60 protein-coding genes, 1 other RNA gene and 1 other annotated feature (1 of these 62 running past the window's edge) are annotated in these 57,671 nt (G+C 39.6%); of the genes, 56 read left to right on the forward strand and 5 right to left on the reverse strand.

Annotated features, from left to right (window positions below; genetic code table 11):
- Positions 1-159: 159 nt before the first annotated feature.
- Positions 160-1,269 (reverse strand): N-acetylmuramoyl-L-alanine amidase, encoded by a 1,110-nt coding sequence (locus M3183_RS00005; RefSeq protein WP_251465230.1) that lies wholly within the window; start codon positions 1,267-1,269, stop codon positions 160-162.
- A 167-nt stretch (positions 1,270-1,436) separates the two neighbouring features.
- On the opposite strand from M3183_RS00005, the gene M3183_RS00010 reads away from it, so the two are divergent.
- The 8 genes from M3183_RS00010 (at position 1,437) to M3183_RS00040 (ending at position 7,137) form a co-directional block, all read left to right on the forward strand.
- Entirely contained in the window at positions 1,437-1,613 is a 177-nt protein-coding gene (locus M3183_RS00010) for a hypothetical protein (RefSeq protein WP_251465232.1), read from the forward strand.
- 57 nt (positions 1,614-1,670) lie between these two features.
- Positions 1,671-1,907 (forward strand) — a binding site (T-box leader).
- A gap of 81 nt (positions 1,908-1,988) precedes the next feature.
- On the forward strand, positions 1,989-3,263 hold the full coding sequence (gene hisS / locus M3183_RS00015; protein ID WP_251465241.1) for a histidine--tRNA ligase: 1,275 nt from the start codon (positions 1,989-1,991) through the stop codon (positions 3,261-3,263).
- A 16-nt stretch (positions 3,264-3,279) separates the two neighbouring features.
- Positions 3,280-5,049, forward strand: coding sequence for an aspartate--tRNA ligase (aspS, locus tag M3183_RS00020; RefSeq protein ID WP_251466213.1), 1,770 nt, complete (start codon positions 3,280-3,282; stop codon positions 5,047-5,049).
- A 66-nt stretch (positions 5,050-5,115) separates the two neighbouring features.
- Positions 5,116-5,312, forward strand: a non-coding RNA gene (ssrS, locus tag M3183_RS00025) — 6S RNA.
- A 156-nt stretch (positions 5,313-5,468) separates the two neighbouring features.
- Positions 5,469-6,236 (forward strand): tRNA threonylcarbamoyladenosine dehydratase, encoded by a 768-nt coding sequence (locus M3183_RS00030; protein ID WP_251465243.1) that lies wholly within the window; start codon positions 5,469-5,471, stop codon positions 6,234-6,236.
- A gap of 237 nt (positions 6,237-6,473) precedes the next feature.
- The gene (locus M3183_RS27035) at positions 6,474-6,599 is read left to right on the forward strand and encodes a hypothetical protein (protein ID WP_285878145.1); all 126 of its coding nucleotides are present in this window, start codon (positions 6,474-6,476) and stop codon (positions 6,597-6,599) included.
- A gap of 226 nt (positions 6,600-6,825) precedes the next feature.
- Positions 6,826-6,963, forward strand: a complete 138-nt coding sequence (locus M3183_RS00035; RefSeq protein WP_251465246.1) for a hypothetical protein — start codon at positions 6,826-6,828, stop codon at positions 6,961-6,963.
- A gap of 18 nt (positions 6,964-6,981) precedes the next feature.
- Entirely contained in the window at positions 6,982-7,137 is a 156-nt protein-coding gene (locus M3183_RS00040) for a hypothetical protein (protein WP_251465247.1), read from the forward strand.
- Positions 7,138-7,272: 135 nt separating this feature from the next.
- On the opposite strand, the gene M3183_RS00045 is transcribed toward M3183_RS00040, so the two are convergent.
- Positions 7,273-8,184, reverse strand: coding sequence for a nuclease-related domain-containing protein (locus M3183_RS00045; protein ID WP_251465248.1), 912 nt, complete (start codon positions 8,182-8,184; stop codon positions 7,273-7,275).
- 199 nt (positions 8,185-8,383) lie between these two features.
- On the opposite strand from M3183_RS00045, the gene M3183_RS00050 reads away from it, so the two are divergent.
- From M3183_RS00050 to trhO, 3 genes are all read left to right on the forward strand, one after another.
- Entirely contained in the window at positions 8,384-9,310 is a 927-nt protein-coding gene (locus tag M3183_RS00050) for an ABC transporter ATP-binding protein (RefSeq protein ID WP_251465251.1), read from the forward strand.
- Complete coding sequence (locus tag M3183_RS00055; protein WP_251465254.1) at positions 9,303-10,250, forward strand: ABC transporter permease; 948 nt, start codon at positions 9,303-9,305, stop codon at positions 10,248-10,250. Before M3183_RS00050 ends, M3183_RS00055 begins: the two co-directional genes overlap by 8 nt.
- 207 nt (positions 10,251-10,457) lie before the next feature.
- On the forward strand, positions 10,458-11,432 hold the full coding sequence (trhO, locus tag M3183_RS00060; RefSeq protein WP_251465256.1) for an oxygen-dependent tRNA uridine(34) hydroxylase TrhO: 975 nt from the start codon (positions 10,458-10,460) through the stop codon (positions 11,430-11,432).
- Positions 11,433-11,494: 62 nt separating this feature from the next.
- Here the strand turns inward: trhO and M3183_RS00065 are convergent, their stop codons facing one another.
- Positions 11,495-12,766 (reverse strand): replication-associated recombination protein A, encoded by a 1,272-nt coding sequence (locus M3183_RS00065; RefSeq protein ID WP_251465258.1) that lies wholly within the window; start codon positions 12,764-12,766, stop codon positions 11,495-11,497.
- A gap of 194 nt (positions 12,767-12,960) precedes the next feature.
- Between M3183_RS00065 and cymR the strand changes: the two genes are divergently transcribed.
- The 4 genes from cymR to M3183_RS00085 all read left to right on the forward strand — a co-directional run bounded on the left by cymR (position 12,961) and on the right by M3183_RS00085 (position 17,114).
- Positions 12,961-13,380, forward strand: a complete 420-nt coding sequence (gene cymR / locus M3183_RS00070; RefSeq protein WP_251465260.1) for a cysteine metabolism transcriptional regulator CymR — start codon at positions 12,961-12,963, stop codon at positions 13,378-13,380.
- 45 nt (positions 13,381-13,425) lie between these two features.
- The gene (locus tag M3183_RS00075; RefSeq protein WP_251465262.1) at positions 13,426-14,568 is read left to right on the forward strand and encodes a cysteine desulfurase family protein; all 1,143 of its coding nucleotides are present in this window, start codon (positions 13,426-13,428) and stop codon (positions 14,566-14,568) included.
- A 36-nt stretch (positions 14,569-14,604) separates the two neighbouring features.
- Entirely contained in the window at positions 14,605-15,723 is a 1,119-nt protein-coding gene (gene mnmA / locus M3183_RS00080) for a tRNA 2-thiouridine(34) synthase MnmA (protein ID WP_396953689.1), read from the forward strand.
- A gap of 179 nt (positions 15,724-15,902) precedes the next feature.
- Complete coding sequence (locus M3183_RS00085) at positions 15,903-17,114, forward strand: GNAT family N-acetyltransferase (RefSeq protein ID WP_251465273.1); 1,212 nt, start codon at positions 15,903-15,905, stop codon at positions 17,112-17,114.
- Between the two features lie 27 nt (positions 17,115-17,141).
- Here M3183_RS00085 and M3183_RS00090 read toward each other — a convergent pair whose 3' ends face one another.
- A complete protein-coding gene (locus M3183_RS00090; protein ID WP_251465275.1) occupies positions 17,142-17,594 on the reverse strand; it encodes an Lrp/AsnC family transcriptional regulator in 453 nt (150 codons plus the stop codon).
- Between the two features lie 275 nt (positions 17,595-17,869).
- Here M3183_RS00090 and M3183_RS00095 point away from each other — a divergent pair, with 275 nt between their 5' ends.
- The 26 genes from M3183_RS00095 to M3183_RS00220 all read left to right on the forward strand — a co-directional run bounded on the left by M3183_RS00095 (position 17,870) and on the right by M3183_RS00220 (position 43,251).
- The gene (locus M3183_RS00095) at positions 17,870-19,012 is read left to right on the forward strand and encodes a Leu/Phe/Val dehydrogenase (RefSeq protein ID WP_251465277.1); all 1,143 of its coding nucleotides are present in this window, start codon (positions 17,870-17,872) and stop codon (positions 19,010-19,012) included.
- 30 nt (positions 19,013-19,042) lie between these two features.
- Complete coding sequence (gene pdhA / locus M3183_RS00100) at positions 19,043-20,110, forward strand: pyruvate dehydrogenase (acetyl-transferring) E1 component subunit alpha (protein WP_251465288.1); 1,068 nt, start codon at positions 19,043-19,045, stop codon at positions 20,108-20,110.
- Positions 20,110-21,126 (forward strand): alpha-ketoacid dehydrogenase subunit beta, encoded by a 1,017-nt coding sequence (locus tag M3183_RS00105; protein WP_285878152.1) that lies wholly within the window; start codon positions 20,110-20,112, stop codon positions 21,124-21,126. The genes pdhA and M3183_RS00105 overlap by 1 nt, the downstream gene beginning before the upstream one ends.
- Before the next feature lie 13 nt (positions 21,127-21,139).
- On the forward strand, positions 21,140-22,429 hold the full coding sequence (locus tag M3183_RS00110) for a dihydrolipoamide acetyltransferase family protein (RefSeq protein ID WP_251465290.1): 1,290 nt from the start codon (positions 21,140-21,142) through the stop codon (positions 22,427-22,429).
- Positions 22,430-22,511: 82 nt separating this feature from the next.
- Positions 22,512-23,888 (forward strand): amino acid permease, encoded by a 1,377-nt coding sequence (locus tag M3183_RS00115; RefSeq protein WP_251465292.1) that lies wholly within the window; start codon positions 22,512-22,514, stop codon positions 23,886-23,888.
- A 115-nt stretch (positions 23,889-24,003) separates the two neighbouring features.
- A complete protein-coding gene (locus M3183_RS00120) occupies positions 24,004-24,651 on the forward strand; it encodes a tetratricopeptide repeat protein (RefSeq protein WP_251465300.1) in 648 nt (215 codons plus the stop codon).
- Positions 24,652-24,691: 40 nt separating this feature from the next.
- Complete coding sequence (gene recD2, locus M3183_RS00125) at positions 24,692-27,115, forward strand: SF1B family DNA helicase RecD2 (protein WP_251465301.1); 2,424 nt, start codon at positions 24,692-24,694, stop codon at positions 27,113-27,115.
- A gap of 32 nt (positions 27,116-27,147) precedes the next feature.
- A complete protein-coding gene (locus M3183_RS00130) occupies positions 27,148-27,618 on the forward strand; it encodes a PRC-barrel domain-containing protein (RefSeq protein ID WP_251465303.1) in 471 nt (156 codons plus the stop codon).
- 12 nt (positions 27,619-27,630) lie between these two features.
- Positions 27,631-27,822, forward strand: a complete 192-nt coding sequence (locus M3183_RS00135) for a hypothetical protein (protein WP_251465305.1) — start codon at positions 27,631-27,633, stop codon at positions 27,820-27,822.
- Between the two features lie 35 nt (positions 27,823-27,857).
- Positions 27,858-27,992, forward strand: coding sequence for a YrzQ family protein (locus M3183_RS00140; protein ID WP_251465306.1), 135 nt, complete (start codon positions 27,858-27,860; stop codon positions 27,990-27,992).
- A gap of 81 nt (positions 27,993-28,073) precedes the next feature.
- Positions 28,074-29,165 (forward strand): AI-2E family transporter, encoded by a 1,092-nt coding sequence (locus M3183_RS00145; protein WP_251465307.1) that lies wholly within the window; start codon positions 28,074-28,076, stop codon positions 29,163-29,165.
- A 330-nt stretch (positions 29,166-29,495) separates the two neighbouring features.
- On the forward strand, positions 29,496-32,132 hold the full coding sequence (gene alaS / locus M3183_RS00150; protein ID WP_251465308.1) for an alanine--tRNA ligase: 2,637 nt from the start codon (positions 29,496-29,498) through the stop codon (positions 32,130-32,132).
- A 55-nt stretch (positions 32,133-32,187) separates the two neighbouring features.
- Positions 32,188-32,445 carry an IreB family regulatory phosphoprotein gene (locus M3183_RS00155; protein WP_251465313.1) on the forward strand — a complete coding sequence of 86 codons (258 nt, stop codon included), beginning with the start codon at positions 32,188-32,190 and terminating at the stop codon, positions 32,443-32,445.
- Between the two features lie 12 nt (positions 32,446-32,457).
- Entirely contained in the window at positions 32,458-32,874 is a 417-nt protein-coding gene (ruvX, locus tag M3183_RS00160; protein WP_251465315.1) for a Holliday junction resolvase RuvX, read from the forward strand.
- 12 nt (positions 32,875-32,886) lie between these two features.
- Entirely contained in the window at positions 32,887-33,198 is a 312-nt protein-coding gene (locus tag M3183_RS00165) for a DUF1292 domain-containing protein (protein WP_251465316.1), read from the forward strand.
- Positions 33,199-33,526: 328 nt separating this feature from the next.
- Positions 33,527-34,630: an endolytic transglycosylase MltG gene (mltG, locus tag M3183_RS00170; RefSeq protein WP_251466217.1), complete on the forward strand. Its 1,104-nt coding sequence runs from the start codon at positions 33,527-33,529 to the stop codon at positions 34,628-34,630.
- Between the two features lie 224 nt (positions 34,631-34,854).
- Positions 34,855-35,505 carry an O-methyltransferase gene (locus tag M3183_RS00175; protein WP_251465317.1) on the forward strand — a complete coding sequence of 217 codons (651 nt, stop codon included), beginning with the start codon at positions 34,855-34,857 and terminating at the stop codon, positions 35,503-35,505.
- On the forward strand, positions 35,502-36,431 hold the full coding sequence (locus tag M3183_RS00180; protein ID WP_251465318.1) for a peptidase U32 family protein: 930 nt from the start codon (positions 35,502-35,504) through the stop codon (positions 36,429-36,431). Before M3183_RS00175 ends, M3183_RS00180 begins: the two co-directional genes overlap by 4 nt.
- A 165-nt stretch (positions 36,432-36,596) precedes the next feature.
- Positions 36,597-37,865 carry a peptidase U32 family protein gene (locus tag M3183_RS00185; protein WP_251465319.1) on the forward strand — a complete coding sequence of 423 codons (1,269 nt, stop codon included), beginning with the start codon at positions 36,597-36,599 and terminating at the stop codon, positions 37,863-37,865.
- Between the two features lies 1 nt (position 37,866).
- The gene (udk, locus tag M3183_RS00190) at positions 37,867-38,502 is read left to right on the forward strand and encodes a uridine kinase (protein ID WP_251465320.1); all 636 of its coding nucleotides are present in this window, start codon (positions 37,867-37,869) and stop codon (positions 38,500-38,502) included.
- A gap of 159 nt (positions 38,503-38,661) precedes the next feature.
- The gene (gene greA / locus M3183_RS00195) at positions 38,662-39,138 is read left to right on the forward strand and encodes a transcription elongation factor GreA (RefSeq protein ID WP_251465321.1); all 477 of its coding nucleotides are present in this window, start codon (positions 38,662-38,664) and stop codon (positions 39,136-39,138) included.
- Positions 39,139-39,197: 59 nt separating this feature from the next.
- Entirely contained in the window at positions 39,198-40,949 is a 1,752-nt protein-coding gene (locus M3183_RS00200; protein WP_251465322.1) for a peptidoglycan D,D-transpeptidase FtsI family protein, read from the forward strand.
- Between the two features lie 164 nt (positions 40,950-41,113).
- Positions 41,114-41,806 (forward strand): YrrS family protein, encoded by a 693-nt coding sequence (locus M3183_RS00205; protein ID WP_251465323.1) that lies wholly within the window; start codon positions 41,114-41,116, stop codon positions 41,804-41,806.
- Positions 41,807-41,822: 16 nt separating this feature from the next.
- Positions 41,823-42,518, forward strand: coding sequence for a 5'-methylthioadenosine/S-adenosylhomocysteine nucleosidase (gene mtnN / locus M3183_RS00210; protein ID WP_251465324.1), 696 nt, complete (start codon positions 41,823-41,825; stop codon positions 42,516-42,518).
- Between the two features lie 426 nt (positions 42,519-42,944).
- Complete coding sequence (locus M3183_RS00215; protein WP_251465325.1) at positions 42,945-43,085, forward strand: YrzI family small protein; 141 nt, start codon at positions 42,945-42,947, stop codon at positions 43,083-43,085.
- Between the two features lie 25 nt (positions 43,086-43,110).
- Positions 43,111-43,251 carry a YrzI family small protein gene (locus tag M3183_RS00220; protein WP_251465326.1) on the forward strand — a complete coding sequence of 47 codons (141 nt, stop codon included), beginning with the start codon at positions 43,111-43,113 and terminating at the stop codon, positions 43,249-43,251.
- 517 nt (positions 43,252-43,768) lie between these two features.
- On the opposite strand, the gene M3183_RS00225 is transcribed toward M3183_RS00220, so the two are convergent.
- Positions 43,769-44,221, reverse strand: a complete 453-nt coding sequence (locus M3183_RS00225) for a PaaI family thioesterase (protein ID WP_251465327.1) — start codon at positions 44,219-44,221, stop codon at positions 43,769-43,771.
- 306 nt (positions 44,222-44,527) lie between these two features.
- Here M3183_RS00225 and M3183_RS00230 point away from each other — a divergent pair, with 306 nt between their 5' ends.
- The 15 genes from M3183_RS00230 to M3183_RS00300 form a co-directional block, all read left to right on the forward strand.
- Positions 44,528-45,829 (forward strand): phenylacetate--CoA ligase family protein, encoded by a 1,302-nt coding sequence (locus M3183_RS00230; protein WP_285878408.1) that lies wholly within the window; start codon positions 44,528-44,530, stop codon positions 45,827-45,829.
- 230 nt (positions 45,830-46,059) lie between these two features.
- Positions 46,060-47,016 (forward strand): 1,2-phenylacetyl-CoA epoxidase subunit PaaA, encoded by a 957-nt coding sequence (gene paaA / locus M3183_RS00235; protein ID WP_396953683.1) that lies wholly within the window; start codon positions 46,060-46,062, stop codon positions 47,014-47,016.
- Positions 47,017-47,034: 18 nt separating this feature from the next.
- Entirely contained in the window at positions 47,035-47,388 is a 354-nt protein-coding gene (paaB, locus tag M3183_RS00240) for a 1,2-phenylacetyl-CoA epoxidase subunit PaaB (RefSeq protein WP_251465330.1), read from the forward strand.
- Positions 47,381-48,193 carry a 1,2-phenylacetyl-CoA epoxidase subunit PaaC gene (gene paaC / locus M3183_RS00245; protein WP_251465331.1) on the forward strand — a complete coding sequence of 271 codons (813 nt, stop codon included), beginning with the start codon at positions 47,381-47,383 and terminating at the stop codon, positions 48,191-48,193. The genes paaB and paaC overlap by 8 nt, the downstream gene beginning before the upstream one ends.
- 29 nt (positions 48,194-48,222) lie before the next feature.
- On the forward strand, positions 48,223-48,723 hold the full coding sequence (gene paaD, locus M3183_RS00250; RefSeq protein WP_251465332.1) for a 1,2-phenylacetyl-CoA epoxidase subunit PaaD: 501 nt from the start codon (positions 48,223-48,225) through the stop codon (positions 48,721-48,723).
- A 79-nt stretch (positions 48,724-48,802) separates the two neighbouring features.
- Positions 48,803-49,108 (forward strand): EthD family reductase, encoded by a 306-nt coding sequence (locus M3183_RS00255; RefSeq protein ID WP_251465333.1) that lies wholly within the window; start codon positions 48,803-48,805, stop codon positions 49,106-49,108.
- Positions 49,105-49,881 (forward strand): enoyl-CoA hydratase/isomerase family protein, encoded by a 777-nt coding sequence (locus tag M3183_RS00260; RefSeq protein WP_251465334.1) that lies wholly within the window; start codon positions 49,105-49,107, stop codon positions 49,879-49,881. The genes M3183_RS00255 and M3183_RS00260 overlap by 4 nt, the downstream gene beginning before the upstream one ends.
- Positions 49,882-49,885: 4 nt before the next feature.
- A complete protein-coding gene (locus tag M3183_RS00265; RefSeq protein ID WP_251465335.1) occupies positions 49,886-50,659 on the forward strand; it encodes an enoyl-CoA hydratase-related protein in 774 nt (257 codons plus the stop codon).
- Positions 50,660-50,673: 14 nt separating this feature from the next.
- The gene (locus tag M3183_RS00270) at positions 50,674-52,182 is read left to right on the forward strand and encodes an aldehyde dehydrogenase family protein (protein WP_251465336.1); all 1,509 of its coding nucleotides are present in this window, start codon (positions 50,674-50,676) and stop codon (positions 52,180-52,182) included.
- Between the two features lie 71 nt (positions 52,183-52,253).
- Positions 52,254-53,123, forward strand: coding sequence for a 3-hydroxyacyl-CoA dehydrogenase (locus M3183_RS00275; RefSeq protein WP_251465337.1), 870 nt, complete (start codon positions 52,254-52,256; stop codon positions 53,121-53,123).
- Positions 53,120-54,325, forward strand: coding sequence for a thiolase family protein (locus M3183_RS00280; protein ID WP_251465338.1), 1,206 nt, complete (start codon positions 53,120-53,122; stop codon positions 54,323-54,325). The genes M3183_RS00275 and M3183_RS00280 overlap by 4 nt, the downstream gene beginning before the upstream one ends.
- A 113-nt stretch (positions 54,326-54,438) precedes the next feature.
- Positions 54,439-55,215 carry an enoyl-CoA hydratase-related protein gene (locus tag M3183_RS00285; RefSeq protein WP_251465339.1) on the forward strand — a complete coding sequence of 259 codons (777 nt, stop codon included), beginning with the start codon at positions 54,439-54,441 and terminating at the stop codon, positions 55,213-55,215.
- 82 nt (positions 55,216-55,297) lie between these two features.
- Positions 55,298-56,179 (forward strand): phenylacetic acid degradation operon negative regulatory protein PaaX, encoded by an 882-nt coding sequence (gene paaX, locus M3183_RS00290; RefSeq protein ID WP_251465340.1) that lies wholly within the window; start codon positions 55,298-55,300, stop codon positions 56,177-56,179.
- Positions 56,180-56,268: 89 nt separating this feature from the next.
- A complete protein-coding gene (locus M3183_RS00295) occupies positions 56,269-57,231 on the forward strand; it encodes an NAD(P)H-dependent flavin oxidoreductase (RefSeq protein ID WP_251465341.1) in 963 nt (320 codons plus the stop codon).
- A gap of 18 nt (positions 57,232-57,249) precedes the next feature.
- Positions 57,250-57,671, forward strand: partial view of a PaaI family thioesterase gene (locus M3183_RS00300; RefSeq protein ID WP_251465342.1) — the 5' portion only. The gene runs 1 nt beyond the window's last position; only the first 422 of its 423 coding nucleotides appear in the window; the start codon lies at positions 57,250-57,252; the stop codon is cut by the window's right edge — 2 of its three bases fall inside, at positions 57,670-57,671.

A 57,671-nucleotide genomic window follows, 5' to 3' on the forward strand; every position in this document is an offset into this window, starting at 1 on the left:
TCCAAAAATGGCATAAAAATTGACCCCTGAGGGGTCTGATTGAGGATAAAACAAGCAAGAAAATGCTTAAAAATGGAAAACGGCACCCGAATGGGGATATTCGGAATGCCTTTTGTCTACAATCTGAATGCTTGGCACTTATGTTGTGCCAAGCATTTTTTAATGATTCTTAAAATAACGAACCAATCCTTTGTATAAACCGGCTGCAGCATTTTCCTGATACCAGCTGGAATTTAACGCTGCTTCTTCTTCAGGATTGCTTAAATAGCCCAGTTCTATTAAAACAGCATTTTGACTGTTTTCTCTAATAACGTGGTAATCGCCAAAGCGAACACCGTGACTCATTAATTTTGTTTGCCTGACAGTTGAATTAAAAAGACTCACAGCGAGTGCCTTTTGATATTCATGGTAATAATATCCAGTCATTCCTCGAATTGACGGATCCAAATTACTGTCATAGTGAAGGCTGATGAAAGCATCTGCTTGTTTGGCTTGTCCAATTCTTACTCTTGAAGTGAGTGATAAATAAATATCGGAATTCCTAGTTAAATAGACATTGGCACCGGCCGCTTTTAATTTATCATAAAGCAGGTAGGCTGTTCTCAATGTTAACTTTTTCTCTAATGTTCCATTTTCCCCTGTTGTTCCTTTATCTTCTCCGCCATGACCTGGATCAATGACTATTATTTTCCCTTTAAGACCATTTCCATTCCCAGTATATACAGCTTTTGGTTTTGATCCGGAACTGTTGATAAACTCAGCGTCTGCCCAGCCTCTTAAATCTGCGAATCCAATCTCCAGCCAATTGTTTTGCCTGCTATAAATTGTGACCATTGTTCCCAATGCCAATTTTCCAACAACTGAACTTGAATTAGAAGGATCCATGCGGATATTTAATGTATCGGCATCAACAACTCCTATGTCTGTTGAAGGGGAAATCTGTGTACTTTGAGTATTTTGGCTTGAAGCTGTATTTTGCGGTTGATCGTTTTCTTTTACAACCAGCCATTTAACGACCCAGCCGGTTTTGGAAACGGCATAGCGGATTTCAATCCAGTCTCCTTGCTCTTGTACAATTTCATATGTTTCCCCACGTTTAGCGATGGCTGTTAAAGGATAACTTAAATCGGGGCCGCTGCGAATATTTACGCTATCGGTACCAATCGTAACAACCCCGACGGTCCCGGCAGCCAGCGTTTTTCCCTGCGGCAGGAAGGCTAAGCAAATAAGAATGATACATACTAGAAATAGGCTGTATTTTTTAGTCATATTCCCCTCCTACTTTTGATAGCTTGTCCTAATTCATTTTATAACAAAATTTTCTGAAAATCATTCCTTAACTCCCAATTTAGGGTAAAAAGTGGACTTCTATGAAATTTTTTAAAGGATGTGGGGATAATAAACAGAAACGGAAAAGTTATGAGGAGTGATAAATTTTGAGGGCAAGTGAAAAAGGAATGAATATCCAATCAATGGATGGCCGGCTTTTCGGAGTTGACTTTCATGATTTTTTGCAAAAAGAACAGCATTCAACCCCTGTTGAATTGGCATCAGAATTTGGTTTAACGATGAGGGATGTTAGAAATTTAAAAAAGCATTTGGAAAGGTCGTAATCTTTACTTGACATTACTATTGTTGCTCCGTATTATTATAAAATAAACTAATTCTTGAAATAACCAATGATGGAGCAAAGTAGTTAAGGAAATTTTCATGAAAAGAGAGGAAATGCCCCAGGCTGAAAGTATTTCCGCATGAATCTTAATGAAAGAACACTCCGTAGGTTTCTCTCTGAAAAAGACGGCTTTATTAGGAGAGAACGTAACAGGCGTTAACTGTTTGAGAGGAAAGGCAAGGTATTGTTGCTTTTCAACTAGGGTGGCACCGCGGATAAAACTTCCGTCCCTTGTATGAATACAAGGGGTGGGAGTTTTTTTATTTTGCTTAAAAAATGACCATACATAAACACTTTTAAAAAGGAGGACCTTGCAATGTCTATCAGTATACCAAGAGGGACACAAGATATTCTGCCAGGCGATGTAGAGCTCTGGCAGCAAATAGAGAACAAAGCAAGGGAGCTTTGTAAAAAATACCAATACCAAGAAATACGTACACCAATATTTGAGCATACTGAACTTTTTTCCAGAGGTGTCGGTGATACTACGGATATTGTTCAAAAAGAAATGTATACCTTTGACGACCGCGGCGGACGCAGCATGACGCTAAGGCCGGAGGGAACTGCTTCAGCTGTACGGGCATTTGTAGAAAAGAAAATGTTTGGGCTTGCAAAACAGCCGGTAAAGCTTTACTACATGGGACCTATGTTCCGTTATGAACGTCCACAATCAGGGCGCTTCCGCCAGTTTGTTCAGTTTGGGGTAGAAGCATTGGGCAGTAATGACCCGGCGATTGATGCAGAGGTAATCTCTCTTGCCATGAATTTATATAAAGAAATGGGCTTACAAAAGCTAAAGCTGATTATTAACAGCCTTGGTGACAAGGAAAGCCGCCTTGCTCACCGTGAAGCGTTGATTCATCACTTTCAGCCGAGAATCGGTGAATTCTGCTCCGACTGTCAAAAACGTTTGGAAAAAAATCCGCTCCGTATTCTTGATTGTAAAGTGGACCGCGACCACGAATTAATGAAGACAGCACCATCGATTATTGATTACCTTAACGATGAATCAAAGGCTTATTTTGATAAGGTCCAGAAGTATTTAACATTGCTTGATATTCCATTTGAGGTTGATGCAAATCTGGTTCGCGGTTTGGACTATTATAATCACACTGCATTTGAAATCATGAGTGATGCTGAAGGATTTGGCGCCATTACCACGTTATGCGGCGGCGGCCGGTATAACGGCTTGGCTGAAGAACTTGGCGGCCCGGAAACACCGGGAATTGGCTTTGCTTTAAGTATTGAGCGTTTAATTGCCGCACTTAAAGCAGAAGGCATTGAAACGGATGTCAATGAAGGGATTGACTGTTACCTGGCAGCACTTGGAGAAGATGCGAAGGATTACACTGTAGGTCTTTTGCAGCAGCTTCGCTCAGCTGGTTTTTCTGCTGAAAGAGATTATTTAAATCGCAAAATTAAAGGCCAATTTAAAGCTGCCGACCGGTTAAACGCTAAATTTGTAGCCGTACTCGGCGATGATGAATTGAAAAAGAATGTTATAAATGTAAAAGATATGGCAACCGGTGAACAAGTAGAGGTAGCACTCGAATCATTAGTTGATTATTTTCGTAAGTTGCAACAACAATAAGGGGGACATAAAAGTGATATATGGCAGAACTTATTTCTGCGGTGAAGTACCAGAGACTGCAGTTGGAGAAAAAATTACTTTAAAAGGATGGGTGCAAACAAGACGAGACCTTGGCGGTTTAATTTTTATCGATTTACGCGACCGTTCAGGAATTGTTCAAATTGTCTTTAACCCGGATGTTTCAAAAGAGGCATTGGAAATTGCCGAGAGTGTTCGAAGTGAATATGTATTAGATGTTGTCGGGACCGTTGTTGCCCGTGACCCTGAAACCTATAACGATAATATTAATACAGGGAAAATTGAAGTTCAGGTCGAAAGTGTAACGGTGATTAATAAAGCGAAAACACCGCCGTTTTTAATTTCCGATAAAACGGATGCTTCTGAGGATGTCCGTCTTAAATATCGGTATTTAGATATCCGTCGTCCAGTCATTTTTGAAACATTAAAAATGCGCCATGATGTAACCCGTTCGATTAGAAATTACCTTGATTCAGAAGGCTTCTTAGATATTGAAACACCTATTTTAACAAAAAGTACTCCTGAAGGGGCCCGTGACTATTTAGTACCAAGCCGTGTGCATCCAGGTGAATTTTATGCTTTGCCGCAGTCACCACAGCTATTTAAACAACTGCTGATGGTCGGAGGGGTTGAACGTTACTATCAAATTGCCCGCTGCTTCCGTGATGAAGACTTACGGGCAGACCGTCAGCCGGAATTTACTCAAGTGGATATCGAAACAAGCTTTTTAAGCCAGGACGATATTATAGCGATGACTGAAAAAATGATGGCTAAGCTGATGAAAGAGGTTAAGGGAATTGATGTAACTTTGCCGTTCCCTCGGATGCATTATAATGAAGCAATGAGCCGTTTTGGGTCAGATAAGCCAGATACTCGGTTTGGTCTTGAACTGGTCGAAGTTTCGGAAATTGTAAAGGATTCAGGCTTTAAAGTCTTTGCATCAGCTGTTGCAAACGGCGGCCAAGTAAAGGGAATTAATGTTAAAGGGGCTGCAGATAAATACTCGCGCAAGGATATTGATGCATTAACAGAGTTTGTGTCTGTTTATGGTGCAAAGGGTCTGGCTTGGTTTAAGGTAGAGGCTGACGGGTTTAATGGACCAATTACGAAGTTCTTCTCTGAAGATGATTTTGCACAAATTAAAGCTGCTATGGAAGCATCTGAAGGAGACCTGCTGGTATTTGTTGCAGATAAAAAGAAAGTTGTAGCCGATGCTCTAGGTGCACTTAGACTTAAGCTTGGTAAAGAATTGAATTTAATTGATCAGAGCAAATTCAATTTCTTGTGGGTAACGGACTGGCCGCTATTAGAGTACGATGAGGAAGAAGAGCGTTATTATGCTGCACACCACCCATTCACGATGCCTTTCCGTGAAGATTTAGAATATCTGGATACAGACCCATCCAGAGTCCGTGCTCAAGCATATGATATAGTTCTCAACGGCTATGAGCTGGGCGGAGGCTCACTAAGGATTTTTGAACGTCCAATTCAGGAAAAAATGTTTAAGGTCCTTGGCTTTACACTGGAAGAAGCACAGGAACAGTTTGGCTTCTTGTTAAATGCTTTTGAATACGGAACACCTCCACATGGAGGAATCGCGATTGGTCTTGACCGTCTGGTAATGCTTCTTGCAGGAAGTTCAAACTTAAGAGACACGATTGCATTTCCGAAAACAGCAAGCGCAAGCGACCTGTTGACAGACGCACCAGGAGAAGTTTCCAAGGCCCAATTAAGAGAATTATATTTGTCACTAAATGTTAATAAATAACAAGAATTCGCTTTCATGAAGTCTTGATGGAAGCATCAAAATATGCTACTATTAAGTCAATCAAGAAGAGTCCTGAAATGTACGTTGTGTTACCTGAAGTTTTGACCGAACATATTAGTATTGGGAGTCCGGAGTTTCCTGATTGCGCAAAAGCCCCGCTCTTTGACGAATATGGGGACTTGCAATATCGGGGACAGAACACCCACCTGCCTAGTGCGGGATCAAAACGAAGGATTAAAAGCGACGGCATCATTGGGACTCTTTCTATTGCGAAAAAATCATCCTCCTGGACTTCAGGAGGTTTTTATTTTGAAGTTATGTGTATAATTCCTATGTAAATACTTGTTTTTATAGAATGGTATGATATATTTTTTAAGGTGAAAAATAAAAAATAATTGAATTAATTTGGAGTGAATATCATGCTGCATCAATTTTCTCGTAATGAGCTTGCAATAGGTCAAGAAGGCCTTGATATTATGAAAAACAGCACTGTTGCCGTGCTGGGAGTCGGCGGTGTTGGTTCCTTTGCCGCTGAAGCTCTTGCCCGCTCAGGAGTCGGCCGTTTAGTATTAATCGATAAAGACGATGTAGATATTACCAACATCAACCGTCAATTGATTGCATTGCTTTCGACCATTGGCAAACCAAAGGTAGATATTATGGAAGAGCGGATTAAAGACATTAATCCTGATTGCGAAGTTATTTCATTAAAAATGTTCTACACGGAAGAAACGTATGAAGAAATTTTCAGCCACAAATTGGATTTTGTCGTAGATGCGTCTGACACAATCGTCTATAAAATCCATTTAATGAAGGAATGTTTAAAACGAGGGATTCCGATTATTTCGAGTATGGGTGCCGCCAATAAAATGGACCCAACCCGCTTCCAAATCGCCGATATCTCCAAAACACATACTGATCCGATTGCCAAGGTTATTCGTACGAGGCTTCGCAAAGAGGGCATTCGCAAAGGAATCCCAGTTGTTTTTTCTGATGAAAGCCCAATTGTCATTCGGGAAGATGTCCGTAAGGTGGTCGGCAATGAAGCAGCCGAAATCCGCAAAGCCAAAATGCCCCCATCATCCAATGCATTTGTTCCATCAACCTGTGGACTGATTATGGCCAGCTATGTAGTCGGCAAGCTGCTTAAAGATATTAAGATTCATCGTGTTAGTGATGAGAAATAATGGTGAACGAGCCCTGAACTAATTTGGTTTGGGGTTTTTTTATTGGAAACAAAGTCATTTATCGTGGGTACTCTGAGTTAAGTTGTCCGAGAAAGGGGCGAATCTGGTAATACAGTCAATGGAGAGAAGCTGGATGGCCCGCAAAAGAGAAAAATCCGTTGAAACGGTCAATGGAGAAGTGCTGGATTGCCCGAGAAAGGGAAAAATCCGGTAATATGGTCAATGAAGAGGAGCTGGATGGCCTGCAAAAGAGAAAAATCCGTTGAAACGGTCAATGGAGAAGTGCTGGAGAAGTGCTGGATTGCCCGCAAAAGAGAAAAATCCGGTAATCCGGTCAATGAAGAGGAGCTGGATGGCCCGTAAAAGAGAAAAATCAGGTTAATCGGTCAATGGAGAGAAGCTGGATGGCCCGTAAAAGAGAAAAATCAGGTTAATCGGTCAATGGAGAGGAGCTAAATTGCCCGTAAAAGAGAAAAATCAGGTTAATCGGTCAATGGAGAGGAGCTGGATTGCCCGTAAAAGAGAAAAATCAGGTTAATCGGTCAATGGAGAGGAGCTGGATGGCCCGTAAAAGAGAAAAATCAGGTTAATGGGTCAATGGAGAGGAGCTGGATGGCCCGTAAAAGAGAAAAATCCGGTAATCCGGTCAATGGAGAGAAGCTGGATTGCCCGGAAAAGAGAAAAATCCGTTGATCCGGTCAATGGAGAAGTGCTGGAGTGCCCGTAAGAGAGAAAAATCAGGTTAATGGGTCAATGGAGAGAAGCTGGATGGCCCGGAAAAGAGAAAAATCAGGTTAATCGGTCAATGGAGAGAAGCTGGATTGCCCGGAAAAGAGAAAAATCCGGTAATCCGGTCAATGAAGAGGAGCTGGATGGCCCGAGAAAGGGAAAAATCCGTTGATCCGGTCAATGGGGAAGTACTGATTACCTGAGAAAGAAATCCGCTTAGCCGCGATGATATCCATAAATGTAGAAAGTCACGTCTAAGCGGTTAATAAGATATATTTTATTTGTTTACCATCAAAATAGCCCCTAGTTACCTATAATATCTAAAATGTCTTTCCCCAATAGCTTCAAAATATTTCTTTAAGACTCTTCTAATTACTTTTTTGGAATTAATCACTTTACACCATTCATAGACAATATTTGTAGTTATTTTTAAATCAGGAAACAGTAATCGTAATTCTTTTACAGTTCGTAATATAGCCGATTCTATATCTTCCTGACACCCACAATTACAAATGATATATTTATCATTGACTGAAATAACAAATGAATGACATAAGCAGCAAGTTATACCTTTTTTTGTTTTATGGTAATCGTATGAAGGCAGCATTTTATAACGAGGGTTGTTCTGATGCATCGAGATTAATAGTTCGGCAAGCTGTTTGTGATGATCATTTAATTTTGAAGGTAATTGGTTTAATTTATTTATAAATTTTTTAAGTTGTGTAGGTAACACAATGGGTTCATTTAAAGGAGCTTGATATAAGGTGAATTCGGGGTTTACAAAGGTGACATAACCATCAAGAGGTATATTAAACCCAAATTTTTTTAGAAAGGGGTTGAATAATGTTTTTGTTCGTTTTAACTGATCGAGAGGATTTTTAATTTCGTCTTTCGCCAGTGTATAAAATTCTTTTTCCTTCAGATCATAAAAAAAATCACCTTCGTAATTTTTAACTTCGATTGGAAAAATCCTATCCTGTGCAATAATAGTAGTATCAATTTGAAAAACGGAGTTGTTAAACTCAAGGCATAAGTCGTTTAAAATATATACTCCATTTTGAAGCTGGGCAGTAATTTGATCAAATAATACTTCTCCTGCATATCCTTTTTCAAGGTAATATAGACGTTTTTTGTCCTTTTCTGTTAATTCCAATCGATTATTTAAATATCTAAACTTCGTTATCTCCGGGGACTCAATTCGGGGTTTTAAAAGCAGCATAAATAAACAGCCACTTCCTTTCTCTATTTTTTCATACAATTATTATTTTATAGGAAAATACCGAAAAATGCGGAAAAAGATTTGAACATTTTGTTTCAATATTCAAAACCCTGTCAAAAAATAAAGAAAAAACAGGAAAACCGGACTTTAATAATGTAAACTAGAATAGCATTTATTTGCAGTAGAGAGGGGCGGCAATTTGGAATCGATTGTTGAGCTTAAAAATGTTTCAAAGGTCATGAAAGGACGCACGATTATAGATGATATCAGCTTTAAAGTAAATAAAGGGGAAGTGTTTGGTTTTTTGGGGCCGAATGGTGCCGGGAAGACGACAACAATCCGAATGATTGTAGGGCTTATCGGGATTACCTCTGGAGATATTACCATCGGAGGATATAGTATTAAGACAGACTTTGAAGCGGCAGTAGGACATGTCGGGGCGATTGTGGAAAACCCTGAAATGTATAAGTTCCTTACTGGCTATCAAAATCTTATCCACTATGCAAGAATGTCAAGAGGAATTACAAAGGAAAAAATTGCAGAAACCGTGAAACTGGTTGGTTTAGAGGATCGAATCAATGACAGAGTAAAAACATACTCACTTGGAATGAGGCAGCGGCTGGGTTTAGCACAGTGTCTTCTGCATGACCCGGAGGTGCTGATTCTGGATGAGCCGACAAATGGATTGGACCCAGCAGGAATAAGAGAAATTCGTGACTATATCCGCCTTTTGGCGCGTGAAAAAAATATGGCTGTGATCGTCTCCAGCCACCTGCTAACAGAAATGGAAATGATGTGTGACCGGATTGGAATTATCCAAAATGGAAAATTAATGGATGTCCAGCAAGTGAAGGAATTTATTAATACTGCAGAGGTCATGTTTGAGCTGGAAGTTACGCCAAGTGAAACGGCTTTGTCTATCGTAAAGTCAACTTATCCAAATGTTCAGGCAGGCCTATCAAGAAATGGGATTACCGTAGGGCTGTCAAAGCAGGAAATTCCTAGACTGGTGAAACAATTAGCAAAAGAAGAAATACAAATTTACGGAATAAAAGAAACTGTTAAGACACTGGAGGATCGGTTCCTTGAAGTAACTGGAGAAAAAGGGGGAACTCAACGTGGTTAATCTTATTAAAAATGAGTGGATGAAGATATTTAAACGCCCTGGCACATATGTTATGATTGCCCTTCTTATCATTGTTACGGCCATTTTGGGGGCCTTTTTTAAATATCAGGAAAAAGGTCCGGATGTAGTCGATAACCATTGGGAGCAAACTTTAATACAAGAGAACGATGCGTTAAATCGGCAAATGAAACAAAGCAGTTCTAAAGTCGAACAGCAATTTTTTAAAAAGGAAATTGCCATAAATGAATATCGAATTAAACATCATATTTCCCCGCATGAACAATACAATGTTTGGTCATTCGTTAAAAATGCATCAGATCTTATCGTATTGACAGGGTTATTTACAATCATTATTTCAGCGGGGATTGTGGCGAGTGAATTTTCATGGGGGACCATAAAGCTGCTGCTGATTCGGCCGATAAACCGCACTAAAATTTTGACTTCAAAATACATAACGGTAATTTTGTTTGCTTTGTTTTTATTGGCCATCTTGTTTATATTTTCAACTTTGCTGGGAGCAGTTCTATTTGGAATGCCAGAGCAAACTGTCTCCTATTTAAATTATTATAAGGGACATGTGACTGAACAAAATATAGTGGTTCACTTACTTATGTATTATGGATTAAGCTCCATTGATATGATTATGCTGACAACAATGGCGTTTATGATTTCTTCCGTCTTTCGTAACAGCTCGCTTGCCATTGGTCTTTCGATATTCTTATTATTCACAGGCGGGCAATTTACCGCTTTAATCTCACTTAAATATTCTTGGGCAAAATATATTTTGTTTGCCAACACGGATTTAATGCAATATGTTGAGGGAACGCCGATGGTAGAGGGAATGACAATGCCATTTTCGATTCTTATGCTGCTCGTTTACTTTATTGTTTTTCAGCTTTTAGCATTTCTCACTTTTAAAAAACGAGATGTTGCTGCATAAAAACAAATGCTGGCCATGAAGTTGGCCAGCATTTGTTTGTCATATAACCTATAAAAACAATAATTCCCATTGCTTTTTATCATTTTTTGTATGAAAATAATTATTTAGGGAAAGTTCATGAAACATTTCCAATAAAATTTGTAAGATCATTTAAACAGACCTAAATGACTATATCTTGCAAATATATTCAGATAGGGGTAGATGAACATGTCAGAAAACAAACCATATAGAGTATTATTGTACTATATGTATGTGCCAATCGAAAATCCCGAGGAATTTACCGCAGAACATTTACAGTTTTGTAAAGACTTAGGGCTTAAAGGAAGAATCCTCGTAGCGTCCGAAGGAATTAATGGAACTATTTCGGGAACAGTTGAACAAACAGATATCTATATGAAAACGATGAAGGAAGATCCGCGTTTCGCAGATATCGTGTTTAAAGTAGACGAGGCAGATGGTCATGCCTTTAAAAAGATGCATGTCCGTCATCGCCATGAGCTTGTCACGCTTCGATTGGAAGATGATATAGATCCAAATCAATTAACAGGTAACCATTTGAGTCCTAAAGAATTCTTTGAAGCAATGAAAGAACCAGAAACAGTTGTTATCGATGCCAGAAATGATTATGAATATGATCTTGGTCATTTTAGAGGGGCAGTACGTCCTGATATTCAAGCATTCCGCGATCTCCCTCAGTGGATTCGGGAAAATAAACAACAGTTTGAAGGAAAAAAAATTCTGACCTATTGTACCGGCGGAATCCGCTGTGAGAAATTTTCAGGCTGGCTTGTTAAAGAAGGTTTTGAAGATGTAGGGCAATTGCATGGCGGAATTGTCACCTATGGAAAAGACCCTGAAGTACAGGGGGAATTATGGGATGGACAATGCTATGTATTTGATGAGCGGATCAGTGTCCCGATTAACCAGACAGAACACGTCATTGTCGGAAAAGATTATTTTACTGGTGAGCCATGTGAACGATATGTTAACTGTGCAAACCCTGAATGTAATAAACAAATTATTTGTTCAGAGGAAAATGAACATAAATATTTGCGCGGATGTACACATGAGTGCCGGGTGCATCCTCGGAATTTATATGTGAAGGAACATGAATTAACAGAAGAACAAGTAGCAGAAAAACTAAAAGCTATTGGAGAAGAATTACCTGTAAAACAAAGCTAATTTAATAATGTTAAAAGCCCCCTGTATAAAAACTTTTTACAGGGGGTTTGATTTTCTACACTTTATTTTTTTCGCGTCAGTTTTTCATAGACAGAAGCAAAAGCCTGCTCAAATTTACCAGTTTTCTTAGGTTCATAGTATCGTTTGTTCCGAAGTTTATCAGGCAGATATTGTTGCTGGACCCAGCCGTTTTCGTAATTATGCGGGTACAAATAGCCGATTCCACGGCCCAAGTCTTTTGCCCCTTTATAATGGGCATCCTTTAAGTGGTCCGGTACATCACCGCCAATTCCCTTTCGAATATCTTCAAGAGCTGAGTCAATAGCCAAAATCGCAGAATTGGATTTAGGTGACAAGCATAATTCAATTACAGCATTTGCAAGCGGAATCCTGGCTTCAGGGAATCCGATTCGTTCTGCTGTTTTAATAGCCGCTAAAGTTCTGACAGCAGCCTGAGGATTAGCCAGTCCGATATCTTCATAGGCGATGACAATCAACCTTCTGCTGATGCTCGGCAGATCTCCGGCCTCAATCAGTCTGCCTAAATAGTGCAGGGCCGCATTGACATCACTGCCGCGGATGGATTTCTGAAAAGCAGAGACCACATCATAATGGGCATCGCCGTCTTTATCAGCTGCAATGCTTTTCTTTTGCAAACATTCTTCAGCTGTTTTGACATCAATATGAATCATCCCGTCATCATCTTTATCAGTTGATAAGACAGCCAGTTCTAATGCATTTAATGAGCTTCTTACATCGCCGCCTGAACCTTGAGCGAAATGAAGCAGGGCATCTTCTGATATATCCACCTTAAGGTTTCCAAGCCCTCGTTCTTCATCATTAAGCGCACGCAGCAATGCATGCTTGACCTCTTCAGGAGTTAGCGGTTTAAGTTCAAAAATTTGACAGCGGCTGCGGATTGCCGGGTTAATCGCATGATATGGATTGCTTGTTGTTGCCCCAATCAGCACAATCATCCCATTTTCCAAATAGGGCAAAAGAAAATCCTGTTTAGCTTTATCTAATCGATGGACTTCATCAAGCAGCAAAATGACTTTTCCCGACATTTTTGCTTCAGCTGCAACAATTTCCATATCCTTTTTATTATTCGTAACGGCATTTAATGTTCGGAATGCATACTTGGTACTGCCGGCTATGGCGCTGGCGATAGATGTTTTGCCTATTCCCGGGGGACCGTACAAGATCATGGATGTCAGCTGCTTAGCTTTGACCATCCTGGCGATAATTTTTCCATCGCCGACAAGATGTTCTTGGCCGACCACTTCTTCAATTGTTCGTGGACGCATACGAAATGCTAATGGTTTTTGTGACATACTCATCTCTCCAAATTTATTCACTCTTTATAACCATACCATTTTCACTTGAAAAAGCATATTGAAGAAGAATATGATATAATTTTGAAAGCCTATCTATTTACTGCGTATTTTTAATATAAGAACACTAATAAAGAAACTTAGCACATATTGCTTAGATTTGATTTATCTAATTTTAACAAGGAGTGAATGGAATGAAAATTTCTACTAAAGGCCGATACGGTCTGACAATTATGATTGAGCTTGCAAAAAATTATGGTGAGGGACCGACTTCACTTAAAACGATAGCTCAGGCAAATGATTTATCTGAGCACTATTTAGAGCAGTTGATTGCACCGCTTAGAAATGCAGGATTGGTTAAAAGTATCAGAGGTGCATATGGCGGCTATATTTTATCAGATATTCCTTCAAAGATTACTGCTGGTGATGTCTTGCGGGTTTTGGAAGGTCCGATTACACCTGTTGAAGGAATTGAAGATGAGGAACCGGCAAAGCGCGAACTATGGATTCGTATTCGCGATGCGATTAAAGACGTTATCGACAATACTACATTAGAGGATTTAGCCAGCCATAGTGAGGACAACGAGATGGAAGGTTATATGTTTTATATTTAATGTCAAAGGTAAAACTAGAGAATTATATTGAATGAAGGTGTAAAGATGGAACGAATCTATCTTGATCATGCCGCGACTTCACCCATGCACCCTAAAGTCATAGACAAGATGCTGAAAGTGATGAATGAAACGTTTGGAAATCCTTCAAGCATTCATTCATTTGGGCGGGAGGCACGGCATTATCTAGATTTAGCCCGGGCAGAGATGGCACGCAGTATAGGTGCAAAGGAAAATGAAATTATTTTTACAAGCGGTGGTACTGAAGCAGACAATATGGCGATTTTGGGTGCTGCTGAACAATATCAGCAGCAAGGAAAGCATATTATTACCACTCAGATTGAACACCACGCTGTTCTCCATGCCTGTCAGCGATTAGAAAAAATGGGGTTTGAAGTGACATATTTGCCGGTAGATGAAACTGGACGCATCGCTGTTTCTGACTTGAAAAATGCATTGAGAGATGACACGATTCTGGTCACCGTAATGTATGGGAATAACGAAGTTGGGACGTTGCAGCCAATCCATGAAATTGGACAATTATTAAAAGATCACCCAGCAAAATTTCATACAGATGCGGTTCAAGCCTATGGTGTAGAAAATATTGATGTAAACGAGTGCGGCATTGATTTATTATCTGTTTCTGCCCATAAAATAAATGGTCCAAAAGGAATCGGCTTCTTATATATTAGGCCGGACGTAAAAATTGCACCACGATTATTTGGCGGCGAACAGGAAAGAAAAAGACGTGCTGGGACAGAAAATGTTGCCTCCATTGCCGGTTTTCATGAGGCAGTGATTGTTGCCTCAGAGGACAAAGAAGTAAAACGAGAAAAATTCCTCGGATTTAAAAAACTTTTCATTGAGAAGCTTAAGGAAAATCAGGTGGAATTTGACATAAACGGATTGCTTGAACAATCACTGCCACATGTATTAAACTTAAGTTTTCCGGGAACAAATGTCGAAGCCATGCTGGTAAATTTAGATTTGGCCGGTATTGCGGTGTCAAGCGGTTCTGCCTGCACAGCTGGTTCCATTGAACCGTCACATGTCCTTGTTGCCATGTTTGGCAAGGGTTCGGAGCGGCTGACCAATTCAATCCGGTTTAGCTTCGGTTATAATACAACAACGGAAGACATTATTAAGACGTCCGAAGAGATCGCAAAGATCGTTTCACGTCTGAAAAAATAAATAGCAGTTCAGCTGAGGGAAGAGAGGTGAATGAAAATGGAAGGAAAAGATCCAAAAAATACCCGTGTCGTTGTCGGAATGTCCGGCGGTGTCGATTCTTCTGTTGCCGCACTGCTATTAAAACAGCAAGGCTATGATGTTATCGGGATTTTTATGAAAAACTGGGATGACACAGATGAAAACGGGGTATGTACGGCGACGGAGGATTACAATGATGTTATTCGTGTATGTAATCAAATCGGCATTCCCTATTATGCGGTAAATTTTGAAAAGCAATATTGGGACAAGGTCTTCACCTATTTCTTAAATGAATATAAGGCAGGAAGAACTCCGAATCCCGATGTTATGTGTAATAAGGAAATTAAGTTCAAGGCATTCCTTGAGCATGCGGTGAATTTAGGTGCAGATTATTTAGCTACCGGCCATTATGCCCGCGTCGTGTATCGTGATGGTGAATACAAAATGCTGCGGGGAATAGATGAAAATAAAGATCAAACGTATTTCTTAAATCAATTATCTCAGGAACAAATCAGTAAGGTAATGTTCCCTATTGGAAATCTTGAGAAATCTAAGGTGCGCGAGATTGCTAGCGAAGCGGGACTTGCAACAGCATCGAAAAAAGACAGTACTGGTATTTGTTTTATTGGCGAACGGAATTTTAAAGAATTCCTTGGTCAATATTTGCCGGCGCAGCCAGGGAATATGGAGACGTTTGATGGAGAGGTAAAAGGTCGTCATGAGGGCCTAATGTATCATACAATCGGCCAGCGCCACGGCCTTGGCATCGGCGGTGCAGGCGAGCCTTGGTTTGCAATTGGTAAAGACTTAAAGCGGAATGTCCTTTATGTTGGACAAGGCTTCCATCATGATAAGCTTTATTCTAATTCGATTATTGCGTCAGATATCAGCTGGGTCTCCAATCAAGAAAAACCTGCTGAGTTTGATTGTACGGCGAAATTCCGCTATCGCCAAGAAGATCATAAAGTAAAGGTGCGGCTGTTGGAAGGAAATAAGGCAGAGGTCATCTTTTACGAACCAATCCGAGCCGTTACTCCAGGACAAGCTGCTGTCTTCTACAATGGCGATGAATGTCTTGGCGGCGGAACGATTGATGAAGTGTATAAAAATGGTGAACGCTTAACATATGTCGGTTAAAAGAACTCTGAACTCCTATTTGTGGAGTCAGGGTTCTTTTTTTACCTACTCCTTTGTTAAGTCTAAAAAATACAAATAAACTAACCGGAAAAAGCTAGACATTGTCTAGTATAAAATCATTGGGTGGACAGAATAGTAGTATGAGCTAACAAGAACTAATCAATGATGGAGGGAAAAGGATGAGTCGATTAGATAGGCTCAAAATGAGAACAGTTGAACCTAAACATCTACAGCAATTCAATGAATTGTTACGTTATGTTTTTCAAGTGACCAATAATGAATTGCAGCAAGTGGGATGGGAGGACCGGGAAATTGCATTAGCCAAACTGCCTGTATTACAACAGGCTGACGTACTGGGATGGTTTGATGGGGAAAAATTAATTTCTCAGCTGGCAGTCTATCCTTTTCGAGTGAATATTTTTGGAGAAATTTTTGAAATGGGAGGATTAACTGGAGTTGGTACATATCCGGAATATGCTAATATGGGGCTCATGTATAAGTTGATGAAACAGGCTTTAGAAGATATGCGGCAGAGGAAACAAACAATTTCTTATTTATTTCCATATTCTTTTCCTTTTTACCGGCGAAGAGGATGGGAAATTATTTCAGACAAGATGACATTTGAAGTGAGAGATGTACAGCTGCCAAAACAGAAAAAAGTTTCAGGATACGTAGATCGATTGCCAATTGATCATCAAGACATTCGAACGGTTTACAATCGTTTTTCAAGTCTGCAGCATGCAGCTATGATTCGTAATGAACTAGCTTGGGATGAGTACTGGCGGTGGGATTTAGATGAGTTAACAGCAGCTGTATATTACGATATCTCACAGAATCCACAAGGGTACCTGTTATATTGGATTTCGAAAGATGTGCTTCATTTTAAAGAAATGGTTTATTTGAATCAAGAGGCACGTAATGGGCTTTGGAATTTCGTCAGTGCCCATTTCTCAATGGTTTCACGTGTGGTAGGTAATGTTTATACAGATGAGCCATTGGCCTTTTGGCTGGATGATGGGGATATTAAAGAGACAATTTCTCCTTATTATATGGCGCGCATTGTTGATGCTAAGCAGTTTATCTCGCAATATCCTTTTAGAGCCATTGGCATTGATACGAGATTGAAGATTCAGCTGGATGATCCAATGGCGGAATGGAATAAGGGGACTTTTAGCCTTCATGTATCAGCAGAAGGAAAAGGAGAATTGAGTCAAAGTGAAGGTCATCCAGAAGCTGTACTGGATATACAGACTTTGACGACCATGTTACTTAGTTACAAAAGACCAACTTATTTAGCGATGATTGGCCGTCTTAAAACAGATAAGAAGGTTGTAGAACAGCTTGAGAATATAATTGAACGTGATACTCCTTACTTTTCAGATTACTTCTAATGAAAACCGGGCGTTTGCCCGGTTTTTTCACTCTTGTAACGAGGTATGCGGCTTAATACAGCGGAAAGGGACGGGAGATGACAAAACAATTGATGTATTTACATTTCCGTACGGTGTCAACCTGTCAATAAGGCTGCTAAGATGATCCATCCCCGTAACAGCAGCTTTAAGTAAATAACTAACTGCCCCTGTTAACCTGTGGCATTCAACGATATCTGGGTCGTTCTGAATCCAATCTTCAAAATCTGTGTAAGATCGTATTTTAATTTCACTTAGCTGGATATAAACCACTACATTACGCCCAATCTTTTTAGGACAGACACGTGCGCTAAACCCATCAATAATTCCTTGTTCTTGCAGCCTGTTTAATCGCTCCGTAATACTTGGACGGCTAAGAGATAACTTTTTTGATAATTCACTGATTGTCATACGTGCGTTCTTTTGCAGGAGCTCTAGAAGACAAATATCAATTTGATCCATAAACTTGCCCTCCTTTTAAAAAATGAAGTTTTTTTCTTTGAAACTTATTCAAAATGTATAAAGGGGACTTGAAAATTATGCAATATGTTATGTATTTGATCTTTTATTTTCACTATCATAATAGTATAAACATAATTTTTTTAATAGTTCAATAGAGACAATTACTGCCAATTTATCTGTAAGTAGAAAATGACTTTGCTAGAAGCTTTGTAACTATTGAAGCGGTGCTGAATATTTTGAAAGCGCTAACTAAAAAATTAAATGGAGGGAAAATCATGAACACACTGAGGGAACACGATACATCTGTGCAATCAACAATTTTGGAAAAAATGAATGAACATGAGCAAATTGTTTTCTGCAATGATCCTCATACAGGGCTGCAGGCGATTATTGCCATCCATAATACAACACTTGGGCCTGCGCTGGGCGGCTGCCGGATGTATCCTTATTCATCAATCGATGAGGCATTAGAAGATGTAATAAGGCTCTCGAAGGGAATGACCTATAAATGTGCTGCTGCCGATGTTAATTTTGGCGGGGGAAAAGCGGTCATCATCGGAGACCCTTTAAAAGACAAAACACCGTCTTTGTTCAGATCTTTTGGCCAGTTTGTAGATTCCCTTAATGGTCGTTTTTATACAGGAACAGATATGGGGACTTCAACACAGGATTTCGTCTATGCCTCCCGAGAAACAAACTGTATCGTAGGGATACCTGAATCATATGGCGGAGGGGGAGATTCCTCTATTCCTACATCACTTGGTGTAATTTATGGGTTAAAAGCAACGAACCAAGAAATGTATGGCAGTGATGAGCTTTCTGGTAAAACATATATCGTCCAAGGCTTAGGAAAGGTAGGATTTAAAGTTGCTGTGCAATTGCTGGAGGCGGGCGCTGATCTTTTTGTAAGCGATATTAATTCAGCGTCGATTACAAAGATTCAAGAACGTGCAAAGAAATTGGGGAGAAATGTGACTGTTGTAAGTGGGGATGAAGTATATTCCACGGAAGCAGACATCTTTGTTCCATGTGCTTTAGGAGGCATTATTAATGATCGTACAATCGAACAGTTGAAGGTAAAGGCAGTAGTCGGTTCCGCTAATAATCAGCTGCTTTCGGAAAAACACGGTGAGATGCTGAAGCAGAAAGGTATTTTATATGCCCCAGATTATATTGTAAATGCTGGCGGTTTGATTCAAGCAGCAGATGAACTTTATGGCTATAACAAAGAACGAGTGCTGACAAAAACAAAATCCATTTACATTTCTTTATTGGAAGTTTATAAGCAAGCAAACTTAGATAATATTACAACAGCTCAGGCAGCTAATCGTTTATGTGAAAAACGGCTGGAAGACGAAAAAAGATTAAATAGTTTTTTCTCCCATACAAAGCGTCCTAAATGGAACATTGGCAAATAATGCACCATTTAAATAGATGAGGTGAGTAGAATGACAGTTGAATTTCCAATTTTACAAATTGTTGATGAAAATGGTCAATTAGTAAATGAACAATACAGGGATCAAATGACGAAAGAACTGGTCAAGGAGTTTTACTATAATATACTTCGAATCCGAACGTTCGACCGAAAAGCAGTTAGTTTACAGCGGCAGGGCAGGCTGGGCACATATGCCCCGTTTGAAGGTCAGGAAGCATCACAAGCCGGAAGTGCAATGGCACTTGATAAAGACGATTGGATTTTTCCAACCTATCGTGACCATGGTGCGACCTTAACATTTGGTGCGGGTATGACACGAACCCTTCTATATTGGAATGGACGTGTAGAAGGCAATGTGCCTGAAGAAGGAAAGAGGATTTTTCCGCCCGCTGTTCCAATTGCTACCCAAATCCCCCATGCAGCAGGAGCGGCAATGGCGGAAAAAAGAAAAGGCACAAATAATGCGGTGATTGCCTATTTCGGGGATGGTGCAACATCAGAAGGAGATTTTCACGAAGGACTAAATTTCGCTAGTGTATTTCAAGCACCGGTTGTCTTTTTTAATCAAAATAATCGGTTTGCGATTTCCGTACCGATTGAAAAGCAAATGAATTCAGGAACAATAGCGCAAAAAGCACTTGCCTATGATATGCCTGGGGTTCGAATTGATGGCAATGATATATTTGCTGTTTATTTTCAAGTGTTGGAGGCGCTTAATCGAGCACGAAATGGACTTGGACCGACTTTAATTGAGGCTGTGACATGGAGATATGGAGCTCATACAACTTCCGATGATCCTGCTAAATACCGTGATCAATCGGAAAGTGAAACAATCAGAAAAACGCAGGATCCGCTTCTTCGCATTGAACGGTATATGAAATCAAACAACTTATGGGATAAAGAATGGATTAAGAAGATAACGGAAGAAATCACAACGGAGGTCGAACAAGCGGTAAGAGGGATGGAACAATTTCCAAAACCAAATGTAAATGACTTGTTTGACAATGTATTTGAAAAGCCGACATGGACGATTGCGGAGCAAAAGGAACAATATCTTCAATTCACCAGGAGGGAAGCCTAATGATGATAGAAAAAGAATTAGTTAACCGTCCTATGGGAACAAACCAATTAACTCTTGTTCAAGCGATAACCGATGGATTACGGACCATGTTAAAAGAGGATGATAGCGTCCTAATACTTGGGGAAGATGTAGGAAAAAACGGGGGTGTATTCCGTGCAACTGAAGGATTACAGGAACAATTTGGGGAAAACCGGGTAATGGATACGCCGTTAAGTGAAGCAGGCATTGTGGGCACATCTATTGGTATGGCAGTAAATGGCTTTAAACCAGTTGTTGAAATCCAATTTTTGGGGTTTATTTATCCTGCTTTTGAACAGATTATGACACATGTTTCACGAATTCGGATGCGGACTATGGGGAGTTATACCGTTCCAATGGTGATTCGGGCCCCGTACGGTGCTGGTATTCGTGCGCCGGAAGTCCATTCAGACAGTGTCGAAGCATTATTTACGCATATGCCGGGAATTAAAGTGGTCTGTCCTTCTTCCGCTTATGATGCAAAAGGTCTTTTAATTGCAGCTATTGAAGATCCGGATCCCGTATTATTTCTAGAGTCAATGAGAAGTTACCGGGCAAACCGGGAAGAAGTTCCAGAGGGAAAATATATGGTTGAAATTGGAAAGGGAAAGAAGCTTCAGGATGGGGATGACGTTACATTAATTACCTGGGGTGCAATGGTTCCCGTTGCTTTAAAGGCTGCCGAACAGGCCAGGATACAAGGAATGGCCTGTGATGTAATTGATTTAAGGACTTTGTACCCGATTGATAAAGACATCATTGCTGAATCTGTTCAAAAAACAGGACGTGCGGTAATTATCCATGAGGCACAACAAACAGGCGGTTTAGGGAATGACATTATATCGATTATTAATGATACTTCATTTTTATTTCTGAAATCACCGATTGAACGTGTTACAGGTTTTGATGTACCAGTTCCATTTTTTGCTTTAGAAGACAAATATCTTCCGACACCGCAGCGGGTCATGAAGGCAATTGAAAAAGTGATGCATTTCTAAAGGGAGGATAACAATGGTTGAAGTGAAATTACATGATATCGGTGAAGGGATGACAGAAGGCGAAGTTATTCAATATTTTGTTAAAGTCGGCGATATGGTCCAGGCAGATCAGCCGCTTGTAGAAGTGCAAACAGATAAAATGGTTGCAGAGCTCCCTTCTCCCGTTTCAGGAAAAGTCAAAGATATTGTGGTTGATCACGGCAGTTTGGTATCTGTTGGTACGACACTGCTGGTACTGGAAACAAAAGACGAGAAAACAGATGAACCGGTAACTGAAAAAGTTGAAGAACTTGTAACTCAAAAGAAGAGACCTGATTCCGAACGAATGGATCTAATTGAAACGCCGAAGAAACAAAAAAGATTTATTATGGCGGCACCTTACACACGGAAAATTGCACGTGAATTTTCTGTGGATATCGAAGAAATTACCGGAACCGGTCCTCGTGGGAGGATTACGGTTAAAGATGTCTATGATTATGTTAAAAAACGTGATCAGATTAAGACGAATGAAAAACTTCCAGCAGCTGAAAACAACCCTTCACAGGAAAAAGTGATTATGGAACAAGAGCGCAGGCCGAGAAAAGGAAGAAACGATCTTATACAAGATCATAAGCTTGAAGTGATTCCATTCAGGGGACGACGTAAGCAGATTGCAAAAAAGATGGCACATTCCCTATTTACGATTCCACACGTGACACACTTTGAAGAGGCTGATTTAACGGAACTATCAGCCTATCGAAACGAATTAAAAGCAATGAATATTCATATTTCTGCTGCAGCTTTCTTTATTAAGGCAATGACTGTTGCATTAAAGCAATACCCTGTATTTAATGCAAAACTCGATGAGGAGAATGAAGTCATTTATTTAGAAAAGGAATACAATATCGGGATTGCAACTGATACAGAAGATGGTTTAATTGTTCCAGTTATCCATCACGCTGATCGCTTATCTGTCCGCCAAATCCATAATCAGCTTAAAACATTGACCCTAAAAGCGCAGGAAGGCAGACTGGAACCGGCTGAGATGAGAAATGGAACATTTACCGTCAGTAATGTTGGTCCATTGGGCAGTATTGGTGCAACTCCAATTATTAATTATCCAGAAACAGGATTAATTGCCTTCCATAAAACAAAGAAAATGCCGGTTGTAATGGAAAACGATGAGATTCACATCCGCTCCATTATGACCATGTCGATGTCATTTGATCACCGTGTAGCAGACGGTGCCACGGCTGTTGCCTTTACTAACCGCTTTAAACAGCTGATTGAAAATCCTAAGGTTTGGCCCATTGAATTTGCTTAATGAATGCAATATTTCATTAGTTTTTACGATTATTCTATCCCAAATTTACAGTTAATTGATTAGAAATGTAGGTGGAATTGATATGAATTCAAATAATGCACGACTGCAAAAAAGGCTGCTGCCGAGGCATATAACATTAATGGCAATGGGAGGAGCAATTGGTACAGGAATTTTCAAAGGAAGTGCTGAAACGGTATCGATTGCTGGACCAGGTGTGATTTTTTCTTATATATTGGCGGGAATATTTCTTCTTGTGGTAATGGGGGCCATTGCGGAAATGGCAAGTGCCTATCCGAACACTAATATAAAAGGATTTGTTCAGAAAGCTTTTGGGAAAAGGGCTTCATTTGTAATGGGCTGGATGTATTGTTTTATGTGGTTGTCTGTTTGTGTTATTGAGGTAGTTGTTGCTGGAAGCTTTCTGCAATACTGGCTTCCGGCTTTCCCGCTTTGGGTACTAAGTTTAGGATGCGCAGCTTTCGTCATCGGTATTAATATGATGAATGTTAAGAATTACGGAGAGTTTGAATTTTGGTTTGCCGGCGTCAAAATTGCCATGATTATTGTATTTATCGTATTGGGGGCTTGTATTCTTTTTGGCATTATCCCTTCAGGCAAAACGGGTTATCTCGAAAACTATATGAATCATGGCGGGATTTTTCCCAATGGCTGGATGTCGGTCTTCCCTGCTTTGTTAATTGTTATGTTTTCATATGGAGGGTCTGAACTAATCGGTGTAACGATTACTGAAACTGAAAATGCCGAACGGATCTTGCCCAAAATTATCAAAAGCTTCATTCTAAGAATTGTCTTATTTTACACATTACCCATTCTTATTATTTGCGGCTTAATTCCATGGAATGAACTCAGCGGGCAGGCAAGCCCATTTGTACAAGTATTATCGATGGTTGGGATGCAGGGAGCTGCGCATTTAATGAATTTCATACTCATTACTGCAGTCCTTTCAGCAGCGAACTCGGGCATATATGGCTGCACAAGGATGCTGCATTCTTTAGCCCTTGAGGGAGAAGCTCCGAAATCTTTCTCTTATGTAACAAAAGAAGGTGTCCCTCTGGCTAGCTTATTGTTAACAGCGATAGTATTGACTGGCGGGGCTTTGGCTGCATTCATTGCACAGGAACATGTATTTACTATTTTAATGGCCGTACCGGGCTTTGTTGTATCATTGGTATGGACCGGCATATGTGCTTCCCAGCTAAAACTTCGTAATACTTATACAAAAGAACCAAACTTTAAAGTATGGGGATACCCATACATCACCGGTGCTGCATTAGTGTTTTTAATCATTATTTTAACCGCTTTTGTGCTTGACGGACAGAATAGAGTTAGTATTATGGCATGTCTGCTTGTTTTTGCTTCGTTAGTCACAATCTCCTTTGTTAAATTTAAGAATCAATTAGAACTGGATACAAAGGGCGAAAACAAAAATGCTATCTAAAGATGATTATTTGAGCCAGGTTTAGCACCTGGCTTTTTGGTGTTTATGGCAGGGACTGGTCCATAAAAACGGGGAAATATGATATACTTCCATTTAGAAATGGAGTTGAACAATAGTGGACAATAACCAATTAGGTGTACAATATATGCAGGACGGCAGCTTAGAAGAAGCCGCTAAAGCTTTCAATGAAGCAATCAATGAAAACCCATCAGACCCTATAGGCTATATCAATTTTGGCAATGTACTGTCAGCTTTAGGTGAGGATGAAAAAGCATTGAAATTTTTTCAAAAGGCGATAGAGCTGGACGAACATGCACCTGCCGCTTATTATAGTGCCGGCAGTGTGTTCTTCAACAATGAACAATTCGATGAAGCCAAGAATATGTTTGAACTTGCTATGAAGAAAGGTCTTGAATCAAGCGATAATTACTTCATGCTGGGACTTTCACTTATATATTTAGAACAAGGTAAATTAGCATTACCATATTTACAAAGAGCCGTTGAACTTAATGAGAATGATGCCGAAGCCCGTTTTCAATATGGACTTTGTCTTGCTCAGCTCCAATTTATTGATGAAGCAATGGAACAATTTGAAAAATGTATTGAACTTGAACCAAAACATTCAGATGCTTATTATAATTTAGGTGTATCTTATGTCTTTAAAGAAAATACAAAAAAGGCAGTCGCGATGTTTAACAAAGCTTTGGAAATCCAGCCGGATCATTTACTTGCCGGTCATGCGAAGAAAATAATGGAGCAATAAGCATAACGCTTTACGAAATGAACGGAGGGGAGGGAGTATCATGGAAAACCAAGAATCACTTGATTTATTTGAAGAGCAAGGCAGGTTTATTAAGGGAAGGCCGATCGTCACTATTTTTCATAATGAGCAAAACTTTTATACGGTTTTAAGAATTCGTGTGGATGAAACCAATCATACATATAATGAAAAAGAAGCGGTCATTACCGGTTATTTTCCAAAGGTTTACGAGCAGGAAACGTATACATTTTACGGAGAGTTTAAAGAACATCCAAAGTTTGGACTTCAATTTCAAGCAAAGCATTTTCGTAAAGACATACCGCACTCGAAACAAGGGATTATTGCCTATTTGTCAGGTGAAATGTTTAAAGGAATTGGAAAGAAAACAGCAGAAAATATTGTTGAAACGTTAGGGGAAGATGCGATATCAAAAATTCTAAACCAGCCTTCACTGCTTGATTCAGTTCCGAAACTCCCTCCCGATAAAGCGAAACTATTATATGATACGTTAATGGAGCACCAAGGTCTTGAACAAGTTATGATTTCCCTTAATCAATACGGTTTTGGGCCACAGCTTTCAATGAAAATTTATCAGGTCTATAAAGAAGAGACGTTAAACATTATTCAACAAAATCCATATAAGCTTGTAGAGGATGTAGAGGGTATCGGATTTGGAAGGGCCGATGAACTTGGATATCAGCTGGGGATTTCAGGCAGCCATCCAGACCGAATTAAAGCAGGCTGTTTGTATATGTTAGAAAATGACTGTATGCAAACGGGCCATGTTTACATGAATGCAGAAGATTTACTGAAGCGTGTTAAATCACTTCTTGAAGAAAATAAACGCGATCAAATTGAGTTTTTGGATATTTCGAATGAAATCATAGAACTTCAAGAAGAGGGGAAAATCATCGGAGAAGAAAAGCGCATTTACTTGCCTTCTTTATATTTTGCTGAAAAAGGACTTGTTACCAGCATTCAGCGAATTCTAAAGCAAACGGAATATAAGGATCAATTTCCTGAATCTGAGTTTTTGCTTGCTTTGGGAAGTTTAGAAGAACGGCTCGGGGTTCAATATGCCCCAACACAAAGGGAAGCAATTCAAACGGCACTTATGTCGCCGATGATGATTCTAACCGGTGGTCCTGGAACAGGAAAAACGACTGTCATAAAAGGAATTGTAGAGCTTTACGGGGAATTACATGGATGTTCATTAGAGCCAAAGGATTACCATAAAAAAGATGAACCATTTCCGTTTTTATTGGCAGCACCAACAGGCCGGGCTGCAAAAAGAATGAGTGAATCAACAGGATTACCTGCAGTGACAATCCACCGGCTGCTAGGCTTTAACGGAACAGAAGGTTTTGACCGGGATGATGCAAGCCCTTTAGAAGGTAAAATTATAATCGTTGATGAAACATCGATGCTGGATATTTGGCTTGCCAATCAATTGTTTAAGGCACTTCCGGAAAATATTCAGGTTATACTGGTTGGTGACGAAGATCAGCTTCCATCAGTCGGACCAGGTCAGGTACTAAAGGATTTGCTTCGTTCTGAGCGGATTCCAACAGTGAAGCTGACGGATATTTACCGCCAGGCTGAAGGATCGTCCATTATTGAGCTTGCTCATGAAATAAAGAAGGGGCGTTTACCTGCTGATGTAACGAAAAAACAGGCGGATCGCTCGTTTATTAAATGTTCAACAGCCCAGATTGCCCAAGTGGTAGAAAAAATCTCCATGAATGCAAAAAGCAAAGGGTATACAGCGAAAGATATTCAAGTTTTGGCGCCAATGTACCGCGGTCCTGCAGGTATTGACCGGTTAAACGTGCTCCTGCAGGAAATCTTTAATCCGAATCCAGACGGCAAACGAAAGGAGATTGCTTTTGGGGATGTGAAATACCGGATTGGCGATAAGGTGCTGCAGCTTGTGAATCAGCCAGAGAACAACGTATTTAACGGCGATATTGGTGAAATCATTTCCATTATTTATGCTAAGGAAAATACAGATAAAGAAGATAAAATATATGTCTCCTTTGAAGGAAATGAAGTCGAATATACAAGACAGGATTTAAATCAAATCACTCTTGCCTATTGCTGTTCTGTTCACAAATCACAGGGAAGTGAATTTCCTATTGTAATTTTACCCATAACAAGAAGCTATTATCGGATGCTGCAAAGAAATTTGATTTACACAGCCATCACAAGAAGTAAACAATCATTAATTCTATGCGGTGAACCCGATGCCCTCAAGATGGGTATTGAAAGAGCAGATGAATCAAAACGGTTAACCACATTATGTGAAAAGCTTCAGGAAGCAATACTGCCTATAGAAGAAAAAAAGATATCGGAAGATGAAGATCATGATGTGACAGTTGAAATGTCATTAGAGGAAGAATTAATGCAGGTGAACCCGATGATTGGAATGGAAAACGTTACACCTTATGATTTTATGACCAATAGCTAAAACTAAAAATGTTCGGGAGGTGATATCACTCTTTGCGAACATTTTCTTTACTTAAAGGGCAGCCAGTCTTTGAAACGCAGAGCGGCAGAAAAATTGGTGAAGTCACGGATTTATACCTTTCCATGTCAGGTACTGTGGAAGGTTTATTGGTCAAAAAAGGCGTTTTCTTCAAACAATCCTGCTTTTTGGATATTCAAAATGTAGAATCCTTTGGCTGGGATGGGGTTATGATTGAAGATGAAAATGCTTTGGAGAAAGCAAAGGAAAGTTCGGAATTTACATCAGCTCATTCTCTTGAAGGAATGATGATGCTTTCTAAGAGTGGAAACTCCCTTGGATTGCTTAAAGATGTATATTTTCAGGAAGAATTGGGCACAATCGTAGGGTATGAAATCACGGATGGTTTCTTTTCAGATATTATGGAAGGCAAGCAAGTAATCCAAACTGGAAAGCCCTTAACGATCGGAAAAGATGCCATCATCGTCGATGTAAAACAAACGTGAGGTGTCTTTCCAATGTTAAAGTGTCCCAATTGTGCCAGCAAAGATATAGGGAAAATTGGTATAAACCAATTTTATTGCTGGAACTGTTTTATTGAACTTTCTGTAACAAAAGGAATCATTAATACCCATCAGGTTGAAGAAGATGGTACATTAAGTTCTCTTGATGATTTGTTTGAAGAAGAAGAGCGTCGTTACACCCTTTAAAGCGTTAACCGCATACTAAAAAAGAGGTGAGACGAATGAACAAAATGATGACATCTATGATTGCTTTCGGAGCAGGAATGGCAGCCTTTAATCTGGCACAAAAAAATAATTTGATGTCAGAACGACAAATGAAACGAATGAAAAGAAAAGTAAAGCGTTCGATTTTTTAATCAATGTCCCCCTCAAGTTTTGAGGGGGATTTACATATTTCCACCCAATGTCTCGAAAAATAAACATAAGGAGGCATGTTCGTGGATATTCGTATGAAATGGTATTATCGCATCGGTTTTTTGCTCCTTCTGTTTGCAGCAATCTATATTTTTCTAAAAATCAGCTCAATCTGGATGCCAATTTTAAGAGTAACGGTTATAATTGCCATCCCTTTTATAATTGCTGGGTTTATTACCTATCTGCTTCACCCCGTTGTGGAAAAATTGCATGAAAAGGGAGTGAATCGCGGCTGGGCTATTATTTTAATATATGTTATTTTCTTTGGCAGTATTGGAATTGCCCTTTATAAGGGAATTCCGGCAATGATTGACCAGATTAAAGATCTATCCGAAAGTGCACCATTATTTGCCGAGCAGTACCGAGAGTGGATTCGAACACTTCAATCGAATACAAGAGAATGGCCGGACGGACTGCAAACAAGGGTAAACGAAGGTATAGATGCTTTTGAGATGAAATTGGATTCGTTGTTGACGACCATTGTAAATATCCTAGTTGGATTTTTAAATTCTGCATTGATATTAATGATCATCCCGTTCATTGCATTTTATATGCTAAAGGATTTTCCTTTATTGAAGCGGTCTCTTTGGTACATTACCCCAAAATCATGGAGAAGAAAGGGAGCCCTTTTTTTACGGGATGTTGATAAATCACTTGGCAGTTATATTCGCGGACAGCTGCTTGTTTGTATCATAATTGGTGGTATTTCTGCTCTGGCGTTTTGGCTTTTTCATCTAAAATATCCGCTTTTGTTAGGCTTAATCATTGCAGCAACAAATGTTATCCCTTATTTTGGCCCGATTATTGGCGCCATCCCGGCAGTGATTATTGCGGCAACCATTTCAGGGAAATTAGTGATTATCACAATAGTTATTGTGTTTGGGCTGCAGTTTTTAGAAGGAAATATTCTCTCCCCTTTTATTGTCGGGAAAAGCTTGCATATGCATCCATTAGTTATCATGATTGCCTTAACGGCAGGCGGCGAAATAGGCGGCATATTAGGAATGATCTTGGCGGTCCCCATCCTAGCAGTCTTAAAAGTCGGGATTATTCATGCTAAAAATCATTTTGTAACAGTAAAGACGAACGAACAGCCGCCAAATAGCGGAGAATAATTGACAAACGTTTTGCTGGTGGATATAATTCGACATATAGTATATATGAAAATGTTGAAGGACCGAGTATGTTGTAGACCATCTATAACACATCATGGTGATGTGTAAAAGAGAGAAATTCCCGCGGCTGAAAGGAATTTTAGATGAAGGACAACAGAATGCTAATCCAGAGTGCAGCTAATACCTGTCGTTTCCCTGCGTTAAAGGGATTGAGAGATGAGTATTTAAGTATGCTCATAATCAGGGTGGTACCGCGAGTCAAGCTCTCGTCCCTGTCCAGGGATGAGGGCTTTTTTATATTGTTTTTTAAAAATAACAGGAGGCTGAATAATGAAGAATTTAACCGGCTCACAAATTCGTAGAATGTTTTTAGACTTTTTTAAAGAAAAAGGTCATGCCATTGAACCAAGCGCATCACTTGTTCCGCATGATGACCCGTCATTATTATGGATTAACAGTGGAGTGGCAACATTAAAAAAATATTTTGATGGCCGTGTAGTGCCGGAAAATCCACGTATTACCAATGCACAAAAATCAATCCGGACAAACGATATTGAAAATGTAGGAAAGACAGCGCGTCACCATACATTTTTTGAAATGCTTGGCAACTTTTCTATCGGCGATTACTTCAAGAAGGAAGCCATCGAATGGGCATGGGAATTTTTAACTGATAATAAATGGATTGGCTGGGATCCGGAACTTTTATCTGTGACTATACATCCAGAGGATCATGAAGCCTATGAACTTTGGCACAAAACCATCGGACTTCCGGAAGAGCGGATTATCCGTTTGGAAGGAAACTATTGGGATATAGGTGAAGGCCCAAGCGGTCCAAACACAGAAATTTTCTATGACCGCGGACCAGAGTATGGGGATGACCCAAATGATCCGGAACTATATCCTGGCGGTGAAAATGAGCGCTATCTGGAAGTATGGAACTTAGTATTCTCCCAATTTAACCATAACCCGGATGGAACTTATACACCGCTGCCAAATAAAAATATTGATACTGGAATGGGCTTGGAACGGATGGCTTCTGTAGTCCAAAATGCCGCAACCAATTTTGATACTGATTTATTTATCCCGATTATCCGGGCAACTGAAGAAATTTCAGGTGTTAAATATGGTGAAGATAAAGAAACAGATGTTGCTTTTAAAGTTATTGCTGACCATATTCGGACAGTTGCCTTTGCCATTGGCGATGGAGCACTGCCATCCAATGAAGGCCGTGGGTATGTTTTAAGACGTCTGCTTCGCCGTGCAGTCCGATATGCAAAACAGATTAACATTAACCGTCCGTTCATGTTTGAACTTGTACCAGTTGTTGGGGAGATCATGGCCGATTTCTATCCGGAAGTAAAAGAGAAACGAGAGTTTATTCAGAAAGTAATTAAAAACGAAGAAGAACGTTTCCATGAAACTCTTCATGAAGGGCTGGCAATCTTAGCTGGTGTCATGAAAAAAGAAAAAGAAAAGGGCAGTGACACAATTAATGGTGAGGATGTCTTCCGCTTATATGATACGTATGGCTTTCCTGTAGAATTAACAGAAGAATACGCAGATGAAGAAGGAATGAAGATCGACCACGAGGGCTTTGAAGCAGAGATGGAATTACAGCGTGAGCGGGCTCGTGCTGCACGACATGATGAAAATTCAATGCAGGTTCAAGGCGGTGTCTTAAGAGATATTATAGTAGAAAGTAAATTTGTCGGATATGATGAATTGAAAACTAATTCAACTGTGATTGCCATTATCAAAAACGGCGAGCAGACGAATACAGCCAATAGTGGTGAAGAAGTGCAAATCATCCTTGATGTGACACCATTTTATGCTGAGAGCGGCGGGCAAATTGCCGACCATGGTGTAATAGAAGGGGAAGGTGTTAGTCTATTTGTTAAGGATGTTCAAAAGGCACCAAACGGGCAAAATCTTCACAATGTGGAAGTTAAGACCGGCACATTAAAAACTAATCAGCAGGTAACAGCAAAGGTTGATGCTGAAAACCGCGCGAAAATTACTAAAAACCATACTGCTACACACTTGCTTCACCGTGCCTTAAAAGATGTACTTGGAGAGCATGTGAACCAGGCAGGTTCCCTAGTTGAGCCTGAACGTCTTCGCTTTGACTTTTCTCATTTCGGCCAAATTAAGCCTTGGGAGCTTGAGGAAATTGAAAGAATTGTCAATGAAAAGATTTGGGACAATCTTGATGTTAACATTACATTAAAACCAATTGCTGAAGCGAAAGCAATGGGAGCAATGGCGCTTTTCGGTGAAAAATATGGAGATATTGTCCGAGTGGTGAAGGTTGGTGATTATAGCCTTGAACTATGCGGCGGCTGTCACGTTTCTAATTCATCTGTCATCGGATTGTTTAAAATTGTTTCAGAGAGCGGAATAGGTGCAGGAACAAGAAGGATTGAAGCAGTGACAGGCGGATCAGCATACAGATTGTTAAATGAGCAGATTGGCCTCTTAAAAGATGCTGCAGAAAAATTGAAAACAAGCCCTAAAGAGGTAGTCAGTCGAATTGAAGGTTTATTGACTGAGGTGAAGCATCTGCAGCGGGAAAATGAATCACTGGCTGCCAAGCTGGGAAACATCGAGGCAGGAAGCCTTGTTTCAAAAGCTAAGGAGATCGAGGGTGTTACAGTATTAGCGGCAAAAGTACAGGCTGCTGATATGAATAATCTAAGAAATATGGCAGATGACTTAAAACAAAAGCTTGGATCTGCAGTTATTGTATTAGGCAGTGTACATGACGAAAAAGTAAATCTAATTGCCGCGGTTACAAAAGATTTAATTGAGAAAGGCTGCCATGCAGGAAAACTAATTAAAGAAGTAGCAGCTAAATGCGGCGGCGGCGGCGGCGGCCGTCCTGATATGGCGCAGGCAGGCGGTAAAGATCCGCAAAAACTTGATTCTGCATTGCAATTTGTCGAGGAATGGGTAAAATCCAGTTTGTAATATCGACAAAGTAGTGTAAAATATAGGTAACTATTACAATTCGAGGTGTACTTTCATGAGCTCATTTGACAAAACAATGAGATTTAATTTTCCTGAAGAACCCTTTGAACATGATGTAAATGATGTTCTTTTCCAGGTCTATGAAGCATTGAAGGAAAAAGGGTACAACCCTATTAATCAGATTGTCGGTTACCTTCTATCAGGAGACCCTGCGTACATTCCTCGTCATCGCGATGCCCGAAATATCATTCGAAAGCTTGAACGCGATGAAATTATTGAGGAATTAGTCAAATCTTATCTTAGACAACAATGAGAGGTTTAATAAATGCGTGTAATGGGTCTAGACGTTGGCTCAAAAACAGTTGGTGTTGCCCTTAGTGATGAACTGGGGTGGACAGCACAGGGCCTCAAAACACTTCATATAAATGAAGACAAGCAGGAGTTTGGTTTTGAGGAAATTGGTCAATTAATAAGTGAGTATCAAGTTAGTCAAGTAGTCGTTGGTCTGCCCAAAAATATGAATGGGACAATCGGACCCCGCGGAGAAGCCAGCCAGAGGTATGCCGCTGAAATTGAAAGCCGGTTTAAAATACCTGCTGTTTTATGGGATGAACGGCTTACAACAATGGCAGCCGAGCGTATTTTACTGGAAGCTGATTTAAGCCGTAAGAAAAGGAAAAAAGTAATTGATAAGATGGCAGCAATGATGATTCTGCAAGGCTATCTTGACAGCAAAAAATAATGAGGTGAAGTAATGGCGCACGAGCATAATCATGAGGATGAAGAACGCTATATAACTCTTGTGAATGATAATGGGGATGAAGAATTATTTGAAATTCTTTTAACTTTTGATTCAGATGAGTTTGAAAGGTCATATGTATTATTCTATCCTGTCAGTTCATCTGAAGATGAAGAAGATGGAGAAGATGGAGAAGTTCATGCCTATGCCTATATTCCAACAGAAGACGGCGGATTCGGCGAATTGATGCCGATTGAGTCAGATGAAGAGTGGGACATGGTGGAAGAAGTATTTAATACATTCTTAGATGATGAAGAAGATCAGTAAGTAGAGGGTCCAGCTGCAAATGGCTGGTCCTTTTTTTAGTTCTGCTTCCGTAAATTGTCCAGCACCAGCACCAGCTTTGAACAGCACAACATTTATCCGGCTTACCAGGGCTGTCAGCCAGGGGAAATACTAAGACTAATCATTGTAGAACAAGCGGGCTTGTTCTAGGCCCTCCTTTTTTCGAGAAAAATTGACAATTTCCTCTGTATATGCTGAAATAATTACATATTAAATAGAGAAATATTTTATGAATAAGCATTGTATATTTGCTTTTTGTTCAATGGGAAGGGGGAGTAATGTGGCGTCAGATAAAAAAGATAAAAAAGACATGATTCGGCAAAAAATGCTGGAATCTGAAAAAGAAGCTAGGATTGTTAGAAAAATAGTTTTAATCATAGCGATTGTATTAGTATTATTCATTTTAATTATTGGCGGCGGCGGATTTCTCTATATAAACTCAAGTTTAAAGCCAATTGACCCGCATAGTAAGGTTCAGAAAAAGGTGGAAATTCCAATTGGTTCATCGGTAACGGGTATTGGTGAGACACTGGAGGCTCATGGCATTATTAAGAATGCTAAAGTCTTTAAATATTATGTAAAATTTAAAAATGAAGGCGGCTTTATGGCGGGAGTATATGAACTGAGTCCATCTATGGATATAGCTGAAATCGTCGGCCGCTTGAAAACGGGGAAAGTGCTTGCAAAGCCAGCCGTAAAGATGACCATTCCAGAAGGTAAGCAATTAAAGGAAATTGCAGCAATTATAGCAAAAGCAACAAAACAAAATGAAGAAAATGTTTTTAAACAGCTCAACGATGTTACCTTTGTTAAAGGCTTTATGGAGAAATATCCTAATTTGTTAACAAAAGATATTCTCAATTCACAAGTAAAATATCCGCTTGAAGGATACCTATACCCAGCAACATACTCTTTTTATAAGAAAAATCCTGCTTTAGAGGAAATGGTAAATGCAATGCTGGAAAAAACACAGTCTGTCGTAATGGATTATACAGAGAAAAGGGAAGAAAAAAAATTAACAGTCCATCAATTAATTACGATGGCTTCCTTAATTGAAGAGGAAGCCACCGAAAAGGCAGATCGTAAAACGATTTCAAGTGTTTTTTATAATAGAATGAACAAGGGAATGCCGCTGCAGACAGACCCAACTGTACTATATGCGCAAGGGAAGCATAAACAAAAAGTGTATTATAAAGATTTAGAAGTCAACTCACCATATAATACGTATAAACATAAAGGCATGCCGCCAGGCCCCATTGCGAATGCAGGAAAAGTTTCAATTGAAGCAGCACTGGAACCAGAGAAAACAGATTATTATTATTTCTTGGCAACGGCGGGCGGGAAAATTATTTTCACAAAAACATTGGAAGAGCATAACAAGGAAAAAGCTAAGCATATTTCCAATAATAAATAGCTGTTTGTATTTTGAGGGAAAGTTCGCATTCCCTCTTTTTTTATGGTAAAATAATTCGGGTGTTTTATTTGATATATACACAGCTCACAGGAAGCGGCTTTTCGCAGTCAACAACAAGTGTCGGGTCAATAAAATTGACGCGATTTTTTCTGTGGTGCTATTTTTTCATGTCTAAGGAAGAGCAAATTGGTAAGAATTGTTTAAAAGGATTGAGGTGACGCAGCTTGTTAAATGAAAAGCTGCATTTATATATTGAACAGTTGATTCCTGAGCGAAATCCATTATTGATGGAAATGGAACAGTTTGCGAAAGAGCATGGGGTTCCAATTATGGAGCTTCCTGGAATTGAGACGATGCTTGAGCTTTTGCGGATTCATCGCTCTAAAAAAATACTAGAGGTAGGAACGGCAATTGGTTACTCCGCCATTAGGATGGCCGACGCCATTACTGGTGCTCATATCGTAACCATCGAGAGAGATACAGAACGAATTAATTTGGCAAAGGAATTTATCCAGCGCTCACAACTTGAACAGCAAATCACCTTGATTGAAGGGGATGCATTGGAGCTTGAGAATGAGGTTAGCAGCCATGCTCCATTTGATGCTATTTTTATTGATGCTGCAAAAGGACAATACAAAAAGTTTTTCGAAATCTATTCCAGCTATCTTAACGACGGTGGAATGGTCATTACCGATAATGTTTTGTTTAAAGGACTTGTGGCTGAAACGGAAATTGAATCAAGGAGAACCCGCAATTTAGTGAAGAAAATTAATGATTTTAACCATTGGTTAATGAATCATCCGACATTTGATTCCATTATTCTTCCAGTTGGAGATGGAGTTGCTGTTAGTAAAAAAAGAGGTGAGAGGAAATGAAAAAAACAGAATTACTTGTGACTCCAACAACAATTGATGATATCTTACCTTTGGCTGAGGCCGGGGCAGATGCGTTTGTTATTGGCGAGCAAAGATATGGATTAAGACTTGCTGGTGAATTTAACCGGGAGGATGTCCGAAAGGCAGTGGAGCTTGCACATTCTAAAGGAAAAAAAGTGTATGTGGCGATGAATGCTATTTTTCATAATGAAAAATTGGAGGAATTGTCGGATTATATTCAATTCGCTTCAGAAGCAAAAGCGGACGCTGTCATTTTTGGGGATCCTGCAGTATTAATGGCAGCAAGAGAATCGGCACCAGAGATGAGGCTTCATTGGAGTACAGAAACTACTGGAACAAACTGGTATACATGTAACTATTGGGGAAGAAAAGGGGCTAAAAGAGCTGTTCTTGCCCGAGAAATCAATATGGATGCCATTGTAGAGATTAAAGAAAATGCTGAAGTAGAAATAGAGGTACAAGTACATGGAATGAGCTGTATGTTTCAATCCAAACGGCCATTGCTTGATCATTATTTTGAGTACCAAGGAAAAATAATGGAAATTGAAAACCGTAAGCAGCAAAAGAATATGTTTCTTCACGATAAGGAAAGAGAGAATAAATATCCTATTTTTGAAGATGAAAATGGCACACATATTATGAGCCCAAATGATATTTGTATTATTGATGAGCTGCAAGAGATGTTAGAAGCAGGTGTTGATTCATTTAAAATAGACGGCATTCTAAAGAGTCCAGAATATATTGCAGCTGTAACAAAAATTTATCGTGAAGCGATTGATTTATTTTACCAGGATCCGGACTTGTATGACGACAAGAAGGACGAGCTCCTTGCTAAAATTGAGGAAATTCAGCCGGACAATCGTCCATTAGATACAGGATTTTTCTTTAAGGAAACAGTTTATTGACAAAAAAGCGTAAGCGCCCCTGTCAGCAGCGTATATGACATGGAGCACTCCAACCCAGATAAGGTCAACACAAAACGCCGAGGCGATTTGAAGTTGACTTATACCAGGGCGAAGGGCATTAGCCTCCAGGGCGCAGCAGCTAGACAATTTAGGAGGAGTTCAAACGTGAATACAGTAAAAGATAAAATTTCTGAAATCATTGACGGAAAGCGTGTAATTGTGAAAAAGCCGGAACTCCTTGCGCCAGCTGGTAATCTTGAAAAGTTAAAAATTGCGGTCCAATATGGAGCAGATGCCGTTTTTATTGGCGGACAGGAATATGGACTTCGTTCTAATGCTGATAATTTTACACTGGAAGAAATTAAGGAAGGTGTAGAATTTGCAAAGAAATATGGCGCAAACATCTATGTCACAACTAATATTTATGCCCACAATGAGAATATTCCGGGCTTAGAGGAATACATTTTTGGGTTAAAAGAGGCAGGTATAGCGGGTATTATCGTTGCCGATCCTCTTATTATCGAAACCTGCCGCCGGCTGGCACCTGAAATTGAAGTTCACTTAAGTACGCAGCAGTCGCTTGCAAACTGGAAGGCAATTCAATTTTGGAAAGAAGAAGGTTTGGAGCGGGTTGTATTGGCACGTGAAACAAGTGCCGAAGAAATTCGTGAAATGAAAGAAAAGGTTGATATCGAGATTGAAACCTTTATCCACGGGGCAATGTGTATCGCATATTCCGGCCGTTGTACATTAAGCAATCATATGACCGCAAGGGATTCAAACCGGGGCGGATGCTGTCAGTCATGCCGCTGGGATTATGACTTATATAGTCTTGAAGGCGGCAATGAAATTCCTTTGTTTGGTGAAGGAGATTCTCCATTTGCCATGAGTCCAAAAGATCTTAACCTGATACAATCAATCCCAAAGATGATTGAACTTGGAATTGACAGTTTAAAAATAGAGGGAAGGATGAAATCCATTCACTATATCGCTACAGTTGTCAGCGTCTATCGAAAAGTAATTGATGCATACTGTGCGGATCCCGATCATTTTGTAATTCAGCAGGAATGGCTTGAAGAACTTGATAAATGTGCCAATCGTGAAACGGCTCCAGCATTTTTTGAAGGGGTACCCGGGTATAAAGAGCAAATGTTTGGTAATCATAGCAAGAAGACTAGTTATGAATTTGCCGGTCTGGTGATGGATTATAACCCTGAAACTAAAATGGTAACGCTACAGCAGCGGAATCATTTTAAACCAGGGGATGAGGTTGAATTTTTCGGGCCGGAAATTCAAAACTTTAAGTACCGCATAGAGAAGATTTGGGATGAAAAAGGGAATGAATTGGATGCTGCCAGACACCCTTTACAAATTGTTCAATTTAAGATAGACAGACCGGTTTATCCAAACAACATGATGCGAAAGGAGAACTAGCATGATGAAAAAACCGGTTGTTATTGGTGTAACCGGTGGATCTGGCTCAGGAAAAACCAGTGTAACTAAAGCGATTTACGAAAGTTTTAAAGGTCATTCCATTTTAGTTATTGAGCAGGACTATTATTACAAAGACCAGAGCCACCTGCCGTTTGAGGAACGGTTAAAAACAAATTATGATCATCCCCTGGCGTTTGATAATGATTTATTAATTGAACATATTGAGCAGCTGCTGCATTATGAAGCAATTGATAAACCAGTATATGATTATGAACGGCATACCCGCTCAGAACAAGTGATTCGTGTCGAGCCAAAGGATGTCATTATTTTAGAGGGTATTTTAGTTCTAGAAGATGAGCGCCTAAGAGATTTAATGGATATGAAGCTTTTTGTTGATACGGATGCTGATTTAAGAATTATCCGACGGCTCACCCGTGATATTAAAGAACGCGGACGAAATTTTGATTCCGTAATAGATCAATATACGAATGTGGTTAGACCAATGCATAATCAATTTATTGAACCAACGAAACGGTATGCTGATATTATCATCCCTGAGGGTGGTCAAAACCATGTGGCGATTGATTTAATGGTGACAAAAATTCAAACTATTCTTGAACAAAAGTCATTTTTATGAAACAATAAAAGATAAGCAAAAAGGAACCAAGTATGGCTATAAAGCTGCGCGCCCCGATTTATGGGACGCGCACTATGTATTAAGCCTAATAGCGTATACCTACATATATTACACCACAATTCTACGGGGGATTGTGAAGACTAGAAGGAGTGAGGGTTTTTGGCTACAGAAAAAGTATTTCCAATGACACAAGCAGGTAAAGAAAAACTTGAGCAGGAACTTGAACAATTAAAAACGGTTAAACGTAAAGAAGTTGTTGAAAGAATTAAAATCGCCAGAAGTTTTGGGGATTTATCCGAAAATTCAGAGTACGATTCCGCTAAAGAAGAGCAAGCTTTCGTTGAAGGAAGAATTACAACGATTGAAAACATGATTCGCAATGCTAAAATCATCGGAGAGGGTGACCTTGCCAGTGATGCCGTAACATTGGGCAGATCGGTAACATTTGTGGAGCTTCCAGATGGTGAAGAGGAAACCTATACGATTGTGGGAAGTGCTGAAGCAGATCCTTTTGAAGGGAAAATCTCCAACGATTCCCCAATTGCCAAGAGCCTAATTGGAAGAAAAGTTGACGATGTTGTCACCGTTCAAACCCCTGGCGGTGAAATGAACGTACGAATTGTTTCTATAAAGTAAATAATCAATGTTGTTTGAAAATCAGAAACCTCGTCAAGACTTTTGACGAGGTGTTTTTTATGTGGAAAAAACGTGCCGTGGGATGGCTGTTTATTTGCATTAGCTGTTTTATCCTTCTTTTAGTTCGTTTAATGGAAATACAATTATTTAATACTGAGACCTTTTCAAAGCATAACATAAATTTACTTGAAGAAAGCGTAAAGCAAAGAACACAGGAATTAGTCATCGATAATGGGAGAGGGAATTTTCTTGACCATAATGGTGAACCTTTGACACATAAAACGGCAACAGTTCTAGTTCTATTTCCCTTTTTAAAAAAAATGGATTGGGATATAGCAAAAGTTGCCGAGATTATAGGAATGTCAAAAGACTCTCTGCAAAGTTCAATTGAATCTGCTAAAAAACCCTTCGCCTATGGTGAACCAGAACCTATTGAATTAACGAATTATCAAATGGACAGGATTAATGCACTAAAAATTCCTGGTGTCTTTGCGGTGGGAAAAAAGTTTGAACGGAGTGAAATCCCAGCTGAACAGCTGCTAGGGTTAACAGGTCAAAATATGAAGGAATTAAAAAAACGTTATCCAGATAAGGAGCTGTCGGAAAAAACATTAATCGGAATATCAGGACTTGAAGAAAGTTTTGATGAATTTCTTCTTCCTGAAGGAAAATCAAAGCTTGTGTACCATGTCGATGGAGGCGGTGCACCATTATTTGGAATTTATGTGAAATATGTAGATCCCGCAAATCCATTTTATCCAGTTAATATTCGAACCACTATTGACAAGAACATCCAGGAAAAAGCAGAAGCACTAACTGATCAATATCAAATTGAAAAAGGCGGGCTGGTTCTACTTGATATAGAAAACAATAGTATCCTTGCCCTTGTGTCCAGACCTGCGATAAATAAAAAAGCCCCATTTACCGGTTCAGGAATCACCAATCAAATGTTTAAGCAGCAAATCATGGGTTCTGTTTTTAAGACGGTAGTGGCCGCAGCGGCAATTGAGAATAATCTAGATAAACCCAATCGTTTATTTAATTGCAGTAAGAAGATCAATGGAAATCCGGAACCGAAGTATAATTATGGAATGCTGAATTTTAGTGAAAGCTTTGCAAGAAGCTGTAACCGAACATTCGGTGAATTGGCAAAAGAACTGCAGCAAATAGATCCCAATATGCTGGAACAATTTGCATTGAAATTGTCCCTTACTGGATCTGTAGGCTGGCACGGAGATATTTACCATACAAGTAATTTTTATCAGCTTGCAGGAGAGGACAAAGGCAGAGTATTTTTGTCGGATGAGGCGAAAAAGGATGCCAATTTTGCGGCTATGTCAGGAATTGGACAGCATGAGGTGCGGGGTACCCCCATAGCCGTTGCAAATATGATGGCGACGATTGCTAGAGGCGGTCAAAAGGAAATGGTAAGAGCTGTATCAAAAATTGAATATAAGAATGGAACAACAATGGTTGCCTTTCCAGAAAAAAATCTAAAGGGCGATACAATCTCACCTTATACAGCGATGAAATTGCAAAAATTACTGCGTGAAGTCGTGATTAATCCCAATGGGACAGGGAGATGGTTTAAGGACCTGCCCTATAAGGCTGCAGGCAAGTCTGGAACGGCTGAAACCGGGAAATATAAGGACGGTAAACAATTGCATAATAAGTGGTTTGCCGGCTACTTTCCATACAAAAATCCTAAATATGCCTTAGTCACTGTGAATTTAGATGTTCCGGAAAATGAGGGCGGCATAAATCTTTTATTTGCAGATATGGTTAAAATGCTTTATGAAGAAGATAAATAAAAACTTGAGGCTGACTATTTTTAACTTCATTTTATTGAATGTCTAGAATCGAAAAATAAACCTGAGGTTTTTCCAATTTCTATGTAAAGTGGGGATTTTCCTTCAAGTTCTCAGTAATTCATGTTAGAATATTCACAGCCTAGTTTTTTAGGAGGAGAAATTGCATGAATAACGGCTTGAATCAGAATTCGCGTTCTGGCTATCGTTCCAAACGGCGAAAAACAAATCTTGTCTTAAATTCATTAATCATCATTGTTCTCGCATTAATCATTTTTGTTGCTTATAATATCTTTGCTTCTGGTAACGATGAAACGGCCTCAACAACAAAGGAAACACCAAAATCAGAACAAACACAGGCGGTACATAAAGAGAAAAAAGATAACAGTTCCGCAGATGAAGAACAAGATTCTCAAGAAGTGAGCACAGATGAAAATCAGCCGTCACAAGAGTCTGAAAATCCAGAGGAAAAACAGGATGAAAAGGGAAATCCTGATCAGGCAGAAGAATCACAGAAGGTTGTTTCTGACGGAGGCAGCTCTGTAAATGTTTTACGAACAATTGAAAATCCGGCTTGGAAACCTGTCGGTACCTCACAAACAGGAGAACATGTCCCTGTGTATGATTCAAGTTCAGTCGATTGGCAGGAAATGCTGAATGCCATTACCTATGCAACAGGACTTGATCAAAGCAACATGACGGTTTGGTTTTTAGGGAGCGACCGCAGCACCACTAATGCGTCTATTGGTACTGTTTCTTCAAAAGACAAACAACAGAAATATAAGGTTTATATAAAATGGGTTGACGGACAAGGCTGGATGCCGACGAAGGTAGAGGAATTGGCCTCAATCAAGAGATAACATCGGAGGTTCAGGAATGAAAATTGCAATAATCGGTGCAATGGAAGAAGAAGTAACATTACTAAGAGATCACGTTGAAGAGCGGACCCAAGAAACAATTGCCGGTTGTGAATTCACATTTGGAAAAATGCATGGTGTTGATGTGATCCTTTTAAAATCAGGCATAGGAAAGGTAAATGCCGCTATGTCAACTACCATTCTGCTTGAAAAATATAAACCTGATTGTATCATTAATACGGGCTCAGCTGGTGGTACCAATCCTGAGTTAAATGTCGGAGATGCTGTTATTTCAACAGAGGTCCGTCATCATGATGTAGATGTGACTGCATTTGATTATGAATATGGCCAGGTACCTCAGCTTCCCCCAGCCTTTTCAGCTGACGAAAAACTAATCAAAATTGCGGAAGCAGCAGCAAAGGAACTGGATAATTTTCAAACAGTAAGAGGCTTAATCGCCTCTGGGGATTCCTTCATGGAAAATCCAGAGAGGGTAGCTTTTGTTCAGACAAAATTTGATGATTTACAGGCAGTTGAAATGGAAGCAGCTGCAATAGCTCAAGTTGCCCACTGCTTTGGTGTCCCATTTGTCATCATCCGTTCACTTTCAGATATTGCTGGAAAACAATCTGAAATTTCATTTGACCAGTTTATTGATAAAGCGGCAGCAAACTCTGCTGTATTAGTGATGAAAATGGTCGATGCTTTAAAATAATCCAATAGGTGTCAGGTACCACGTAAAACTGTGTGGTGCCTGACACCTATTTTTTTATTTTCCTTTAAAAAGGTTCAAAAAAATGGTTTACAAATAACTAATATGTGGATATACTTACCGTAGTAAGCAAAAATTTCCAAAAGGAGGTCGATGAAGATGATGTTAGTAAATGGCGTAGATGGATCCAAAGGAACTGCAGCAAATTTATATTTGAATATCATACATTCGACCAGATTGGAATGGATTGCTTAACTTTTTTGAGTTAAAGTACATATCCATGCCGCAGGGAGAATGTGCCCTGCGGTATTTTTGTGCCTAAAACAGACAGCCGCAAGGAGTATCTTCTTGCGGCCTTTTTGCGTCTTTTTTTGCTGTGTGGATATGATTATTAACTAAGCCATTAAAGAATGAAAGGAGGTGATCATAATGACTCTGAATATTTTATTTTTATCTATTACCATTAAAAAGCGCAAACGTAATCTTAAACAAATACAGCAGCAGGAAATGGTGGATCAGCTTTTTGAACAACATAAAGATCGTCAAATGTCCATCCGTCGTTTCATGTAATGCTTTAAGCAAAGGAAGTGATAACATGACATTAAATATTTTCTTTTTAACCATTACCATCACAAAACGCAAAATTAGTTTGGAAGAAGCAGTTCAGCGTGAATTAGTTGAAAAGCTATATGAAGAGCATAAGGACCGGCAAATGTCTATGCAGCGCTTCATGTAGAGCAATATAAAAATTAAAGAAAGGGGTTTTCATCATGATGTATAAAATGAAAGGTCGGGGAGATAGCATTTGGGGTATGAAAGATACCACTTAGATACGCAAAAATAATTAGGAGGGGATGCAAAAATGCCATTGCATATTATTCTGCTCTCCCTTATTTTTAAAAGGAAGATAAAGAATTAATCAATTCATCGGTTGCCGCCAAATGAGGTTAATTAATATAAAGTTCAAATTTCCAGTAGATAGATACTATGTAAATATGATAAATTAAAGGAAAGACGGATTTAACTAAGGAGTGGGGAAATATGTTTATGGTAGTGGTAGCCTTCATTATTACCGGAGCTATTGGTTGTATTATATCCGCTGAAATCAGTGCTGAAGGATAAAGTGAACCTTAAATCAGCGAGGGGCTTATTGCCTTTTAACGCGGAGTAAATTTATCATAATCTAAGCATCGGCCAAGTTTTATTGGCCGATGCTTTTTATATGTGTGAATATTTCTGCTTGCTTGAATACATTATGAATCCGTGCTGTCCACAAAGGAGTGACTTTTCCTATAGACCATTGCCTCCATTGTTGCACATAACTCATCACCGCTATAAACGTGAATTTTATACCAGCCTAATTTATGATTCTTTTTAACTTCTACTGCTGTAGCGGAAAGGGTTTGTCCGAATATACCTGCGGACATGAAATTGACATTCGTTGTGATCCCCATAGCAGTTCTTCCATAGGAATTACTTGCTGCTGCAAATACATAATCAGCTAAGGAAAATATAATACCACCGTGAATGGTGCCATGTGCATTTAACATATGTTCATCCGGGGTTAATTCAGCAGATGCAGTTCCTGGTCCTAGATTTGTAAGTTTTATACCAAGGAAGTTCGCATAAGGCTCATTTTTCATTACATTTACAATTTGATCATAATGTTTTTCATGTAATGCATGATCTTCAAGTTTTGTGACCATAATTTTCCTCCTTCAGTCAAAGTAAAACATTTTAGTAACGAAAGTTTTATATATGTAATATAACATTTTGATTTATTATTATCAAATTTCTAAATATACAAATTAAATTTCGACATAAATACCTATATTTATCAACACTTTTTGACATTTAAGCGATTACAATTTTATAAAAATTCAATTAACATTATTGACACAGTGCTAATGTAGTATTAATCTATAAATATATTACTAATTAGAAACATCCGTATTATTTTCGTTATTATGCGAGGAGGTAGCCATTAAGTGTATAATCCAGATATTGAAACAATGAATCGTACTGAATTAGGAAAATTACAGTTGTCACGCCTTCAACAAACGGTAAAACGGGTTTACGAAAATGTCCCGTTTTATAAGGGGAAATTTGATGAGCTGGGAATAACACCAAACGATATTCAAACATTAGAAGATATAAAAAAGCTTCCATTTACAAAGAAAAAAGATCTGCGTGATCAGTATCCTTATGGCTTGTTTGCTGTTCCAATGGATGAGGTTAACAGGCTTCACGGATCATCAGGAACAAGTGGTAAACCAACTGTAGTGGGCTATACAAAGAATGACCTGAAAAATTGGGCAGCTATCGTTGCGCGTGCCATTGTTACTGCAGGAGGCAAAAAAGGAGATATATTTCATAACGCATATGGTTATGGTTTATTTACCGGAGGACTTGGTCTTCATTGTGGTGCAGAGGAACTTGGGGCAGCAGTAGTTCCAATTTCAGGCGGTAATACAGAAAGACAAATTACAGTGATTGATGATTTTAAACCAAGAGGTATTTGCGGTACACCATCTTATATTTTAAATATTGTTGAACATATGGAAAAGTTAGGTATGGATCCTCGCAAAACAAGTTTAGAGTATGGAATTTTTGGAGCTGAACCTTGGACAGAGGAGATGCGGGCAACATTAGAAAATAAACTGGATATTAAAGCAATTGATATTTATGGTTTAAGTGAAGTCATGGGCCCAGGTGTAGCCATTGAGTGTAACGAAGCACAAGACGGTTTGCATATTGCCGAAGACCACTTTTTTATAGAAGTTCTTGATCCGGAAACATTGGAACCTGTAGAAGATGGACAGGATGGAGAGCTGGTTTTTACTAGCTTAACGAAGGAAGCGCTGCCAATCATTCGTTACCGTACAGGGGATATTGCATCAATCACCCGTGAAAAATGTAAGTGCGGCCGGACACATACACGGATGTCACGCTTAAAAGGACGCACAGATGACATGTTGATTATTCGCGGTGTAAACGTTTTCCCTTCAGAAATTGAACGTGTTCTTTTACAAATTGAAGGTCTTATACCAAATTATCAAATTCATTTAATTAAAAAAGGCAGCTTAGACAGTGTGGAACTCCATGTTGAAATAGAAAATAATCTATATCAAGAAATTGGTAAAGATATGATGCATCCTATTGTTCAAAAATTAAAACGAGATATTCAGCACCAAATGAAATCTGCATGTTTAGTAACAATGGATACGATTATTAACAAACCTGACAGCCTACCTCGGTCTGATGGAAAAGCCAAACGTGTAATTGATAAAAGAAATCCCGTTGTAACAGTTTAAAAAATGAAGGCGCTTAATTAATCAGAAATCGCTTCAGTACAAATTTGTAATGCTTTATCAAATGAAATCTCTTTGTCTATGTAACTTAACCTTTCAGCTAATGTATTGGTTAAGTTACATAGAGTACGTTTTTATATGAAAGACAAAATAAAGGGAATACTCTTGCAAATTATATAACAGTAAAATATACTAACGTTAATAAACGTTATATAAGTAAAGGTGGTATGAAAATGAGCGTTCTAGAAAAAGAATTAAACGAACATGAAAAGCTGGAACAATTTATTGCCAGAATCGAAGCTGGTGACAAAATTGAAGCGGATGATTGGATGCCAGAGGAGTACCGAATGGCGCTAATCAAATTAATCTCCATGCACGGTATCAGTGAAATCATGGGGGCGCTTCCTGAAAAAGAATGGGTGCCAAAAGCTCCTTCATTACGGCGGAAATTAGGAATCATGGCTAAAGTTCAGGATGAAATGGGGCATGGACAGCTGCTTCTTCGTGTGGCGGAAGATTTGTTAAAGCCTTATGGAAAAGATCGCGGCGATCTGATGATGGACTTATTCAGCGGGAAATTAAAGTTTCATAATGTATTCCATATGCCTGCTAAAACATGGGCAGATGCAGGTGTTATTGGCTGGCTGGTTGATGGTGCGGCAATTATTACACAGACCAATATGCTGAATAGCTCTTACGGACCTTATTCTAGAGCATTGCACCGGATTTGTGCAGAGGAGGTATTCCATGCACATCATGGGGAATCCATTATCATGGCACTTGCGGAAGGTACAGAAGAACAGAGAAACATGCTGCAAGAATCACTAAACGGCTGGTGGGAAGCTCTCCTTATGTTTTTTGGGCCAGCAAGCAGTACAACAACTGGTTCAAGTAAACAGGATGTAACCATTAAATACAAAATTAGAACTAGTACTAATGAAGAACTTAGACAAAGCTTCTTTACCAAATATATTCCACGTATTCAATCACTAGGCTTAACTATACCTGATCCAACTTTTAGGTTTGATGAAGAACAACAGCTATGGATCTATCAGCAGCCTGATTGGACCAAATTCAAACAAATTATTACCAACAATGGTCCGCGTTCACAAGCACGGTTGAACTTAAGAAGAGTATCATACGAAACGAACGCATGGGTGCGAGATGCCTTAAGTGCGGTGTCAAATTAAAGGGAGGAGAAGGTAAAAATGGAGCAAAAGAAAACGTTTTATCATGAATTTGAAGTCTTCAGTAAACGGACACCTTCTTCGTCATTTCAGCATCAATTCAGTTTGTTGGCGCCAAATGCGGAGATGGCTATGGTGATGGCACAAGAAAACTTTATGCGCCGGGAGCCGGTAGCAGATATATGGGTTATCCAGCGGGAACATATCCGCGGGTTATCGAAAGAAGAGAAGACAGCACTAAACCGGCTGGATAATAAGGATTACCGTGAAATGAAAGGGTACGGATACCTGAAGAAGAAATGGCGTTTTTACCAACAAAAAATGTTCGATGAAAAAGAAATTCTATCATGGTCAGGAGGTAACAAACATGACTGAACAAAAGATAACTGCTGCACCCGAAAACAAGGACGCCATAGTCAGTTTGTTATTTCAGCTGGCAGATGATGACTTTCTTTATTCTTTCAGAGGATCTGAATGGCTTGGATTAGCCCCGCATATTGAAGAGGATGTTGCATCTTCCTCCATCAGTCAAGACAGTATGGGGCATGCGGCGATGTACTACCAGCTATTAGAGGAATTAGGTTTGGGAAATGCTGATGCATTAGCACACCTACGCCCGGCAAATAAACGAAAGAATTGTACTTTAGTAGAAAGACCGAATGGTGAAGGCTGCTACATGGAAGTTCCAAAATATGATTGGGCTTATGCAGTTGTTCGGAATTATTTCTATACAGTGGCAAAGAAAATTAAAATTGAATCATTGAAAAATTGTTCCTATGACCCATTAGCTCAAGTTGCAGTCAAAGTAAATATCGAATTATATTACCATCTGCTGCATTGGAAAACATGGTTTGTGCAGCTATTAAGTTCTACAGAAGAAGCGAAACAAAGAATGCAGGGAGCAATTGACCAAGTCATGAAGGATTTCGGAGATGTGTTCTCTTTGGGAACAGATGGAGAAAATATTGTGGGATTAGGCTTGATTGAGGATGAAAATGTTCTCCTTCAAAGATGGATTGATCAGATGCAGACGGTTTTTGAATCTATTAATTTATCTATTCCTGATATTCCATCCGCTCCAGCATTAAATGGTCGTAATTTTGAACACACAGAAGATTTAGATTCAGCAATTGCAACACTTTCGGAGGTTTACCGTTTAGATACAGCGGCAGCTTGGTAAAATCATATTCACATAAAAGGGGTGTACTCATGCAAATGGTTTTAAATTCACTGGAAAAAACAGTATTAGAGGTTTTAGAAGAAGTTCATGACCCCGAAATTAACACAGTGAGTATTATCGACCTAGGTATGGTAGAGGAGGTAAGCGTCCATGGCGGTGTTGTGGATATTAAAATTCTTCCAACCTTCTTAGGCTGCCCGGCACTTGAACTAATAAAAGAGAATATTAAAAAGGCAGTTCAATCCATTGAAGAGGTTCAAGAGGTTAAGGTTGAATTTATTAACCATCCGCCCTGGACATCCGATCGAATATCTGAAAAAGGAAGAAAAGGACTAAAGGCATTCGGAATAGCTCCGCCGCCCCGCCTAATGGATAGTGATGGTTCCTGGCATGTGGATTGCCCGTTCTGCGGTTCAACTTATGTAACAATGGACAACATTTTTGGACCGACAGCATGCAGAAGCATTTTATATTGTAAAAATTGCAAAAATCCTTTTGAGGCAATGAAACCAATTTCTACTTTAATGTAAATTAGAGAAGCGTAAGCACTCTGGCCATACGCAGCTGGAGTGCTGGAGCTGGACATAAAAATAGGCAGGAGGAAGAAGCATGGCAAAATTAGTAGCTTTATATAAACAACCTGAGGACAAGGCAGCTTTTGATGAACATTATTACAATGTGCATGTGCCTGTTACTGAAAAGATCCCTGGATTACGTGAAATGAAGGTAACGAAATTTACAAGTACACCAATGGGTGGAGAACCTCCTTATTATTTAATGTGTGAAATGCGGTACGACAGTATGGAAGACCTGCAAAACGGTATGCGTTCCGAAGAAGGAAAGGCATCTGGAAAAGATTTAATGAAATTTGCCGGCAAACTTGTTACGTTGGTTATCGGGGAAGACGATGAATGAAAACATATGAATTTATTGAGGCCTCATTCAAAGATGGTATCGCGTTAATTGAGTTAAATAGACCCGCCCAATATAATGCATTGAATCGCAGAATGGTTGGGGAAATCGTTGATGCCGCGGAATCCTTTGATAGAAATGAAGAGGTGCGCGTCATTGTTTTGACAGGTAAAGGCCGTGCTTTTTCAGCCGGGGCTGATATAGATGAGATGGCTGAAGACGATCCTGTCCGGATGGAGCTGCTAAATCAATTCGCCGATTGGGACCGCCTGTCATACATCAAAAAGCCAATAATTGGTGCAGTAAAAGGGTTCGTATTTGGCGGGGGATTTGAACTAGCATTAAACTGTGATTTACTTATTGCTGCCAGCGGTACGGAATTCTCGTTTCCTGAAGTGAACCTGGGAGTTATGCCTGGAGCGGGCGGTACACAGCGGTTAACCAAAATTGTCGGCAGAACCAAAGCACTGGAATGGTTATGGAGCGGTGCCAGAATACCAGCCGAAACAGCCATTCAGCATGGTTTAATTAATAGGATTGTATCCCCTGAGCTTTTAATGGAAGAAACTTTAAGAACTGCTCAGCACATTGCCCGTCAAGCACCGCTTTCCATTCGTTTAATTAAAGATGCGGTAAATAAAGCAGTCGATTATTCACTTTACGAAGGGATGCAATATGAACGGAAAAACTTCTATTTATTGTTCGCATCTGAAGATCAAAAAGAAGGAATGACTGCATTTATGGAAAAACGGAAGCCGGACTTTAAAGGGAGATAAACAAATGTATGAAACAATAACATATTCAATTCAGAATGGTGCTGCTTGGATTACACTGAACAGGCCCGATACTCTAAATGCTTTTGTTTCCCAAATGAACAAAGAAATGACTCATGCAATGAAAGCAGCTGCCTCTTCGGAAGAGGTGCGGGTAATCGTGATTACGGGGGCAGGAAGAGGCTTTTGTTCAGGTCAGGACTTGTCTGAAGTAGATGAAAATATGGATCATGGAGAAGTTTTAAGGAAGTTTTATGGACCCATGGTAAAGCAAATTTATAAGTGTGAAAAGCCAATAATCGCTGCTGTCAATGGGGTAGCAGCGGGGGCTGGTTTTAGTCTTGCACTGGCTTGTGATTTTCGCCTAATGTCAGACCGCGCAAGTTTTCTTAATGCATTCGTACATGTCGGGTTAATTCCTGATTCAGGAAACAGTTATTTTCTAACTAGATTGGTAGGGGAAGCAAAAGCCCTGGAAATATCAGTATTAGGTGAGAAAATACCTGCAAATCAAGCGCTTTCGCTGGGGTTGGCAACTAAGGTGTTCCCAGCTGATGACTTTCAGATGGCAGTGCAGCAATTTGCTGACCGGATTGCTGCACTGCCAACAAAAGCAGTTGGTTTAATAAAACGGACAATTAAAGCATCAGATCATCTGTCTTTTAATGATTATTTAGAAGAAGAGGCCCAAGGGCAGAGAATTGCAGGATTAACAAAAGACCACCGGGAAGGTGTGCAAGCATTTTTGGAAAAAAGAAAGCCATTATTCTTGGGAAAATAAAAGGAGGCAATAATATGACTACAATACAAGCTGAAACAGTTTCATTAAAAAGAGACTATTATCATTTAATCATTAATGGTGAAAAGGTAGAAAGCTCAAATGGTCAAATCATTAAAACATATAATCCAGCAACGGGTGAGCTGCTAGCCCAAGTAGCCAAAGCATCACAAGAAGATGCTGAAAAAGCGGTGCTTGCTGCACGTGAAGCATTCGATCATGGGAAATGGCGTAAATATCCGGTAGGCCGCAGATCACAAGTTTTAAATAAAATTGCAGCTATTATGCGTTCCCGCTTTAATGAAATTGTCGAATTAGAAATTTTGGATACTGGAAAATCATTGGCCGCAGCTCAAGGTCAAGTAACGCAGGCAATTGAAGACTTTGAATTTTATGCAGGTGCAATTGTCGGTCACCGTGGAGTGGTGAACAATATGCCTGGTCAGTTCCACAATTACACGGAGAAAGAGCCTGTAGGTGTTTGCGCACAAATCATTCCATGGAATTACCCGCTTATGATGGCCGCTTGGAAGATTGCTCCAGCAATAGCTGTCGGCTGTTCCGTTATTGTAAAACCAGCTAGTTTAACACCGCTTACTGCAATTATTTTAGGTGAAATTTGTTTAGAAGCAGGCGTTCCTGCAGGTGTGGTTAATATTGTTCCTGGTTCAGGTTCAGAGGTTGGAAATTATCTTGTTGAACATCCAAAAGTAGACAAAGTTGCTTTCACTGGTTCTACACCAATTGGTAAGGATATCATGAAAAAAGCATCTGATACACTTAAGCGCGTAACACTTGAACTTGGCGGCAAGTCTCCGAATCTAGTATTTGAAGATGCTGATATTGACGCAGCAGTTGATGGTTCGCTATTTGGTATTTTCTATAATTCTGGTCAATCATGTGAAGCACGTTCACGTTTATATGTCCATGAAGATATTTATGATGAGTTTGTTACTAAGTTTGTTGAAAAGACGAAAAAGCTTGTACTGGGCAACCCACTAGATAAAGGAACACATGTTGGGGCAATTATCGATCAAGGTCAACTGGATGTTATTGATGGTTACGTAAAATCAGCTATTAATGAAGGGGCAACCATATTAGCTGGTGGAAAGGCTGCTAAAGTAGAAGGATATGAAGGCGGATTTTGGTACGAGCCTACTGTCATTGCGGATGTTGACCATAATATGACTGTGGTAAAAGAGGAAATCTTTGGTCCGGTAGTTGTAGTTATGAAGTTTAAGGATGAAAAGGAAGCTATTCGCCTTGCGAATGATACAGAATTTGGCTTAGGTTCAGCGGTTTGGTCTAAGGATGGTGCCCGTGCAACTCGTGTTGCCAACCAAATCCAAGCAGGAATTGTCATGGTGAACTGCCCATTCTCTGCCTTCCCAGGCACCCCATTCGGCGGTTACAAGCAGTCAGGTTTTGGCCGTGAACTTTGTATCGAAACACTTGATCTTTATACAGAAACTAAGAGTATTATATCTTACTATGGAAGTCGTCCATTAAATCCACTAGGAGTTTAAAATTGATATGTACGAATGAGACTAGGCTTTCTCATTCGTACTTCTTTATATAGGAGAAGGAGGGAGCTGCAATGCAAACAATAGTTGTCGTTGGTTCTGGCGTTATGGGCCGGGGAATTGCTTATGTAAGTGCAATCGGCGGATTTAAGGTATCACTGGTTGATGTTAATGAAAAAGCTTTAGAAAGTGCGAGAAACGAAATTAATACAATTTTTTCTAAAGGGCTTCAAAGAGGGAAAATAACTCCTGAGCAGGAACAGCAGGCAAAAGCAAATCTCAACTTTGAACATGATCTTCCGGCGGCTTGTCAATCAGCAGATCTGATTATCGAAGCTGTTCCAGAAAAGGCTGAAATTAAAAAGCAAGTTTTTGAAACAATAGAGCAGTATGCACCTGAACACTGTCTTTTTGCGACCAATACGTCAACGATGAGTCCAACAGAAATTGCTTCTTATGGAAAACGGGCTGATCGTACCATTGCTATGCACTTCTTTAATCCAGTGCACAAAATGCCGCTTGTCGAAATCGTACGCGGATTGGAAACAAGTGATGAAACGGCAGAAACCATTAAAAACGCCGCCCAGAAAATGGGAAAAGAAACAGTAGTTATTAATGAATTCCCAGGTTTTGTGACAAGCCGAATCAGTTGTTTAGTTGGTAATGAAGCTTTCTATATGCTTCAGGAAGGTCTTGGTACACCTGAAGATATTGATAAAGCAATTAAACTGGGGCTTAATTTCCCTATGGGTCCGTTCGAACTTGTCGATCTTGTTGGACTAGATGCCCGTTTAAATAATTTACGTTATTTACATGAAAAATTAGGAGAAAAATACCGCCCTGCACCATTATTAGAGCAATATGTCAGGGCAGGAAGATTGGGCAGGAAAACAGGTAAGGGCGTTTATGACTATACCAAGAAAGAAGAGCTGGTGAAAAAATGAAAGAAGTTGTCATTGTAGATGCTGTTAGAACACCGTTTGGAAGATATAAAGGGGCATTAAAAAGTGTTCGGCCGGATGATTTAGGTGCTATTGTCATAAAAGCTCTATTAGACAGAAACCCTAACCTGCCCCCAGATCAAATTGAAGATGTTGTTTTAGGCAATGCCAACCAAGCAGGAGAGGACAATCGAAATGTAGCAAGAATGGCCGCTTTGCTTGCTGGGCTGCCTATATCTGTTGGGGGTACAACCATTAATAGATTATGCGGATCCGGCCTTGATGCTGTCATTTATGCATCAAGGGCAATTGCTATTGGCGAAGGAGATATTTACATTGCCGGTGGAACGGAAAGCATGACACGGGCGCCGCTTGTCATGGCGAAACCCGAAATTGATTTCCCTAGAGGATCAATGGAACTTCAGGATACAACCATTGGCTGGCGCTTTACTAATAAAAAATTAGAAGAGATGTATGGCTCAGAATCAATGCCGCAAACAGCGGAAAATGTTGCAAAACGTTATTCGATTTCACGAGAAGAGCAGGATGAATTTGCTTTCCAAAGTCAGATGAGGGCAAAAAAGGCAATGGAAAATGAACGTTTTGCCAATGAAATTGTTCCTGTCCGTTTTAAAGACCGAAAAGGAAATGAGGTAGTGGTGACGAAAGATGAGCACCCTCGGCCTGATACATCCTTGGAAAAGCTTGCTAAATTAAGACCTATTTTCGAAGGTGGCACGGTTACTGCTGGAAATGCTTCTGGGGTTAATGACGGGGCTTCAGCACTGCTGATAATGAGTGCCGAAAAAGCGAAGGAGCTTGGATTAAAACCGCTGGTCAAATATGTTGTCGGCGCAGTTGCAGGCCTTGAACCATCTGTGATGGGGCTTGGTCCGATTTATGCATCCAGAAAAGCACTGCAGAGGGCGAATTTAACGGTTGATCAAGTCGGGTTAATTGAATTAAATGAAGCCTTTGCCTCACAATCAATCGAATGTATCCGAGAGCTTGGGCTTAATCAGGAAAAAGTAAATGTGAACGGAGGGGCAATTGCCTTCGGACATCCGCTGGGTGCCAGCGGGGCGAGAATTTTAACGACGCTAATCTATGAAATGAAGAGACAAAATGTTCAATATGGACTTGCTACCATGTGTATTGGAGTGGGCCAAGGAATTGCAGCAATTATTGAAAATAGTGATAATTAATTTTTAAAGCCCTAAATAGTCCGCTATTTAAGGGCTTTTTCATAAAATACAACATCAATCAGCGAGGATACCTGTCTGTGTTAAGACAGGGAAAATATAGGAGATGATGAATTGTGGCAAACGTTTTATTTCATGTTGAAAACCATATTGGCTATGTAACGGTGAACCGTCCGGAAGTACTTAATTGCTTTGACTATCAGACATTGTTTGAACTTCAAGAGATTGTAAATGATATTTCGTTAAATCCTAATGTACATGTTGTTATTTTTACCGGAGAAGGAGAAAAGGCATTTAGTGCTGGTGCTGATTTGAAGGAAAGAAAAACACTAAATGAAACAGAAGTTAGAAGAAATGTAAAAGCCATTCGTGATGTGTTTAACAGTATTTCCATGCTTCAGCAGCCGACGATTGCTGCTGTAAATGGCTATGCTCTTGGAGGCGGCTTTGAATGGCTGCTATCCTGCGACTTTGCAATCGCTGCTAAGGGTGTTTCTATGGGACTGACAGAAACCAGCTGGGCAATTATTCCTGGAGCTGGCGGGACACAGCGTCTGCCGCGGTTAATTGGTGAAATGAAGGCCAAAGAGCTAATTTTTACAGCAAAAAAAATAACAGCTGAGGAAGCTTTGGATCTAGGAATAGTGCTTGAAGTGGTGCCTTATGAACGGCTGACGGAAGCCTGTCAGGAATTTGCGGCAAAAATGATGAAGAATGGACCTGTTGCGATTAAGCAGGCTAAATATGCTATTACAAGAGGGATTAACACGGATCTGCAAACAGGCCTTGAAATTGAAGCAAAAGCATATGAATTAACAATTCCTACGGAAGATCGTATCGAAGCATTGCAGGCATTCAGCGAGAAGAGAGCGCCTCAGTTTAAAGGGAAATAGCATTGAATTTTCTAAAATCTTCGATATAATTAAAACGTTCGTATTAAAAATGTAATAGAAAAGTCAAATGGAGGTGAAGATTGTGGCTGAAAATACACGTTCAATGATTTTTACCATTTACGGCGACTATATTCACCACTATGGGGACAAAATTTGGATTGGCAGTTTGATTCGACTTTTAAAAGAATTTGGACATAATGCACAGGCTGTACGTGTCGCTGTTTCCCGGATGTATAAGCAGGGATGGCTTCAATCGGAAAAGAGAGAAAATCGCAGTTATTATTATCTTTCAAAGCTGGGTGTAAGCCGTATTGAGGAAGCAGGAGGGCGGATTTTTAAATTAAACCCTAGTGAGTGGGATGGGAAATGGCGAATTCTAATGTACACCATTCCTGAAGAAAAAAGACATATTAGGGACGAATTAAGACAGGAATTATTGTGGAGCGGATTTGGAAGTTTTTCAAATGCATGCTGGATTTCACCGAATAATTTAGAGAAGGAAATGAAGCTGCTCATAGAAAAATACGACATAAGCGAATATGTCGATTACTTTGTTTCAGAATATATTGGTCCAAAAGATAATCAAGCGCTCGTCGAGAAAAGCTGGCAGTTAGATCAAGTAGTAGAGAAATACGAAGAGTTTATTATTAAATACAGCAAACAGTTTATTGCAAACAGTGAAATTATTGATCGTGGGGAAATGTCGGATGCAGAGTGTTTTGTCGAACGAACAAAGCTTGTCCACGAATACCGGAAATTTTTATTTATTGATCCTGGTCTGCCTAAAGAACTTTTACCGGAAAATTGGAATGGAACTCTTGCAGCTACTTTATTTAACCAATATTATCGGGTGCTTGCAGAACCCGCAAGCCGCTTCTTTGAAAGCATCTTTAAAGAAAACAATGATATTGCCAAAAAAGATGAATCCTATGATGCCCAATACCATCCATTTATGATTCAATAATGATGATGCAGCTTTTCTTAATGAATTAAGAAGGGCTGCTTTTTGTAAATGGAATTTGTACAAAGTGTTTTAGTATAGGGGGAAGTTTAATGAATAATGTGAATGAATTGCTTTCAATCAAATATCCGATTGTCCAGGGCGGGATGGGAAATATCAGTAATGCCCAGCTTACTGCAGCTGTTTCAAACGCTGGCGGATTAGGGACAATTGGCAGTGGAACTATGACTCCGGAACAAGTGGAATCTATTATTCTTGAAACAAAAGAAAAAACTGTACATCCTTTTGCTGTAAATATCCCTATCAATGTCAGTCCATACACAAAAGAAATCATCCAGCTTGTCATTAAACATAAAATTCCGGTTGTATCGTTATCTGCGGGAAATCCTTCCCCATATATAGAGCTTCTTCATGAACATAATATCAAGGTCATTGTAATTGTAGCAGCAGTTAAACATGCTAGAAAGGCTGAGGAAGCAGGGGCAGATATCCTTGTCGCAGAAGGGTTTGAAGCAGCTGGAATTAATTCCAGTTTAGAACTTACTACTTTCACGCTTATACCGCAAATATGTAAACACGTATCGATTCCGGTACTCGCTGCAGGGGGAATAGGTGATGGCCGGGGATTAGCAGCTGCACTAATGTTAGGAGCCTCTGGAGTTCAGCTTGGGACTAGATTGATAGCCACAAAGGATGCTCCTTTTCATGAAGCCTATAAAAATAAACTTCTTCAGGCAGATGATAATGAAACTGTTATTTTAGGTCGATCGGTTGGGCAAGTGCGTCGTGTATTGAAGTCTCCGTATGCAAAACAAATTATTGATTTAGAGACTAATGGTTTGACACCTGAGCAATACAGTCAAATGACTTCAGAGGATTTTCATATTAATGGTGCAATACATGGAAATGATGAAAACGGTTTTATGAATAGCGGACAGATTGCCGGTCTGATTGAGAATATTCCAACTGTAAAGGAATTGTTTGACGAAATGATGATTAAGGCCCAAAAAGTTATGGAAAATGGTCTGTATGATCTTTCTGGGACAACAGAATAATTTTTAGGGGGATTGGAGATGGGAAGTCCTAATACTGATTTTAATTTAATGGAAGTTGTTTCAAAAAAGATCCAGCCTCCAAATTGTGATTTGACATTACAGATTGAGGTGACAGATGCTGATAATGGGAATGCAAAAGGGACCTGGAGAGTTGATGATCGGTTTCTGAATGGTATTGGTATAACAATGGGAGGATTTGTGTCTTCTGCTGCTGATATTATGATGGCGTATGCTATTGCTTCCAAATTAGATAATGGAAAAACTTTTACATCCATCGATTTACATACAACATTTCATCGGCCAGTACTTCCAGGGGAAGTAACGGTTGAGGCGAAGGTCGAAAGAATGGGAAAGCGGACAGCCTATCTGACCGCAGAATTAATTCAAAATGATAAGAAAACTGCCAGTGTGGTTTCATCAGTGATGATTCTTGACCGATA

Source organism: Neobacillus mesonae (assembly GCF_023715155.1).
GTDB classification, from domain to species: Bacteria; Bacillota; Bacilli; order Bacillales; family Cytobacillaceae; genus Neobacillus; species Neobacillus mesonae_A.

What these genes read in the sequence shown, in the direction of transcription:
- udk (WP_251465320.1), top strand. Translation starts at nt 37,867, where the DNA reads ATGATGAAAAAACCGGTTGTTATTGGTGTAACCGGTGGATCTGGCTCA.
- M3183_RS27035 (WP_285878145.1), top strand. Translation starts at nt 6,474, where the DNA reads ATGGCCTGCAAAAGAGAAAAATCCGTTGAAACGGTCAATGGAGAAGTG.
- pdhA (WP_251465288.1), top strand. Translation starts at nt 19,043, where the DNA reads ATGACAGTTGAATTTCCAATTTTACAAATTGTTGATGAAAATGGTCAA.
- M3183_RS00155 (WP_251465313.1), top strand. Translation starts at nt 32,188, where the DNA reads ATGAGCTCATTTGACAAAACAATGAGATTTAATTTTCCTGAAGAACCC.
- M3183_RS00030 (WP_251465243.1), top strand. Translation starts at nt 5,469, where the DNA reads ATGCTGCATCAATTTTCTCGTAATGAGCTTGCAATAGGTCAAGAAGGC.
- M3183_RS00040 (WP_251465247.1), top strand. Translation starts at nt 6,982, where the DNA reads ATGGGTCAATGGAGAGAAGCTGGATGGCCCGGAAAAGAGAAAAATCAG.
- M3183_RS00005 (WP_251465230.1), bottom strand. Translation starts at nt 1,269, where the DNA reads ATGACTAAAAAATACAGCCTATTTCTAGTATGTATCATTCTTATTTGC.
- ruvX (WP_251465315.1), top strand. Translation starts at nt 32,458, where the DNA reads ATGCGTGTAATGGGTCTAGACGTTGGCTCAAAAACAGTTGGTGTTGCC.
- recD2 (WP_251465301.1), top strand. Translation starts at nt 24,692, where the DNA reads ATGGAAAACCAAGAATCACTTGATTTATTTGAAGAGCAAGGCAGGTTT.
- M3183_RS00200 (WP_251465322.1), top strand. Translation starts at nt 39,198, where the DNA reads ATGTGGAAAAAACGTGCCGTGGGATGGCTGTTTATTTGCATTAGCTGT.
- M3183_RS00260 (WP_251465334.1), top strand. Translation starts at nt 49,105, where the DNA reads ATGAAAACATATGAATTTATTGAGGCCTCATTCAAAGATGGTATCGCG.
- paaA (WP_396953683.1), top strand. Translation starts at nt 46,060, where the DNA reads ATGAGCGTTCTAGAAAAAGAATTAAACGAACATGAAAAGCTGGAACAA.
- M3183_RS00115 (WP_251465292.1), top strand. Translation starts at nt 22,512, where the DNA reads ATGAATTCAAATAATGCACGACTGCAAAAAAGGCTGCTGCCGAGGCAT.
- M3183_RS00230 (WP_285878408.1), top strand. Translation starts at nt 44,528, where the DNA reads ATGAATCGTACTGAATTAGGAAAATTACAGTTGTCACGCCTTCAACAA.
- paaB (WP_251465330.1), top strand. Translation starts at nt 47,035, where the DNA reads ATGGAGCAAAAGAAAACGTTTTATCATGAATTTGAAGTCTTCAGTAAA.
- M3183_RS00110 (WP_251465290.1), top strand. Translation starts at nt 21,140, where the DNA reads ATGGTTGAAGTGAAATTACATGATATCGGTGAAGGGATGACAGAAGGC.
- M3183_RS00295 (WP_251465341.1), top strand. Translation starts at nt 56,269, where the DNA reads ATGAATAATGTGAATGAATTGCTTTCAATCAAATATCCGATTGTCCAG.
- M3183_RS00205 (WP_251465323.1), top strand. Translation starts at nt 41,114, where the DNA reads ATGAATAACGGCTTGAATCAGAATTCGCGTTCTGGCTATCGTTCCAAA.
- M3183_RS00090 (WP_251465275.1), bottom strand. Translation starts at nt 17,594, where the DNA reads ATGGATCAAATTGATATTTGTCTTCTAGAGCTCCTGCAAAAGAACGCA.
- trhO (WP_251465256.1), top strand. Translation starts at nt 10,458, where the DNA reads ATGTCAGAAAACAAACCATATAGAGTATTATTGTACTATATGTATGTG.
- hisS (WP_251465241.1), top strand. Translation starts at nt 1,989, where the DNA reads ATGTCTATCAGTATACCAAGAGGGACACAAGATATTCTGCCAGGCGAT.
- M3183_RS00280 (WP_251465338.1), top strand. Translation starts at nt 53,120, where the DNA reads ATGAAAGAAGTTGTCATTGTAGATGCTGTTAGAACACCGTTTGGAAGA.
- M3183_RS00105 (WP_285878152.1), top strand. Translation starts at nt 20,110, where the DNA reads ATGATGATAGAAAAAGAATTAGTTAACCGTCCTATGGGAACAAACCAA.
- M3183_RS00095 (WP_251465277.1), top strand. Translation starts at nt 17,870, where the DNA reads ATGAACACACTGAGGGAACACGATACATCTGTGCAATCAACAATTTTG.
- M3183_RS00135 (WP_251465305.1), top strand. Translation starts at nt 27,631, where the DNA reads ATGTTAAAGTGTCCCAATTGTGCCAGCAAAGATATAGGGAAAATTGGT.
- M3183_RS00045 (WP_251465248.1), bottom strand. Translation starts at nt 8,184, where the DNA reads ATGCTGCTTTTAAAACCCCGAATTGAGTCCCCGGAGATAACGAAGTTT.
- M3183_RS00140 (WP_251465306.1), top strand. Translation starts at nt 27,858, where the DNA reads ATGAACAAAATGATGACATCTATGATTGCTTTCGGAGCAGGAATGGCA.
- alaS (WP_251465308.1), top strand. Translation starts at nt 29,496, where the DNA reads ATGAAGAATTTAACCGGCTCACAAATTCGTAGAATGTTTTTAGACTTT.
- M3183_RS00270 (WP_251465336.1), top strand. Translation starts at nt 50,674, where the DNA reads ATGACTACAATACAAGCTGAAACAGTTTCATTAAAAAGAGACTATTAT.
- M3183_RS00065 (WP_251465258.1), bottom strand. Translation starts at nt 12,766, where the DNA reads ATGTCACAAAAACCATTAGCATTTCGTATGCGTCCACGAACAATTGAA.
- M3183_RS00220 (WP_251465326.1), top strand. Translation starts at nt 43,111, where the DNA reads ATGACATTAAATATTTTCTTTTTAACCATTACCATCACAAAACGCAAA.
- M3183_RS00225 (WP_251465327.1), bottom strand. Translation starts at nt 44,221, where the DNA reads ATGGTCACAAAACTTGAAGATCATGCATTACATGAAAAACATTATGAT.
- M3183_RS00165 (WP_251465316.1), top strand. Translation starts at nt 32,887, where the DNA reads ATGGCGCACGAGCATAATCATGAGGATGAAGAACGCTATATAACTCTT.
- M3183_RS00215 (WP_251465325.1), top strand. Translation starts at nt 42,945, where the DNA reads ATGACTCTGAATATTTTATTTTTATCTATTACCATTAAAAAGCGCAAA.
- M3183_RS00085 (WP_251465273.1), top strand. Translation starts at nt 15,903, where the DNA reads ATGAGTCGATTAGATAGGCTCAAAATGAGAACAGTTGAACCTAAACAT.
- M3183_RS00255 (WP_251465333.1), top strand. Translation starts at nt 48,803, where the DNA reads ATGGCAAAATTAGTAGCTTTATATAAACAACCTGAGGACAAGGCAGCT.
- M3183_RS00180 (WP_251465318.1), top strand. Translation starts at nt 35,502, where the DNA reads ATGAAAAAAACAGAATTACTTGTGACTCCAACAACAATTGATGATATC.
- mtnN (WP_251465324.1), top strand. Translation starts at nt 41,823, where the DNA reads ATGAAAATTGCAATAATCGGTGCAATGGAAGAAGAAGTAACATTACTA.
- M3183_RS00265 (WP_251465335.1), top strand. Translation starts at nt 49,886, where the DNA reads ATGTATGAAACAATAACATATTCAATTCAGAATGGTGCTGCTTGGATT.
- paaC (WP_251465331.1), top strand. Translation starts at nt 47,381, where the DNA reads ATGACTGAACAAAAGATAACTGCTGCACCCGAAAACAAGGACGCCATA.
- mnmA (WP_396953689.1), top strand. Translation starts at nt 14,605, where the DNA reads ATGGAAGGAAAAGATCCAAAAAATACCCGTGTCGTTGTCGGAATGTCC.
- M3183_RS00275 (WP_251465337.1), top strand. Translation starts at nt 52,254, where the DNA reads ATGCAAACAATAGTTGTCGTTGGTTCTGGCGTTATGGGCCGGGGAATT.
- paaD (WP_251465332.1), top strand. Translation starts at nt 48,223, where the DNA reads ATGCAAATGGTTTTAAATTCACTGGAAAAAACAGTATTAGAGGTTTTA.
- cymR (WP_251465260.1), top strand. Translation starts at nt 12,961, where the DNA reads ATGAAAATTTCTACTAAAGGCCGATACGGTCTGACAATTATGATTGAG.
- M3183_RS00035 (WP_251465246.1), top strand. Translation starts at nt 6,826, where the DNA reads ATGGGTCAATGGAGAGGAGCTGGATGGCCCGTAAAAGAGAAAAATCCG.
- M3183_RS00075 (WP_251465262.1), top strand. Translation starts at nt 13,426, where the DNA reads ATGGAACGAATCTATCTTGATCATGCCGCGACTTCACCCATGCACCCT.
- mltG (WP_251466217.1), top strand. Translation starts at nt 33,527, where the DNA reads ATGATTCGGCAAAAAATGCTGGAATCTGAAAAAGAAGCTAGGATTGTT.